We start from the raw sequence: 53,174 nt of genomic DNA on the forward strand, positions 1-53,174 counted from the left end.
TCGTTGTCTACGATGACCGTGTCACTGGCCGCACCAACGGCGTCACCCGGACATATGACTTCATTGCAAACCGAGTGGCAACCCTCCAGCGCGTATACAACTGCATGCTGCATTACGGAGACTATGAACTTCTTTTGCGCCCGCAGGTCGCTTTGGGAAATGCCATTAATCGGGTATTGGGCGGAGAATACGATGTTTCGGATGAGGCGGTACGCCGAAGAGAGCAGCATGCCCATTCTGACGGAGAAATCTATTTTCTTTTTCACTACACCTCCGATCATGTTCTTTTGCGGCTGAAGCCGAAAACATATTTCTAATCAAGGAGGATCACAACATGGCGCGCTGCTACTATCTGGATTACATCAGCAAGGGCTTCCTCAGCAGCTACAGCAACGACGAGTACGTCTGCAAGCTGTGCGGCAAGCATTTTGCCACCAACGACCCCCAGGTGAAGTACACCTGCAACCCCGACTACGGCGAGGAGTACAAGAAGTGTCCCGTGTATCAGAACAACCGGTGACATAACAAACAAGAACGGCGGGGCCGAAGCCCCGCCGTTCTGGCTTTAATTCTCTTATTCTCCGCTTCGCTCATACACGGCCCGGACGTATTTCCGGCCCCGCCAGATGGTGGCCAGGCACACGGCCATGGAAAACCCACCGCACAGAGACACGCACAGCCGGTAATCCAGCACCTCACCCAAGGCCCCGATGACCAGGGACAGCACCGCCGCCGCACCGGTATAGAGCATGGACTCGAAGGCGTTGACCCGTGCCCGCAGCCGGTCCGGGATATACCGCTGCACCGCCGCCTGGCGCATGGTGGCGCTGTTGATGCCCAGGAAACCACACAAGCCTCGGCTGACCAGCATCAGGGGGTACGGCAGCCACAGCAGGAACAGATCCACCGTCTCATACAGCATATACACCAGAAACGCGAAGCCGTACTTTTTCTTCTCCGGAATTTCCGTCCGGTACTGCACCATACCTCCCAGGCTGCGGCCCAGAAACTCCGCCAGAGACAGCAGGGAATACATGGTGGCCGTCATGCCGGGGAAGGTCCGGAAAAAGGCCACCAGAATGGGGGAATAGCCGCTGCCTACGCCGTTGGCCACGGCCATGTAGCCGTAGATGTTCATCAGGCCCTTTTCCCGGCGCAGATACTGGATGGCCTCCTTTACATCGGCCCACCAGGTTTTCAGGCCGGAGCCCTCCTCCGACGGCCGGCGCTGCTCCTGTATGCGGATGCCGCTTTCCACCGCCGCCGCGCACAGGGACAGTCCCCCCTGCCCCACCAGCAGCCACGCCGCGCCCACCGCGTCCAGCAGCACCGCCGACAGGGGCAGCATCACCACCCGCAGCACCGGGTACAGGGTGGAGGCCACGGCGTACCCCTTCTGCTGGGTGCCCTCCGGCAGCAGCATGGGAAAAATGCTGTTGTAGGCCAGCTCGTCAAAGGAGCTGAGGGTGGCCAGCACCAGGGAAAAGGCCAGATAGCCCACATAGGAAAAGGCCCCCCGCAGTAGATACAGTCCCAGCAGCAGGTACATGATCCCGTTGAGGACGTCGCCGCCCACAAGAAAGGGCTTGCGGGGCATACGGTCCATCCACGGGGCAATCACCAGGGGCAGCAGAAACCCCGGGATCAGCTGGGCTGCCAGCACCAAGGCCGAGGCCATGGTGCTGCCGGTTTCGTCGAACACCAGAAACGACATGGCAAAGCCACCGGCGATGCCGCCGATGGCCCCCAGGCCGGTGGCGGCGATCAACAGGGTAAAATTACGGTTCCATAGCTTGGTTTGCATGATCTCTCACCTCCGCTTTATCATAGCACAAGGGTAAGAGAATGAAAACGGGGTATATCTGGGAAAGTTTTACATGTAGTTCTGCATTAAACGGGCAGATTAGGCAGTTTAATAGGAAAGACCCGCAGAAGCTCATAGGCCTGCTTATACTGCCGCCCGGCGGTGAGCCACTCCAGTACCCGGGGCAGGTGAAAGGCCGCGTATCCGATGGGCAGCTCCCGGCGGCAGCGGTCAAAGGCCGCCAACAGCGCCTGGCCATAGGCCGGGTCCCGGAGATAGTCCGGGTTCCGCAGCCGCATTTTCACCACGGCGCACAGCTGCATACACAGAGCCCGGTCCGGATACTCCTCCGGGGCCGTCTCCGCCCGGTCCAGGGCGTCCAGAGCCTCCCGGGTCCGGCCCAGCCCCTCGCAGCACACCGCCAGCTTGTGCAGCTCCATGACCCGGGGGTGCTCCAGGGCGGCAAAATAGCCGTAGGCCTCCTGATACCGGCCGCACTCCACCTGGGAGGCCGCCCGGTTATAGGCCATGCTCCGCAGATCATCCTCCCGGCCCAGAGCCCGGGCCATACGCTCCGCCGCCTGATAATGCGCCTCCATGCCACCCAGGTCCAGCTGGTTGCAGCAGAGACTCCCCATGAACATCCGGCACTCCAGCATCAGCCGCACCCGGCCGTCCCGGGCCGCCAGGTCATAGCCCTGCTGCAGCAGAGCCATGGCACCGGTATAGTCGCTGCCCTGCTCATACCCGGCGATACCGGCCATGAGATAGCAATACGCCTCCGGCAGCAGCCGCACCGCCTCCACATCCCGGTCCTGCACCACCCGCAGAATGGCCAGCTGACGCCGGTCCAGATACGGCTCCAGGGCCGGTGGGATCTCCGTGGGGTCGTTCCGGTCCATGGCGTCCAGCACCAGGCCGTCCGCCGCCAGGGGGCTGGACAGAAGCCGGTCCAGGGCGTGCGCGAATATCTCCCGGCTGTCCCGGAAGCCCTCCTTATCCCCGTCCAGCAGGCATTCATACCGGTGCTCCACCAGCCGCTCCAGCTCCGGCAGGCTCTCCCCGTACCAGGGCAGTTCCAGCCTCCGGAACAGCAGCTCCAGCAGCTCCGGGGCCGCCTGCACCTGTCCCTGTTCGATTTTGGACAGATACGACGCCGCACAGATGTCCCGGCACAGGCCCTCCTGGCTCCAGCCGCGCTTCAGCCGCTGCTGCCGCAGCCGCAGGCCCACCGCCGCCGCACCGGCGGAATAGGGTTCCTTCATATGCATCCCCTCCCCTTTTTGCATCCGTTATGTATCAGTGTAACACAGACGAGGGCATTTGGGAATAAGCAAACTCCCTCCGCCGCTGGCGGAGGGAGTTTATATGCAGTTGTCAGCAGAGCTTGGCGCCGGCGGGGATGGAGTCGTCCAGCAGCAGGAGGTGCAGCTTCTCCTCGCCCTTTTCCTTGTGGACGGCGGAGATCAGCATACCGCAGCTGGGGATGCCCATCATCTTCCGGGGCGGCAGATTCAGAACCGCCACGGCGGTCTTTCCGATGAGCTGTTCCGGCTCATAGTAGTGATGGATGCCAGAGAGAATGGTGCGGTCCGTGCCGCTGCCGTCGTCCAGGGTGAACTTCAGCAGCTTGTCGCTCTTTTTCACGGCCTCGCAGTTCTTGATCTTCACGGCCCGGAAATCGGACTTGCAGAAGGTGTCAAAATCCACGTTTTCCTGGCTGTAGGGCTCCAGCTCCAGGGCAGGCAGAGCCGCCTTGCGCTGGGCCTCCTGGATGGCGTTGAGCTCGGCCAGGGCCTTCTCGGCGTCGATGCGGGGGAACAGGGCCTCGCCCTTATGAACGGTGACGTCCGGGCGCAGGCTACCCCACACGTTGGCCTTTTCCCAGGTGCGGCAGCACGGGCAGGCACCGATCTGGTCAAAGATCTTTTCGGCGCTGTCGGGAATGAAGGGAGTCAGCAGCACGGCGCAGATGCGGATGGTTTCCAGCAGGTTATACATAACCGTGGCCAGGCGGGCCCGGTTGGCGGGGTCCTTGGCCAGGGTCCAGGGGGCGTTCTCGTCGATATACTTGTTGGCCCGCTGGATGGTCTTGAACACCTGCTCCAGGGCGTTCTGGAACTGGAAGTGCTCCATCTCCGCCTCATAGCGGTCCCGCAGGGTGGAGACCATCTGCTTCAGATCGTCGTCGGCGTTGGTATCCAGGCGCTCGGTGGGCAGGGTGCCGCCGAAATACTTTTCCACCATGGCGGTGGTGCGGCTGACCAGGTTGCCCAGGTCGTTGGCCAGGTCCATGTTGATGGTCTGGATCAGCAGCTCGTTGGAGAAGTTGCCGTCGGAGCCGAAGGGGAAGGTCCGCAGCAGGAAGAAGCGCAGGGCGTCCACGCCGAACTTCTCCGCCAGGACATAGGGGTCCACCACGTTGCCCTTGGACTTGGACATCTTGCCGCCGTCCATCACCAGCCAGCCGTGGCCGTACACGTGCTTGGGCAGGGGCATATCCATGCTCATGAGCATGGCGGGCCAGATGATGGAGTGGAAGCGGACGATCTCCTTGCCCACAAAGTGGACGTCGGCGGGCCAATACTTGTCGTAATCGTGATATCGGTCGTTCATAAAGCCCAGGGCGGTGGTGTAGTTGAACAGAGCGTCCACCCAGACGTATACCACATGGCCCGGGTCAAAGTCCACGGGGATGCCCCAGGAGAAGCTGGTGCGGCTGACGCACAGGTCCTCCAGGCCGGGCTTGATGAAGTTGTTGACCATCTCGTTGACCCGGGAGCGGGGCTGTAGGAAGTCGGTGTCCTCCAGCAGGTGGCGGACCCGGTCGGCGTACTTGCTCAGGCGGAAGAAATAGGCCTCCTCCTCGGCGTCCATGACCTCCCGGCCGCAGTCGGGGCACTTGCCGTCCACCAGCTGGCTCTCGGTCCAGAAGCTCTCGCAGGGCTTGCAGTATTTGCCCTTATAGGTGCCCTTATAGATGTCACCCTTTTCGTACATCTTACGGAAGATCTTCTGGATAGAGGCGCAGTGGTAATCGTCGGTGGTGCGGATGAAGCGGTCGTTGGAGATGTTCATCAGCTTCCACAGGTCCAGGATGCCCTGGGGACCCTCCACGATGTTGTCCAGGAACTCCTTGGGGGTCTTTCCGGCGGCCTTGGCCTTGTCCTCGATCTTCTGGCCGTGCTCGTCGGTGCCCGTCAGGAACAGCACGTCGCAGCCGGTGAGCCGCTTATAGCGGGCCATGGCGTCGGTGGCCACGGTGCAGTAGGTGTGGCCGATGTGCAGCTTGTCCGAGGGGTAGTAAATGGGTGTGGTGATATAGAATTTCTGCTTTTCCATGGGGATCTATCTCCTTTTCCGCCGCTCCGAATGGAAGAGCGGCTTAATATTTTGGCGTTTTTCAGGCGGCCGGGCAAACAAAAAACGCCCCCGGCTGACTGCCAAGGGCGATGCAGCGCACCGCGGTACCACCTTGCTTCGCCGCGCTCCCTCAGGAGGCGGCCTCATGGGACGCCGACACGTCCCCGCGCTGTAACGGGCACACCCGGTCCGGCTTCACGCGCCCGCGCTGGGCCGGACGGCTCCGGGGCCATGTTCGCCGGGTCCCCCGTGTCCGCTTTCACCTTGCCGGACTCTCTTGTGACGGAGGCTGAACCGGGTACTCTTCCCATCCACGCCGATTTATCCCTATCTTATCCCCGGCGGCGGGGTTTGTCAATGATTTTCTTGGATTATGGCCCGGTTTGTGGTATGATACAGAAAAAAACGAAGGGAGAGCGCCATGAAGCTGGTAAGCTGGAACGTCAACGGCCTGCGGTCATGCCTGACCAAGGGCTTTCTGGAATATGTGAAAAATGAGGACCCGGACGTGATATGCCTGCAGGAGACCAAGCTGCAGCCGGAGCAGGCGGTGTTTGAGCTGGAGGGCTATCACCGGTATTTTTACTCCGCCGAGAAGAAGGGCTATTCCGGCACCGCCGTTCTGACCCGGCAGGAGCCGCTTTCGGTGGTGTTCGGCTTCGGCGATGACATCCACCGCCACGAGGGCCGGGTCATCACCGCGGAATACCCGGATTTCTATCTGGTGTGCTGCTATACCCCCAACAGCCAGGACGGGCTGAAGCGGCTGGATTACCGGATGCAGTGGGAGGACGACCTGCGGGCCTATCTGATGGAGTTGGACCGGACAAAGCCCGTGGTCTACTGCGGCGACCTGAACGTGGCCCACCAGGAGATGGACCTGAAAAACCCCAAGACCAACCGGATGAACCCGGGCTTCACCGACCAGGAGCGGGAGAAGATGACCGCCCTGCTGTCCTCGGGCTTTGCCGACACCTTCCGGACCCTGCACCCGGAGGAGGTCACCTATTCCTGGTGGAGCTACCGCTTCCACGCCCGGGAGAAGAACGTGGGGTGGCGCATCGACTATTTCATCGTGTCCCGGCGTCTGCTGCCCCGGGTGACGGGCGCCGCCATCCGCACGGAGGTGTACGGCAGCGACCACTGCCCGGTGGTTCTGGAAATTTCCTGAAAAAAAGCTTGACTGTCAAGTCCCTTTACCCCTTATACTGCGGATAAAAGGAGGGCAACGCCATGCATATCAAGGACGTAGAGCAGCGCACCGGGCTGTCCCGGGCCAACATCCGATACTATGAACAGGAGGGGCTGGTGCATCCGGCCCGGCGGAAAAACGGCTATCGGGACTACAGCCCCGATGACCTGGAGACCCTGCTGCGCATCCGCCTGCTGCGGCGGCTGGACGTGCCCATCGAGGAGATCCGGGCCATGCAGGCCGGGAAGCTGTCCCTGTCCGAGGCTCTGTCCCAGCGGCTGGCGGCCCTGCGCCGCCGGGAGGAGCAGGCCCGGACGGATCAGTCCGTGTGCCGGGCCATGCAGGCCGACCACGCCTGCTATGACACCCTGGACGCGGAGAAATACTGGCGGCTTCTGTACACGCCGCCCCAGGCGGCCGCTGCCGCAGCCCGGACGGACCGTCAGGATCCCTGCCCCTGGCGGCGGTTTCTGGCCCGGGGGCTGGATATGCTCCTGTGCTCCTCCGCCGTGGCCCTGGCGCTGATGCTGGGGCGGATCGCGCCCCAGACCCCGGGGTTCTCCCTGCTGACCTATGTGGGAAGCCTGCTGCTGATGCTGGGGGTGGAGCCGGTGCTGTTGCACCTGTGGGGCGTCACGCCGGGCAAGCTGCTGCTGGGGCTGACGGTGGAACAGCCGGACGGCCGGCGCCCCACCTGGGGCCAGGCCTACGCCTACACGGCCATGGCCGTGGTATACGGGATCGCCCTGTACATTCCCGTTCTGCGGCTATGGCGGCTGCGCAGAAGCTATCTGGACTGCCGGGACGGCCTGAAGATGCCCTGGGAGGGAGAGCTCCTGTGCCAGAGCCGGGACATTCCCTGGTGGCGGTGGGCGCTGCTTCCCGTAGCCTGGGGGCTGGTGATCCTGGCCATAATCGGCGGCAGCAACATTCTTCTGATGCCTGCTAACAGCGGGCGGCTGACGGTGGAGGAGTTTGCGGAAAACTTCAACCAGATGGCCCAGGCCACGGACTCCCCTCTGCGGATGCGCTCCAACGGCACATGGGTACGGGATTCACTCCGGGGATATGCGGCCACCCTGGAAAACGCCTTTCCAAGCCGCCTGAAATATGAGACAGACGCCAACGGATACCTGACCGCCGTGAGGTTCCGGTGCTCCTATACCACCCAGGGCAGCGGGGACCCGTCCTCCGCCCCGGACCTCGTCTATGCCAGCACTGCCTTTATCCAGCCGCTTCTATTGGCCATGCTGGCCAGCCAGGACGCCTCTGCCCAGGATATGGCGGCGCTGGTCAATGACCGCTGGGACCAGGGCTTTGTGTTTGAGACGGAGGACGCCCGCACCTCCGTCACCGTCACCTGCTATGGCTATGTGGTGGATCGCAGCACCGGCATGCTGATTTCCCACGACGCCTCCTGCGGCTTCACCGCCGCCTTTGACATCGTGTGGAACTGAACAGAGAAAAAAGGCAGCCGCCCGGGTCGGGCGGCTGCCTTTATGGCGTTTGACAGTCTTGTTAAATCAATACACCCGGGCAGGCTCCTCGCCGTTGAGGACACGCAGAGCGCCCTGGGCCAGGGCCAGCAGCTCATCCTCGCCGGGATACACGGTGATGGGGGCGATCCAGCCCACCATATCGGTGATGGCGTCCACGGTCTCCTGACCGTAGGCAATGCCGCCGGTGAGAATGATCTGGTCCACCTTGCCCTTCATGACGGCGGCCATTGCGCCCACTTCCTTGCCGATCTGATAGTGGAATGCATCCACGGTGGCGGCAATCTCCTTGTCGCCCTCGGCGGCGGCCTTCAGCAGGTCGCGCATATCGTTGGAGCCGGTATAGGCCACCAGGCCGCCGTGACCGGCCAGCATCTTGCGGACCTCGCCGGCGGTGTACTTGCCGCTGAAGCACAGGCTCACCAGCTGACCGGTGGGCAGGCTGCCGGACCGCTCGGGGGAGAAGGGGCCGTCGCCGTCCAGGGCGTTCTGGGTATCCACCACGCTGCCGTGGACGTGGGCGCCGATGGAGCAGCCGCCGCCCATGTGGCAGACGATAAGGTTCAGGTCCTCATACTTTCTGCCGTGCTCCTTGGCATAGCGCTTGGCAACGGCCTTCTGGTTCAGGGCGTGGAAAATGCTGGTGCGATGGAACAGGGGATGGCCGGCATAGCGGGCCACGTCGGACAGCTCATCCACCACCACGGGGTCCACGATGAAGGAGGGGATGCCCAGCCGGTCGCCGATCTCCCGGGCGATGATGCCGCCCAGGTTGGAGGCGTGCTGTCCCTGAACGCCCACGGTGCAGTCGCGGACCAGACGGTCGCTGACGGCGTAGGTGCCGCCCCGGATAGGAGCCAGCAGGCCGCCGCGGCCGGAGACGGCGGACAGGGTCTTCACATCGAAGCCCTGATCCTCCAGGGCCTTCATCACCAGCTTGCGCCGCCAGTCCTTCTGGGCGGGGATGGAGTCAAACTTTTCGAGTTCCTCGGCGCTGTGGCGCAGAGTCTTGTCAAAGAGCAGGTTCTCGTCCTCATAGACGCCGATTTTGGTGGACGTGGAGCCCGGGTTGACGACCAGAATTCTGTAAGACATGGGAATTTTCCTCCTGTTATTTTTTTGAATTGTTCCGTAAAAAGCAGCCTGATAACGACTTTACTATATTATACAACAGTCGGTCAAGCCGTGTAAACTACTTTTTCTACTATAAGGAAACAATTTCGAAAAAATGTTAAATTTTTGCCGTTCTTTTTTGGTCCGGCGGCATCACATAAAAAAAGAACGCCCGCAGGCGTTCTTTTTTCGTATTCGTTTACCGCTTGTCGCGGTCGTAGGACACCACCACGCGGCGGTTGGGCTCGGTGCCGATGGAGTAGGTGTTCACACCGGGGACATCCTGCAGGGCGGCGTGGATCACATGGCGCTCATAGGCGTTCATGGGCTCCAGGGTGACGCTGCGGCGATACTTGGTGACCTTTCCGGCCACCTTGCGGGCCAGGGACTCCAGGCTCTGCTCGCGCTTGGCCCGGTAGTTCTCGGCGTCCACATGGACGCGGATGCGCTTTTCCCGGCCGGAATTGACGGCATAGTTGGTCAGCTGCTGGATGGCATCCAGGGTCTCGCCCCGGCGGCCGATGAGCTGGCCCAGCTTCTGGCCCTCCAGCACCACGCTGTAACGGCCCTTCTCCGTCTCAGTGACCTGCACCTGGGCAGGGCTGTCCATATGCTCCAGCAGGCCCGTCAGGAACTCGGTGATGCGGCGGGCGTTGTCGTCCTGGCAGGACTCCTGAACCGGGGCGGCGGGGGCCTCCGCAGCCTTGGGGGCGGCCTTGGGAGCCTCGGCCTTCTGGGGCTTGGGCTGCTGGGGTTTGGGTTCGGGCTTCTTTTCGGGTTTCTTCTCCGGCTGGACCGGGGCGGCGGGAGCCTCGGACTCCTGCTGACCATAGGTCACGCGGACCCGGGCAGGGCTGCTGCCGATGCCCAGAAAGCCGCTCTTGGCCCGCTCCAAAATCTCAACAGAGACATCGTCGCGGTCCATCTGCAGCTGCTGGAGCGCTTTGCGGATGGCTTCCTCCTCGGTCTTGCCCGTTACGTCAATATAACTCATAGACAAAACTCCTTAGTCATCATTAGTCATCGTAATGGCTCTTGTCATAGGCGCGGCCCCTGGCATAGGGACGCTGGCCCACGCGGCCGTTTTCGTTGCTTCCGGTGGATTTTTTCTTGTCGCCGGAGGGCTTTTTCTTCCCCTGCTGATTCTGGGGCTTCTTGCCGCCGTTGGCCAGCTGCTGCTGGGCCATCAGCTCCTTCTGGCGCTGATACTTGGCATAGCGCTTTTCCCGGGCGGCCTTCTCCTTCTCCGTCTCCTCGCGGTCCAGAATCTTGTTGAAATACTCGTTCAGGGTGACCTCCTGGATCAGGGAGAACGCGGAGTTGGCAATCCAGTAGATACACAGAGCGGAGGGCAGGATATAGCCCATCCACAGGGTCATCAGGGGCATCATGTACATCATGGTCTTGGTGGACCCGTTGGGGGCAGAGCCATTGGTGCGCATGGTGATGAAGCTCATGGCAAACTGGATGCCGGCGGAAATGATGGGCAGCAGAATGGCGCCCCACACGGGCCAGCCGCCGCCGGGGAACTGGCTGAACAGGTCGCTGGGCCGGTTGGCCAGGTCAATGTGCAGGAAGCTATAGTTCAGGTCGATGAGGCCGTCGAACTTCCCGGCAAACTCCGTCCAGTGCTCGTGGATGAACTTGGCCAGATAGATCTGCTCATAGGCCTGGCTGCCGTCGGCCACGGTGAAGCCCAGGCTTCCGGCCAGAGTGGTGATCTCGGCGATCACCGTCTCGGACAGGCCCATGAAGTACCGCATGGGCACGCGGATGATATAGTACAGGGCGATCAGGATGGGGAAGGGAATGAAGGACCACAGGCAGCCGGATATGGGGTTGATGCCTTCCTTGGCATACAGCTCCGCCATGGCCTCCTGCTGCTTCTGCTGGTTGTTGGCATAGCGGGTCTTGATGTCGTTGAGCTTGCCCTGCATGCGGTTCATGCGCAGCATGCTCTTCTTGCTCTTGAGCTGGAAGGGCAGCAGCACCAACTTCACCACCAGGGTAAACAGGATCAGGGCCACGCCATAGGACCCGGTCCAGCTGTAGAACAGCCGGGTCAGGAAGGCAAAGGGAACGCAGATATAATATCCGAGCGTTGCAAACATGGGGTAGTTACCTCCGTTTTTTGTTGGGTGGGAAAAACGAGGTTTTTAGGGAACAGGATCATACCCGCCTTTGTGGAAGGGATTGCATCGCAGAAAGCGCCGCAGCGCCATAAAGCCGCCCCGCAGCGGCCCGTATTTCTCCACGGCCTGCAGGGCGTATTCCGAGCAGGTGGGGATATACCGGCAGCGGGGCGGAAACAGCGGCGACACGGACGCCTGATAAAACCGGATGGCCCGCAGGATGGCCCGCTTCATGACGGGTCCTCCCGCAGCAGATTCAATTGCCTCAGAAGGCGCAGATAGGTGCTCTCCAGCTTTTGATAGCCGGTTTCCACGGCCCGGACCCGGGCCACCACGATGATGTCGTATCCCGGGACCATTTTCGGCTTATTCAGCCGGTAAATCTCCCGGATACGCCTTCTCACCCGGTTGCGGACCACGGCGCCGCCCAGCTTCGTGCTGACGGAGACCCCCAGGCGGCTCAGCCCCCGGCGGTTCCGCTGGCAATAGATCACCAGCTGCGGCGACACCGCCGACTTTCCCTTGCGGTAGATCCGGCGGAATTCGTAGTTCTCTTTTACCGTGACGGCAGGATTCATGAAAACAAGCACCTTCTCCGCCGGTGCGGCGGCTGAAATGAGCATAGGCCAAAAGGGACGGCAGTTTTCCCTTCCACCGTCCCTGGTCTATCCTTTATGCGCGATGCACTTTCCGCGACCTCAATGGGTCAGGCGAGCGCGGCCCTTGGCGCGGCGGCGGGCCAGAACCTTACGGCCGTTGCTGGTGGCCATTCTCTTGCGGAAGCCGTGCTCCTTGGAGCGCTGGCGCTTCTTGGGCTGATAGGTACGGAACATTGCATGACACCTCCATTTTGTAAAAATCCGGCGGCAGATCGAAGCTGCCGCACATACTCGACGGCGGGCGGAGGACTTGTCCCCCGCGGCCGCAGTTGACAAAGCGGATGCCGCAAAACGGCATGGTAAACATTATACAGAATCCCGGCCCCGCTGTCAACAGAAATCTGCATTTTCCACGAAAAGGGCATTTTGGACGCTTCGGGTACTCCATTCGGCCCATTTTTCGGAAAATACGCCGGAAATGGGCGTATTTTCTTCCGGAATCTGTTTAGGGAGAAGAAAAAAATTTTATACTTAGTATTAGTATATGTGTGGACTTTCCGGCGCTGATTTGATATAATGTAAGGTGTTATTTTGCCTGAAACAGAGAGAGAAAAACGCATGATCCGCGGGAAAGGGGCGCTTTCATTGAATTCAATCGCAGACGTATGGAAAAACGTGCTGGACCGGCTGCGGTCCCAGCTGTCGGAAACCACCATCAACACCTGGTTCGACGAGGTGGAGGTGGTGACCATGGAGGACTCCGCCTTTGTGCTCCATTGCAGCAACTCCTTCAAAAAATCCACCATTGAGGCCCGGTTCATGAGCCATATCAAGGCCGCGCTGAAGGACATCTTCTCCTCCGACCTGGAGGTAAAAATTCTGGACGATCAGCAGCTTTCCGCCTATCACGGGGTGGCTCCGGACCGGCCCGGCTCCCTGCTGGAGTCCGACGCCTTCACCTTCGGCACCTATGTGGTGGGTCCCCAGAACAAGATGGCCTATGCCGCCGCCCGGGCCGTGGCCGAAAAGCCTGCGGAGCACTATAACCCCCTGTTCATCTATGGCGACTCCGGTCTGGGCAAGACCCACCTGCTGTACGCCATCGCCCACCAGGTCCGCCAGCGGCAGCCGGAGGCCCGCATCGTGTACATCAAGGGCGACGATTTCACCAACGAACTGATCGCCTCCATCCGGGAGGGAAAAAACGCCGAATTCCGGGAGAAATACCGCCAGTCCACCCTGCTGCTGGTGGACGATATCCAGTTCATCGCCGGCAAGAAGCAGACCCAGGAGGAATTCTTCCACACCTTCAACACTCTGTACGAATCCGGGCGGCAGATCGTGCTGACCTCGGACCGTCCTCCCCGGGAGATGACCCAGCTGGAGGACCGGCTTCAGACCCGGTTCGAGTGGGGCCTGATGGTGGATGTGGCGCCGCCGGACTTTGAGACAAGGCTCGCCATCATCAAAAACAAGGCCGCCCTGCTGGGGGTACAGCTGCCGGACGATATCAGCAGCTTCATCGCCGAAAACCTCACCGCCAACGTCCGCCAGATCGAGGGCGCCCTGAACAAGCTCCTGGCCTATCGGGACCTGCTGGGCAACCAGGTGGACGGCGAGGCCGTCAGCCGGGCCGTAAAGGACATGCTGAAGAAATACAACGAGTTCGTGCCGTCGCCAAGCCTGATCATCGAGTATATCTGCCGCTATTACGACGTGGACGAGGAGCAGGTCCGGGGCCAGGGCCGGAAGCGGGACCTGATGGAGGCCCGGCAGACCGCCATGTATCTGATCCGCCGGATGACCAACCTCTCCCTCAACGACATCGGCAAGGAGTTCGGCGACCGGGACCACACCACGGTGCTGCACTCCCTGGACCAGGTGGAAAAGAAAATGCGCTCCGACCCGGCCTACGCCGAAAAGGTCAAGGAGATCACCACCAACATCAACAACAAGAAGTAACCCTCTTTCCACAATCTCTGTGGATTCCACGGGGAAAACCTGTGGAGTACCGGACCCTGGATTTTCCGGTGGAAAACTCCCTCCCTCTCTCCCCACCCGGGTGTGGAGAAAGAATCCGCTGATTTCAGGCCCTTCGGCACTTTTCCACATAAATTTTCCCTACGGCGACTGTTACTAAAAATAAGATATCTTTTTGTTCTCTTTGGGAGAACGGAGTCACTTTTCATTCTGAAAGAAAGGAACGCGTCTCTATGCTTCGATTTTCCTGTGAAAAGGCGCTGCTGCAAAGCGCCGTCAACACCACCTCCCGGGCGGTAGCCGCCAAAAGCTCCATTCCGGCCCTGGAGGGGATCCTGCTGGAGGGGGGCGATACCCTGACCCTGTCCGGCTACAACATGCAGACCGGCATCCGCACCATCGTGGACGCCCAGGTCCAGTCCCCGGGCCGCATCGTCCTCAGCGCCCGGCTGTTCGGCGAGATGATCCGGAAAATGCCGGACGATGTGATCGTGTTTGCGGCGGATGAAAATCTGTCCGTCCATCTGACCTGCGGCGACGCCAGCTTTGAGATTCTGGGCCTGTCCGCCGACGACTATCCGGAGCTGCCGGAGGTGGATGACCAGTTTTCCGTGGACATCCGACAGGGTACCCTGAAGGCCATGATCAACCAGACCAGCTTCGCCGTGTCCACCAACGAGAGCCGCCCCGTCCATACCGGCTCCCTGTTTGAGGTAGGCGACCAGGATCTGACGGTGGTGTCCGTGGACGGCTTCCGTCTGGCCCTGCGCCGGGAGCCTCTGGACCGGGCCGAGGGCGGCGCCTTCAAATTTGTGGCCCCCGGCTCCGCTCTGAACGAGGTGGAGAAAATCTGCGAGGATTCCGACGAAAAAGTCACCATTATCCAGGGCAAGCGCCACCTGCTGTTTGAAGCCGGGGCCACCCAGCTGATCTGCCGCCGCCTGGAGGGGGACTTCCTGGACTATAAAAACGCCATCCCCCGGAATAATCCCATCCGCCTGACGGTGGACACCAAGACCATGCTGGGGAGCCTGGACCGGGTCAGCGTGGTCATCAGCGAAAAGCTCAAGAGCCCGGTGCGCTGCGTGTTTGAAAATGGCCGGGTGCTGCTGTCCGCCAAAACCGGCGCCGGCGAGGCCAAGGACATCTGCCCCCTGGACGGCGACGGAAATGGCCTGGAGATCGGCTTCAACAACCGCTATCTCATGGACGCCCTGCGCTATGCTCCGGCGGACTCCGTGACCCTGGAGCTGAACACCAGCATCTCTCCGGCGGTGATCGTGCCCGCAGACGGAGAGGAGAGCTTCCTTTATATGGTGCTGCCGGTGCGGCTGAAAGCGTGATAGATATGGAAATGATTACCATTACCACGGAGCATATCAAGCTCCAGGACCTTCTGAAGCTGGCGGCCATCACCGCCACCGGCGGCGAGGCCAAGCTGCTGGTTCAGGAGGGAGAGGTCCTGGTCAACGGCGAGGTGTGCACCATGCGGGGAAAGAAGCTCCGCCCCGGCGACGTGGTGGAGGCCCTGGGGCGGCGCTGCGGCGTGCAGTATGCAGATTGACCGCCTGCTGCTGGAGGGCTTCCGCAATTACGACAGCCAGCAGCTGACCTTCGACGGAAGCTGCAACGTCATATACGGCGAAAATGCCCAGGGAAAGACCAACCTGCTGGAGGCCATTGTGTATCTGTCCTGCGGCCGCAGTCCCCGTACCCACGCGGACCGGGAACTCATCGGCTTTGACCGGGACCGGGCCCGGCTGGTGGGGCATATTCAGGCCCGGGAGCGGGAGTTTGAAACGGAAATTCTCCTGAACCGGGGCCGAAGGCGGAAGATGACCGTCAACGGTGTGGCCGCCAAAAACGGTGGCGACCTGTCTCAGGTGCTGCACACGGTGTTTTTCTCTCCGGAGGACCTGTTTCTCATCCGGGAGGGAGCGGCGGCCCGGCGGCGGTTCATGGATATGTCCCTGTGCCAGCTGCGGCCCAGGTATGCCGAGGCCCTGGCGGAATACGGGCGGCTGTATGAACACAAGACCCGGATCCTGCGGGACAGCGACGAATATCCCCAGCTGCTGGACACCCTGCCGGACTTCAACCACCGGCTGTGCCAGGTGGGGGCGGTGCTGATCAGCTATCGGGCCCGGTATGTCCAGGCGCTGGCGGTCCACGCCCAGAGAGCCCACTGGGAGTGCTCCGGGGAGCGGGAGGAGCTGGCCCTGACCTATCAGACGGTGAAAACCGTGGAGGACCCTCTGGGTCCGGTGCAGGATATCGCCGGGGCCCTGGAGGAGCACCAGGCCCGGCACTATCAGGCGGAGCTGGCCTCCCGGCTGTGCCTGTCCGGCCCCCATAAGGACGACATTGCCGTTACGGTCAACGGGCTGGAGGCCCGGCACTTCTGCTCCCAGGGCCAGGTGCGGACGGCGGCCCTGAGCCTGAAGCTGGCGGACCGGGAGATCCACAAAAACGCCATCGGCGAGTACCCGGTGATGCTGCTGGACGACGTGCTGTCGGAGCTGGACCCCAGGCGGCAGGAGTATGTCCTCAACCGCATCGCCGGGGGACAGGTGTTCATCACCTGCTGCGAAAACGACCGGCTGGACGCCCTGCTGTCCGGCCGGGTATACCACATCCGGGAAGGGAGGGTGCTGTGATGGGCTTTCTGCATATCGGCCAGAACGTGATGGTCAACGACCGGCACATCATCGGCATATTCGACCTGGACATTACGTCCCAGTCCCCCCAGACCCGGCGGTTTCTGGACCAGGCGGAAAAGGACAGCGTGGTGCTGCCGGTGTGCGACGACATTCCCAAGTCGTTTCTGGTGTGCGACCATCCGTATCACCGGCAGATCGTATATATTTCCCAGCTGAATACCCAGACGCTGGTGAAAAGAGCGGAAAAGAAGTAAAGAATTCCCTGTCATTGCCGGGAGATCGGCAGACACCGGGTTCCCGGGAATGACAGGAAAGACCCAAGGAAAGGAAAGATGACCCAATGAGCGAACTGGAAAAAGTCACCGCCGTGGACACCACCTATGACGCCTCGGAAATCCAGGTGCTGGAGGGGCTGGAGGCGGTACGCAAGCGGCCCGGCATGTATATCGGCTCCACGTCGGCCTCTGGCCTGCACCATCTGGTGTATGAGATCGTGGACAACGCCATCGACGAGGCCCTGGCCGGATACTGCACGGAGATCACCGTCACCATCAACCCCGGCGACACCATCACCGTCACCGACAATGGCCGCGGTATCCCCGTGGATATCCAGAAGCAGACCGGCCGGCCGGCCCTGGAGGTGGTTTACACTGTTCTGCACGCCGGCGGCAAGTTCGGCGGCGGGGGCTATAAGGTCTCCGGCGGCCTCCATGGCGTGGGCGCCTCCGTAGTCAACGCCCTGTCCGAATGGCTGGAGGTGCAGGTCCAGAAGGACGGTAAAATTTACGAGATGAAGTTCTCCCGGGGCGGCATCACCCAGGAGATGACGGTGCTGGGCGAGACCACCGGCACTGGCACCGCCGTGACCTTCAAGCCGGACCCGGAGATGTTCGACACCCTGGTATACGACTATGAGACCCTGCACACCCGCATGCGGGAGCAGGCCTTCCTGAATGCGGGCCTGCGCATCACCATCACCGACGCCCGGCCCGGCCAGGAGCAGAGCGACTCCATGTGTTATGAGGGCGGTATCCGGGAGTTTGTCACCTGGCTCAACCGCAACAAGACCCCTCTGCACGAGGAGGTCATCTATCTGGCGGGGGCCAAGGGCGACAGCACCGCCGAGGTGGCATTGCAGTATAACGACAGCTATAACGAGACGCTGGTGTCCTTCGCCAACGACATTCACACCCCCGAGGGCGGCATGCATGAGACGGGCTTCAAAACGGCCCTGACCCGGGTGCTCAATGCCTACGGCATGAAATACGGCATGATCAAGGAGGGTGACAAGGTCTCCGGCGAGGATGTCCGGGAGGGCATTACCGCCGTGATCTCCGTGAAGCTGACGGAGGCCCAGTTCGAGGGACAGACCAAGGCCAAGTTGGGCAACGCCTTCATTCGCACCCTGGTGGACAACGTGGTGTCCGATCAGCTGTCCGTGTATCTGGAGGAGCACCCGGTGGTGGCCCGAACCATCCTGGACAAGGCCCTGACCGCCAACCGCGCCCGGGAGGCCGCCCGGAAAGCCCGGGAGTCCATCCGCCGCAAGACTGCCCTGGGCGGTGCGGCCATGCCCGACAAGCTCCGGGACTGCAACGAGAATAACCCTGAGCTGACGGAAATCTATATCGTGGAGGGCGACTCCGCAGGCGGCTCCGCCACCCAGGGCCGGGACTCCCGGTTCCAGGCTATCCTGCCTCTGTGGGGCAAGATGCTGAACGTGGAAAAGGCCCGGGCGGACAAGGTCTACGGCAACGACAAGCTTCAGCCGGTGATCACGGCCCTGGGCGCCGGGATCGGCGATGAGCTGGACCTGAACCGGCTGCGGTATCACAAGATCATCATCATGGCCGATGCCGATGTGGACGGCGCCCATATCCGGACGCTGCTGTTGACCTTCTTCTTCCGGTTCATGCGGCCCCTGATCGAGGAGGGGTATGTCTACTCCGCCGTGCCGCCGCTGTATAAGCTGACCCGGGGCAAGCAGCAGCGGGTGGCCTATACCGACGAGGAGCGGGACGCCATCTCCGCCGAAATGCGCAGCGGCAACCCCAACGTGAAAATTGACATCAGCCGCTTTAAGGGCCTGGGCGAGATGAACCCCCACGAGCTGTGGGAGACCACCATGGACCCGGAGAAGCGCACCCTGCGCCGCATTACCCTGGACGACGCCGTGGCCGCCGACGCCACGTTTACGGTGCTGATGGGCGAAAAGGTGGAGCCCCGAAAGGAGTTCATCGAGAAAAACGCCAAATATGCGGTGAATCTGGATTATTGATTCAAAAATGCTTGCATTTTTGAATTTCACCATCCCCACAAGGAGAATAAAATATGAGCAAAAAACCACAGTACGACCCTGAGGAGCTGCGGTACCCGGACCAGCACATTGTGGAGCGGTCCCTGGTGCCGGAGATGGAAAAATCCTATATTGAATACGCCATGTCCGTTATCGTGGGCCGGGCCCTGCCCGACGTGCGGGACGGACTGAAGCCCGTGCACCGGCGGATTCTCTACGCCATGTATGAGGACAACCTGACTTCGGACCGCCCCTTCAAGAAGTCCGCCACCTGCGTGGGCGACGTGCTGGGCCGGTATCACCCCCACGGCGACGCGTCCGTGTATGACGCCCTGGTCCGCCTGGCCCAGGACTTCTCCATGCGCTATATGCTGGTGGACGGGCACGGCAACTTCGGTTCCGTGGATGGCGACCCCCCTGCGGCCTACCGTTACACCGAGGCAAGGCTGGCCAAGATCGCAGGCGAAATGCTGCGGGACATCGAAAAGGACACCGTGGACTGGGACCCCAACTTCGATGAGAGCCGCAAGGAGCCCCGGGTGCTGCCCTGCCGGTTCCCCAATCTGCTGGTGAACGGCTCCTCCGGCATCGCCGTGGGTATGGCTACCAATATCCCGCCTCATAATCTGCGGGAGGTCATCGGCGCGTGCATCTGCGTGCTGGACAATCCCGATGCCACCCTGGCGGACCTGATGGAGCACGTCCAGGGGCCCGACTTTCCCACCAAGGGCATCATCATGGGCCGGGCCGGGATCCGGGCCGCCTATGCCACCGGCCGGGGCCGGGTGGTGGTTCGGGCACGCCACGAATTCGAGGAATTCGGCAACAACCGCACCCGCATCATCATCACGGAGCTGCCGTATCAGGTGAACAAGCGGATGCTTATCAAGAACATGGCCGACCAGGTGGAGGATAAGCGCCTGGAGGGCATCAGCAACATTCAGGATGAGACGGACCGCAACGGTATGCGCATCGTCATCGAGCTGAAGCGGGACGCCAATCCCCAGGTGGTGCTCAACCGCCTGTTTGCCCAGACCCAGCTGCAAAGCTCCTTTGCCATCAATATGCTGGCTCTGGTCCAGAACCAGTCCCAGCCGAAAATTCTCTCCCTGCGGCATATCATCGACGAGTACCTGGCCTTCCAGGAGGAGATCATCGTCCGCCGCACCAGATACGACCTGAAGAAGGCCCAGGAGCGGGCCCATCTGCTGGAGGGTTTGCTGATCGCCCAGGACAACATCGATGAGGTCATCCGCATCATCCGCACCAGCTATGACAATGCCAAGGAGAACCTGATGCAGCGCTTCGGGCTGGACGACGTCCAGGCCCAGGCCATTCTGGATATGCGTCTGAAGGCTTTGCAGGGGCTGGACCGGGAAAAGCTCCAGAACGAGTATCAGGAGCTGGAGGAGAAGATCGCCTATTACCTGCGGGTGCTGGGAGACGAGAACCTGGTGAAGGCCATCCTCAAGGAGGAGCTGCAGGCCATCTCCGACAAGTACGGCGACGACCGCAAGACGGAGATTCAGGACGTGGAGGACGAGATCGACATCGAGGACCTGATCGAGGAGGAGGAGTGCGTCTTCACCCTTACCGCCAACGGGTACATCAAGCGCACCCCCGTCAGCGAGTATGCGGCCCAGAGTAAGGGCGGCATGGGCAAGAAGGGCATCACCACCCGGGACGAGGACACCGTGGTGGACGTGTTCACCGCCTCCACCCATGACTATATTCTGTTCTTTACCGACACCGGCAAGGTGTATAAGAAGAAGGGCTATCTCATCCCCGAAAGCGGCAAGGCTGCCAAAGGCACCAACATCGTGAACATCCTGCAGGTGGAGACCGGCGAGCGGGTCCAGGCTATGCTGCACTTCCGGGAAACCGGCGACGACCAGTTGTATTTGTTCATGACTACCCGCAACGGCACCGTGAAGCGCCTGGAGGTATCGGCCCTGAAGAACCTCCGCAACAACGGCATCCGGGCCCTGACCCTGGACGAGGGCGACCGGCTCATCGACGTGTTGGAGACCCACGGCAGCGAACGGATCCTCATCGCCACCCACGACGGACAGGCCGTCTGCTTCGATGAGACCGACGTCCGGGCCATGGGCCGCACGGCCGTGGGCGTCCGGGGCATCCGCCTGCGGGAGGGCGACTATGTGGTGGGCGCCGCCTTGGCCCAGCCCGGCAAGACGGTGCTGTCCATTACGGAGCGTGGCTTCGGCAAGCGCACCCCGGTGGAGGAATACCGCATCACCGCCCGGGGCGGCCTGGGCATCCGCAACTATATGGTCACGGAGAAAACCGGCCCCATCGTGGGCATCAAGGTGGTGGACGGCGCCGAGGACCTGCTGCTGGTGACGGAGGCAGGCATTCTTATCCGCACGGCGGTGGAGAACATCCGGGTGGCCGGACGGGCCACCCAGGGCGTTATCGTTATGCGCTTTAAGGAAGAGGGCGACCACGTCATCTCCATGGCCCTGACGGACCGGGAGCAGGACGCCGAAAAGGAGCCGAGCCATGAGTAAGAAAAAGGAGATGTACGCCCCCCTGACCCGATGGCAGTATTTCACCAAGACGCTGTATCATGACCCCAGCAAGACCCAGGAATTTGAATATGACGGCGTGATCTATCTGAAAAGCCAGGAGCTGCAGGACATCGAGGAGCGCAACGCCCGGGTCAACTGGGTGCTGCTGCTGGTGCTGTGCGCCATGTTCCTGACGGCCATCAAGTGGCAGAACATTGTGGTCATTGCCCTGGGCATGGTGGTGATCGTGGCGGGGGAGCTGTTCCGCATGAGCCGCCTGCCCAAGGATATCAAGGCCCACCTGACAGATTCCGGACGGAGGAAGCTGTGACGGAGATGAAGATCATCGCCCGGATCCGGACGGAGCTGCCGGAGAAATTCGGCGTGCCCCGGCAGAGCGGCCTGGTGCCCCAGCTGCGGGGCCGGGTGATCTTTGAGCCGGAGTACCGGAACCCGGACGCCGTCCGGGGCCTGGAGGACTTCTCCCATATCTGGCTGATCTGGCAGTTTTCCCGGGCGGTGCGGGAGGGCTGGTCCCCAACGGTGCGGCCCCCCAGGCTGGGGGGCAACCGCCGCATGGGGGTATTCGCCACCCGCTCCCCCTTCCGGCCCAACGCTCTGGGGCTGTCCTCCGTGCGGCTGGACCGGGTGGAGCTGGACCCGGCCCTGGGGCCGGTGCTCCATGTGTCCGGGGCGGACCTGATGGACGGGACGCCGATCTTCGACATCAAGCCCTATCTCCCCTATACCGACAGCCACCCCCAGGCCGCCGGCGGCTTTACCGACGGTCTGGCCCATGAGCCGCTGACGGTAGAGTGCTCCCCTGCCCTGCTGGAGCATATCCCGGCGGACAGCCGGGAGGGGCTTTTAGGGGTGCTGGCCGGGGATCCCCGGCCCCGGTATCAGGAGGACCCACAGCGGGTATACGGCCTGTCCTTCGCCGGGCGCAACGTGAAATTCACCGTGGACGGAGACCGTCTCACCGTGATCGCGGTGGAATAACAGGATGATTCTATGAAAACAGTTACGATCTATACCGATGGCGCGTGCTCCGGCAACCCCGGCCCCGGGGGCTGGGGGGCCATCCTGGAGTGGAACGGCGTGGAAAAGGAGCTGTCCGGCGGCGCGGCGGACACCACCAACAACCGCATGGAGCTTACCGGCGTCATCCGGGCCCTGTCCTGCCTGAAGGAACCCTGCGTGGTGGAGCTGTACTCCGACTCCAAATACGTCATCGACGCCCTGTCCAAGGGCTGGGTGTACGGCTGGAAGAAAAAGGGCTGGATTAAAAGCGACAAAAAGCCCGCCCTGAACGTGGACCTGTGGCAGGAGCTGCTGCCCCTGGTCGCCCGGCATGAGGTGCACTATCACTGGGTCAAGGGCCACGCCTCCAACGAGAAAAACAACCGCTGCGACCAGCTGGCGGTGGCGGAGAGCAAGAAATTCTGAAAAAATCTGCGATGTTCACAAAAAGTTCACGTGGATTTCATGATTTCGCCATGTTTACAAGGTATTCTTTTACCTGTACAAAGGAACCATTCCTTATGTGATTTTCTCTCTCTCCTAACAAACACACAGAAAACTCCCTCTGCCGCTGGCGGAGGGAGTTTTCTGTTTGAAAAAAATTCCGGTGCCGAAGCACCGGAATTTTTTGCGGTCAGATTTACCGGGTCAGGAAGAACATCAGGGCGAACAGGATGCTGATGATCCAGGTGCCCACGTTGATCTCCTTGATCTTGCCGGTGAAGATCTTCACGAAAACGTAGGAGATCAGGCCGAAGGCAATACCGTAGGAAATGTTGTAGGTCAGGGGCATGAAGGCCACGGTGACAAAGCCGGTGACGGCGGCGGCGGGATCGTCCCAGTTGATGTTGCGGACGTTGGACATCATCAGAACGCCCACATAGATCAGGGCCGCGGCGCAGGCATAGGTGGGGATCAGCTGGGCCACGGGGGACAGGAACATGGCGATGAAGAACATCACCGCGGTAGCCATAGAGGCAAGACCGGTGCGGCCGCCCTCGGCCACGCCGGCAGAGGACTCCACGAAGGTGGTGACGGTGGAGGTGCCGCAGACGGCGCCGGCACAGGTAGCGCAGGCATCGGCCAGCATAGCACGGTCCATGTTGGGGACGTTGCCGTCCTTATCCAGCATGTTGCCGGCAGAGCAGGCGCCGTACAGGGTGCCCAGGGTGTCGAACATATCCACCATGCAGAAGGCCAGCATCGTGGTCAGCAGCATCACCACGAAAGCGCCGGTGCCGTTGGCGGCAATGAAGGCAGAGAAGTCAAAGCCGGACTTGAACACCGCGGCGAAGGCCTGGGTGCCGAAATCACGGAAAGCGCCGAAGAAGTCGGAGGTCAGGTTGGGAGCCACGGCGGAGGCATAGAAGCCGGGAACGGTGATCAGGCCGATGGCATAGTACAGCACGGCAGCGCCCAGAATACCCCACAGCACCGCGCCGCGGACCTTCTTCTTGCTCATGGCGCCGATGGCGAACACGGCGATCAGGGTGATGAGCATGGGGAAGATGGTGGCCCAGGTCTGCTCGCCGGTGAACACATTGAAGGAATGCAGGTTCACGCAGGTGGAGGCGTCGTTGACCACGATGCCGGCGTTCTGCAGGCCGATGAAGGCGATGAACAGGCCGATACCGGCGGAGATGGCCACCTTGACCTCGTGGGGAATGGAGTCGAAGATGATCTTGCGCAGACCGGTGACGGTCAGCAGCACGAAGATGATGCCATCGAACAGCACCAGCACCAGGGCGTTGGCATAGCTCAGGCCCAGGCCCACACACACGGTGTAGACGAAATAGGCGTTGAGGCCCATGCCGGAGGCCTGCGCCAGAGGCAGGTTAGACAGCAGGCCGATGAGCAGGGTGCCCACCACGGCGGAAATGGCGGTGGCCACGTAAATGGCCCCGTAGCTGACGCCCAGCACGTCTGTGCCGTCGCCAAAGGGGTTCGAGAACATACCGGCATTGACCATCAGAATGTAGGCCATAGCCATGAAGGTGGTGATACCGGCCATGATCTCCGTCCGGATGGTGGAGCCTTTTTCGGTTACATGGAAGAAACGATCCATAAACTCTCTCCTTTTCTGAATTGTTTTCCACTGCGCCTTCTGGGCGCAGCAACTCAATTCTACCATTATGTACCTTTTCCCGCAACCCCTGTTTCGACAAAAGCTCCCCGCTTCTGCGAAATTTGTGACTCTTGCCGGGAAATGAGCCGGTTTTTTTGTGGAAACAGCGAGATAAAGCATCGCCTTGAACGCACCGCAGAATTCTGCTGTTCGATGAATCGAATTTTCTTGCTTTTTGGGGAATTTCTGTTATACTGAGCTTGTAACGAGTGTATATTGTTACAGAGAGAATAAGAGAAAAAGGAGAACAAATTATGCTTTTGGAAATTATCGGAGCGATTTTGTCCATGGTGGGTTCCTGGATGATCTTCAAGAAGATGGGCCGCCAGGGCTGGGAGGGCATCGTCCCCATCTACAGCACCTATGTTCTGTGCAAGGTGCTGTACGGCAACGGCTGGAAGTTCCTGCTGCTGCTGATCCCCTTCTACAACATCTATTTCGCCATCAAGATGATGGTGGACCTGGCCAAGGCCTTCAACCAGGGCGTGGGCTTTGCCATCGGTCTGCTGCTGCTGCCCTTCGTGTTCAACCTGATCCTGGCCTTTGGCGGGGCTCAGTATATGGACGGCAGCTATACCAACACCCAGCCCGACATGGTGGAGGACGTGGTCAACAAGGCCAGGGATGCCGTGTCCGGCGACCAGAACGACCGGTAAATATCAAAAAGCTCCGGCCCGACCGGAGCTTTTTGACGCTTGATTGCATAAAAAGGGGAGAGGCTTGCAGCCTCTCCCCTTTTTATGCAATTCCTTATTTCCCGAAGTACCGGTTCAGCAGGCCCTCAAAGGCCTTGCCGTGTCTCGCCTCGTCCCGGGCCATCTCGTGGACGGTGTCGTGGATGGCGTCCAGGTTGTACTTCTTGGCCAGCTTGGCCAGCTCGAACTTACCGGCGGTAGCGCCGTTCTCGGCGTCCACGCGCATCTGCAGGTTCTTCTTGGTGGAATCGGTGACCACCTCGCCCAGCAGCTCGGCGAACTTGGCAGCGTGCTCGGCCTCCTCCAGGCCGGCCTTCTCCCAGTACATGCCGATCTCGGGATAGCCCTGGCGGTGGGCCACACGGGCCATGGCCAGGTACATACCCACCTCGCTGCACTCGCCCTCGAAGTTGGCGCGCAGACCGGCGATGATCTCCTCGCGGACCTCGGCGGGAACATCCTCGCCAAAGACCTTGCCCACGCCTACCACGTGCTCGGCAGCCCAGGTCTTTTCCTCGGCCTGCAGGGTGAACTTATCGCCGCTGACATGGCACACCGGGCACTCGGCCGGGGGATTCTCGCCTTCATGAACGTAACCGCAAACAGGACAGACCCACTTTTTCATAGTAAATTTCCTCCGTTTTATTCAGCATTTATTGGTTTTGGGAACCGCTGGCTCCCTCATTGACTGAATGCAGTATAACACGGATGGAGCCGTTCTATAAGTTGCAATTGCAACAAACGGTAAAATTTTCCCGAAAGATTTTTACTCCTGGGGAGGATCGCTCTCCAGCAGCGTCTTGGCGCTGGCCGCCAGGCCCGCCAGACCCTGGATCTCGCTGGGGATGATGATCTTGGTGGCCTTGCCGTCGGCCATTTTCTGCAGGGCCTCCAGGCTCTTGAGCTTGATGACCTGGTCGTTGGGGGCGTTTTCGTTGAGCATCCGCATGGCGTCGGCCAGGGCCTGCTGCACCTTCATGATAGAGGTGGCCTCGGCCTCGGCGGCCATGATCCGGGCCTGCTTGGCGGCGTCGGCCTTCAGAATGGCGGACTGCTTCTCGCCCTCGGCCACCAGGATCTTGCTGGCCTTTTCGCCCTCGGCCTGCAGGATGGACTCCCGGCGTTCCCGCTCGGCCTTCATCTGCTTCTCCATGGCGTTCTGGATCTCCCGGGGCGGCAGGATGTTCTTCAGCTCCACCCGGTTGACCTTGATGCCCCAGGGGTCCGTGGCCTCGTCCAGGATGGCCCGCATCTTGGCGTTGATGGTATCGCGGGAGGTCAGGCTCTGGTCCAGCTCCAGCTCGCCGATGATGTTGCGCAGGGTGGTGGCGGTGAGGTTCTCAATGGCGTTCATGGGATACTCCACGCCGTAGGTATACAGCTTGGGGTCGGTGATCTGGAAATAGATCACGGTGTCGATCTGCATGGTGACGTTGTCCTTGGTGATCACCGGCTGGGGGTCGAAGTCCGCCACCTGCTCCTTCAGGCTGACCTTCTTCACCACCCGCTCGATGAACGGGACCTTCAGATGCAGGCCCACGCCCCACACGGAGTGGAAAGCGCCCAGTCGCTCCACCACATAGGCCTTGGACTGCTGCACCACATAGATGTTCCGGACGATAACGATCAGCACCAGCACCACTAGAATGGCGATGGCCACTGCGCCGGGGATAGAGATGTTGCTTGGCATGTGATTTTCCTCCTGTTTTTAATATAAGTAGTGTTTACGGACTTACACGGGTTCCACGAACAGGCGCACGCCCTCCATGCGGACGATCTTCACCTGCGCGTTGCGGGGGATGGGCTGGCCGCTTTCGCTGCGGGCGGTCCAGGTCATGCCGCCCACATACACCGCCCCGGTGGGCACGGCGTTGTCGATGCTCTCCGTGACCCGGGCGGTCTGGCCCAGCACGCGGTCGGCGTTGGTGGCGGTAACGTCCTTGTGCAGCAGCTTCTTCACCAGGGGCCGGGTGGCCGCCAGGCACACGATGGACACCACGAAGAACAGGGCCAGCTGCAGCCAGATGGGACCGCCGCAGATGGCGGCAATCAGCCCCGCCACGGAGCCGACTACGAACCAGATGGACGTCAGCCCCACGGTGATGGCCTCCACCACGCCGAAGATCACCATGGCGGCGATCCAGATCAGCGTCATCATATCGGTGCTTCCTCCTTTCAGACACAGCCCCAGCACCAGGGCCAGAGCCAGGGTCACGGCCACTGCGCCGATGCCCAGCCACTTCTCCCGGGGGGCCAGATTGGCGAAAAACGCGGACAGCGCCGTTTTCAGGGTTTTCTCCGGCAGCGGGGCCTTGGGCGCGTCCTGCACCGGGGCTTCCCGGGGCACCTCCTGGGAAAACAGCTCATCCAGGGACACCTGATACCGGTTGCAGATATAGAGGATCTTCTCGATCTCCGGATATCCCCGGCAGGACTCCCATTTGCTCACCGCCTGCCGGGACACCTTCAGCTCCGCTGCGAACTGCTCCTGGGTCAGTCCCGCCCGGCGGCGCACCTCCTGTAACCGTTCTCCAAAAGCCATGGCCCTGTCCCTCCGTTTCTCTCTGACCCCATCCTACCGGAAACGGGCCGCAATGTCTACCAACCTCCGTTTGCACCCGGGAAAAAACTGGATTTTTCTGCGCAACCTCAGGTTGTCATGGTTTTAGTATACTATATTTTTGCCTCCCGCGCCACAACATTTTGAAAAATCCTCCGGTTTTTTACCCGGCGGACAAATCGGCTTGACAAATGTTTCCTGCCCGTGTATACTGAACCCATCTGATAAGAAAGGTGGTGCCCGATATGATGATTTATAACGCTTTTGTCGTGTCGGGGACCCTTGTGCGCCTGTAACGAGCCTGCCAGAAGATAGGGCGGGCCCCTTGCGGCTGTGTCGGCGTCCTCGGAAGGAGGGCGCTTTTTTCGTGCCCGGAATTTGGAAAAGAGAGAAGAATGAGAGAGGAAGTGTTTTTGCCTTCATGGAAACCACCCGAAAATTATCCCGGCGGGAGAAACTGTCTCTCATCGGGAAATATCTGCGCCCCTGCTGGGGGCACTTTGCGGCGGCGCTGCTGTGCGCGTGCCTGGCCATGGTGTTCAACGCCCTGACGCCCCAGATCATCCGCATCACCGTGGACTCCATCCTGGGGCCCGAAACGCCCAAATTGCCCGGATTCCTGATGTCCTGGCTGAACTGGGCGGCCTTGGAGGCCCAGCCCCTGCGGGCCCTGTGGTGGGCCGCTGCCGCCGTCCTGCTGACGGCCCTGCTGCGGGGCGTGTGCAGCTACGGCCAGCGGCTCCAGCTGGCCCGGGGCTCCGAGAGCTACGTCAAGGGCATCCGGGACGATCTGTACCGCCACATCCAGTATCTGCCCTTTGCCTGGCACAAAAATAACCCCACCGGCGATATCATCCAGCGCTGCACCTCCGACGTGGATGTGATCCGCCAGTTCGTGTGCAACCAGCTGGTGGAGGTGGTGCGCACGGTGTTCCTGATCGTGCTGTACCTGTGCATCATGTTCACCATGAACCTGCGCCTGTCCCTGATCTCGGCGCTGTTCATCCCCATTGTGGGCCTGTCCTCCGGTGTGTTCTACAAGAAAATCTCCGGCCGGTTCCAGGCCGCCGACGAGGCGGAGGGCGACCTGACCACCTGCGCCCAGGAGAACCTCACCGCCGTCCGGGTGGTCCGGGCCTTCGGCCGGGAGCGGTATGAGGAGGAGAAGTTCAACGGGAAAAACCAGCGCTTCTCCCAGCTGTGGATCAGATTGGGAAAGCTCCTGTCCGTATACTGGGCCTCCGGCACCCTGCTGACCTGCCTGCAGGTGATGGTCATCGTGGTGGCCGGCGCCTGCGAATGCGTAGCCGGGCGGATGACCCTGGGCTCCTTTGTGGCCTTCGTCACCTATAACGAGGCCCTGGCCTGGCCCGTCCGTTCCCTGGGCCGGGTGCTGTCCGATATGAGCAAGGCCGGGGTGTCCATGGACCGGGTGGGCTATATCCTCAACGCCCGGGAGGAGCGGGACCTGCCCGACGCCGTGGACGCCGTAAACGGCGACATCGTCTTTAACCACGTCAGCTTTGCCTACGACGGCCAGCCGGTGCTGGAGGACGTGTCCTTTACCATTCACCAAGGGGAGACCTTCGCCATCCTGGGGGGCACCGGCTCCGGCAAGAGCACTTTGGTGCACCTGCTGGACCGGCTGTATGACCTGCCGGAGGGCGGCGGCTCCATCACCATCGGCGGGGTGGACATCCGCCGCATGAAGCGGGAATCCCTGCGCCGCCAGATCGGCCTGGTGCTCCAGGAGCCTTTCCTGTTCTCCCAGACCGTGGGGGAAAATATCTGCGCCGTGCGGCCGGACGCCGGGGACGAGGCCATGCGCCGGGCCGCCGCCGTGGCCTGCGTGGACGAGGCCATCTCCGCCTTCCCCCAGGGGTACGATACCGTGGTGGGCGAGCGGGGCGTCACCCTGTCCGGCGGACAGAAGCAGCGGGTGGCCATCGCCCGGATGCTGATGCAGCAGGCCCCCATTATGGTGTTTGACGACTCCCTGTCCGCCGTGGACGCCGAAACCGACGCCAAAATCCGCGCCGCCCTGCGGGACACCCTGCACAGCGCCACGGTGCTGCTGATCTCCCACCGGGTCACCACCCTGATGCAGGCCGACCGCATCCTGGTGCTGGACGGCGGCCGGGTGTCCGCCCTGGGCGCCCACCGGGAGCTGATTGACCGCCCCGGCATTTACCGGGATATTTACGACATCCAGATGCGCAGCGATGACCGCGCGCTGGTGGAGGAAGGAGGGAACGCCTGATGGCTGCCTTCGACGAGAAAGATTATACAAAATCCTTTGACTGGAGCATCTGGAAAAGGCTCACGCCCTTTGTGCGGCCCTTCCGCCGGGACTTTGTGGGGATGCTGGTGTTCAACGGCCTGTGCGCCCTGGTGGACGTGGCCATTCCCCTGTTCCAGCGCTACGCCATCCGGAATTTCATCCAGGCGGACTCCCTCCGGGGCATCGTGCCCTTCTCCCTGGTGTATCTGCTGGTAATTCTTTTACAGGCCCTGTCCGTGGTGGCCTTTGCCCGCAACTCCATGACCATCGAGATGAACATGGGCCGGGATATGCGCCGCTCCCTGTTCCACCATCTCCAGACCCTGTCCTTCTCCTTCTATAACGTGACTCCCGTGGGCTATCTGCTGACCCGGGTCATGAGCGATACCAACCGCATCGCCAGCATGATCGCCTGGAACATGACGGATATCCTCTGGGCCCTGTTCTATGTGCTGGGCACCTTTGCGGCCATGCTGGCCCTGAACTGGCGGCTGGCCCTGGTGGTCATCGTCATCGTGCCTGTCATGGCGGTGCTCACCGGGTATTTCCAGAACCGCATCCTCCGCTGGAACCGGAAGGTCCGGAAGCTGAACTCCCGCATCACCGGCTCCTTCAACGAGGGCATCACCGGCGCCAAAACCACCAAGACCCTGGGCACCGAGGAGCAGACCGTGGCCGCCTTCCGGGACCTGACCCGCCAGATGCACGACGCCGGCATCGGCGCGGCCCGGCTCAACGCGGTGTATATCCCGCTGGTGCTGTTTGCCAGCACCATGGCCGTGGCCATTGTGCTGCTGCGGGGCGGCTATATGGTCTCCGACCACCTGCTGGAGCTGGCCACCCTCTCTACCTTCACCACGTATGCCGTGGGCATTTTCGAGCCCATCCAGATGACCGCCGCCAACATCGCCGAGTTCATCTCCCTGCAGGCCTCCATCGAGCGGGTCATGGACCTGATGGACAAGACCCCCCAGATTCAGGACGCCCCGGAGGTCATCGAGAAGTACGGCGACGCCTTCCACCCCAAGCGGGAGAACTGGGAGCCCATCCGGGGCGAGATCGAGTTCCGGGACGTGACCTTCCGCTATCCCGACGGCGGCGGCAACGTGCTGGAGCACTTCTCCCTGCACATTCCCCAGGGGTCCACCGTGGCCATCGTGGGCGAAACCGGCGCGGGTAAGAGCACCCTGGTGAACCTGGCCTGCCGCTTCTTCGAGCCCACGGAGGGCCAGATCCTCATCGACGGCGTGGACTACCGCCAGCGCAGCCAGCTGTGGCTCCACAGCAGCATCGGCTATGTGCTCCAGGACCCCCACCTGTTTTCCGGCACCGTCCGGGAGAACATCCGCTACGGGAAGCTGGACGCCACCGATGAGCAGGTGGAGGCCGCCGCCCGGGCCGTGTCCGCCGACACGGTGGTGGCCAAGCTGGAAAAGGGCTGGGACAGCGACGTGGGCGAGGGCGGCGGACGGCTCTCCACCGGCGAAAAGCAGCTGATCTCCTTTGCCCGGGCCGTGCTGGCGGACCCCCGCATCTTCGTCCTGGACGAGGCTACCTCCTCCATCGACACCCAGACCGAGCAGCTGATCCAGCAGGCCATCGACCACCTGCTCCAGGACCGCACCTCCTTCCTGATCGCCCACCGGCTCTCCACCATCCGCAAGGCGGACATGATCCTGGTGGTCCGGGACGGCCGCATCGTGGAGCAGGGCACCCATCAGGAGCTGCTGCGCCGCCATGGCTATTACCACGATCTTTACAGCAAGCAGTTCGCCGAGGAATCCGCGGCCCGCATCCTGCAATAATTTCCAGAATATGGAAGCCCCGGCAGCGCCGCTGCCGGGGCTTTTTTCACCCCGTTTTCCGGGAAAGCGCTTCCCATCTGTCCCCCTGTGACGGACAGACTTTCCTTGGCTCCTATCGACCGCTTCCCGCCTGACAGGCGGATGCTCCGTGAAATTTCTGACAAGCGGACTCACCCGTTTGCCAGGATTTTCACATATTTGTCCGCCTATGAAATACAGCCGTTTCCTATACCTGACATTGTTAAAACCTTGACCGCTATTTTTTCATTTTGCTTCCAGTTATTTCCAAAAAAGGTTGCCAAGCCGCCGTCTTTTCGATACAATATCCTGCGAGATAGAGAAGAAGGAACCTGCAGCATGTAATGTGGGACCAAAAATCAAGGAGGTCTTTCATGAAAGTATTAGTCATCAATGCCGGCAGCTCATCCCTGAAGTATCAGCTGCTGGACCCGGAAACCGGCCATCTGCTGGCCAAAGGCCTGTGCGAGCGCATCGGCATTGACGGAAAATTCACCTATAAGCCCCAGGTGGAGGGCAAGGCCGCCGTGTCGGCGGCGGACGTCCCCATGCCCACCCATTCCGAGGCCATCCAGGCGGTGCTGTCCGCCCTGGTGGACCCGGACAACGGCGTCATCTCCTCCATGAAGGAGATCGACGCGGTGGGTCACCGGGTGGTCCACGGCGGCGAGAGCTTCGCCAGCTCCGTCCTCATCACCGACCAGGTGATGCAGGCGGTGGAGGACTGCACCCCCCTGGCGCCTCTGCATAATCCGGCCAACATCATCGGCATCGAGGCCTGCCGGGCCGTCCTGGGCCACGATGTGCCCCAGGTGGCGGTGTTCGACACCGCCTTCCACCAGACCATGCCCGAGCATGCGTATCTGTACTCCATCCCCTATGAGTACTATGAAAACGACAAGATCCGGCGCTACGGCTTCCACGGCACCTCTCACCGCTATGTGTCCCTGCGGGCGGCGGAGATCCTGGGCCGTGACCCGGCGGAGCTGAAGGTGGTGTCCTGCCACCTGGGCAACGGCTCCTCCCTGGCCGCCATCGACGGCGGCCGCTGCGTGGACACCTCCATGGGCCTGACGCCGCTGGCGGGCCTGCCCATGGGCACCCGGGCCGGTGACATGGACGTGGGCGTGGTGGAGTTCATTGCCAACAAGTACGACATGACCATCTCCGAGGCCGTGAACCTGCTGAATAAGAAGTCCGGCATGCTGGGTCTGTCCGGCGTGTCCTCCGACTTCCGGGATCTGGAGCAGGCGGCGGAGAAGGACCATCACCGGGCCACCGTGGCGCTGGAGATCTTCGAGTACCGGGTCCGCAAGATGATCGCCGAGTACGCCGCCGCCATGGGCGGCGTGGACGTGGTGGTGTTCACCGCCGGCGTGGGCGAGAACTCCGCCGAGACCCGTGCCCACATCCTCCAGGGCCTGGAGTTCATGGGCATCACCTGCGATCCGGAGAAGAACCGCTGCCGGGGCAAGGAGCAGATCATCTCCCGGGACGGCGCCCCCGTCACCGTGATGGTGGTCCCCACCAACGAGGAGCTGATGATCGCCCAGGACACCATGGAGCTGGTCCTGGACCAGGAATAAGCCCTATTTATTGACCATTTCGCAAAAAAAACCGGGACGCCGCAGCGTCCCGGTTTTTTAACTTGTCAACAAGTCCAGCCCTGCGCAGCGGGCCGCAGAAGTCTTTACCAGCTCTGGGCCGACAGGATGACCTTCTTATAGCTGCGGCGGAAATAGACGATCTCGGCGGCGCCGGTGATGGTCCAGGAGAAGATATACAGCAGATACAGGGAGGTGATGGTGCCCAGCCAGGCGAACACGGTGTATACCCAGATGACCCGGAACACGCAGGAGCCCAGAATGACGATCACCGTGGGGCCTACGCTTTTGCCGATGCCCCGGGAGGCGGCGATGCTGGCGTCCATCAGCGGGGACACCACATAGGAAAAGCTCATGATCCGCAGCCGCTGCATGCCCGCGTCGATGACCGCCGTCTCGTTGGCAAACAGGTCCAGGAAGCTCCGGCCGAAAAACAGCAGCAGCAGACCGCACACGGCCCCCACCCCGGCGGCGTAGCACATACTCACCAGATAGCTTTTGACGATGCGCTCGGTTTTGCCGGCGCCCCAGTTCCGGCTGACGAAGCTGGCGCAGCCGGTATAGAAGGCCGCCATCATGTTAAACAGCAGGGTGTCGGCGTTGGCGGCGGCGGAGCTGCCGGACACCGTGACGGCGTCGAAGGAGTTCAGGCCCACCTGGACAAACAGGTTGGCCACGGCGAAAATGGCGTTCTGCAGCCCCGTGGGGATGCCGATGGCCAGGACCCGCCGGGCCTCCTGGGGATGGACCCGGAGGCGGCGCAGCTCCAGGCGGCAGGCGTCCTTCCGCCGCAGCAGGTGCAGCACGATCAGCAGGGCCGACAGGCACTGGGCGATGACGCTGGCGATGGCCACGCCCTCGGCGGCCATGTGGCAGCGGATCACAAAGAACAGGTTCAGAACCACGTTCAGCACACCGGCAACGGACAGATACAGCAGAGGCCGCCGGGTGTCGCCCACGGCGCTCATGATGCCGTTGCCGCAGTTGTACACGGCCATGGCCGGCATACTCAGGGCGTATATCTTCAGATACAGCACGGCCCCGTCCATCAGCTCGTCCTTGGTGTGCAGCAGGGCCAGCATGGGCCGGGCCAGCAGAACGCAGATCAGGCACAGCACCACGCCGATGGCGGCGCACAGCACAAAGGACGTGTGAACGGTTTTTTCCACCCGCTGCCTATCCCCCATGCCCAGGCCCCGGGCCACCGCCACGTTGACGCCGCTGCCCATGCCGATCAGCAGTCCCGTGAACAGCGACACCAGCAGCGTGGTGGAGCCCACGGCTCCCAGCGCCCGGTAGTCCGCGAACTTGCCGGCAATGGCCACGTCGCTGAGGTTGAACAGCACCTCCAGCACCTGGGTCAGCATCAGGGGCAGGCTGAACAGCAGCATGTTTTTCCACAGGGAGCCTTCCGTCATGTTGACGGACAGGGCGCTCTTTTTTTGCGTCGCTTCCATGAAACACACCTCTTATCCAAAATATACTGGCACGCAATTGCACAGTATAACACCACAATTTGCACAAAACAACCCCCTCAGACGCCATATTTTCCCCAGAGGAAATGGCACGTCATTGTGCACAATGTTGTGTTCCGGAGGCAGACCCCTCCACCGGCGGAAAAAACCGGGAAAACGGCGACAGATGGATAAAATTTTCACATTCCGGGAGAAAAGTTGCGAAAAGCCCTTGCATTCCACGGGGAAATGTGGTACAGTCCACTTCGACAATTGAATAGGGGCGGCGGGGCCTGTCCGCACTGCCGCCTGACACCATTATTTCTGGCTTGCCGCCAAGGTCGCGGCAAGGAAAAAGGAGAAAGCTATGAAGAAGAAACTATTGGCTCTTTTCCTGGCGCTGGTAATGGTCGGCGCCGTACTCCCGGGATGCGGAGACGGCAGCAAGGACCCCGGCGGACAAGGAAATAACGGCAAAACGGGCGAACCGGTCAAGGGTGGCGAGATCACCGTTGGCATCGCCCAGGACCTGGACGACAGTCTTGACCCCCACCAGACGGTGGCCGCAGGAACCAGAGAGGTCTTGTTCAACATCTTCGAGGGATTGGTGAAGCCCAATTCCGACGGCGAAATGATCCCCGCTGTGGCGGAGAAATACACGCTGTCCGAGGATGGAACCACCTATACCTTCACGCTTCGTGAGGGAGTGAAGTTCCACAACGGCCAGACAGTGACCGCAGAGGATGTTGTATATTCCATCAATCGCTGCGCCGCTGTGCCGGAGGGTCAGGAGAAGCCTCTGGTAGCGGCGTTTTCTGCTGTCAAGAGTGTCGAGGCCCTGGACGAAAAGACCGTTGCCGTTACCATCGCACAGCGGGACCTGGAGTTCATCAGCTATATGACGGCCGCCATCATTCCCGCGGACTATGAAAATCAGGACACGGCTCCGGTGGGCACCGGCCCCTTCAAGTTCGTGTCCCGGACCCCCCAGCAGGACTTCGTCATGGAGCGGTTCGAGGATTACTGGGGCGCCCCGGCGTGGCTGGACAAGGTCACCTATAAAATCTGCGAAAATGCCGACGCTCTGGTGATGAACCTGAACGGCGGGTCCATCGACCTGTGCGCCCACCTGACCTCCGCCCAGGCCTCCCAGCTGAACCAGAACTTCCAGGTGCTGGAGGGCACCATGAACCTGGTGCAGGCCATCTATCTGAACAACCAGGCCAAGCCCTTTGACAACCAGCTGGTGCGCCAGGCCCTGTGCTATGCCATCGACCGGCAGGGCATCATGGACATGGTGGCCGACGGCCACGGCACCGCCGTGGGCAGCAGCATCTATCCCGCATTCACCAAGTATTTCCTGCCGGAGCTGGTGGATAAGTATCCCCACGACGTGGCCAAGGCCAAGGAGCTGCTGGCCCAGGCCGGGTATCCCGACGGCTTCGACATGACCATCTCCGTTCCCAACAACTATCAGCCCCATATGGACACCGCCGAGGTGGTGGCCGAGCAGCTGCGGGAGGCGGGGATCAACGTGACCATCCAGCCGGTGGAATGGAGCACCTGGCTGGACACCATCTATAACGGCCGCCAGTTCCAGGCCACGGTGGTGGGCGTGGACGCCGCCAATATGACCGCCCGGGCCATGCTGGAGCGGTTCACCTCCGACTACGGCAAGAACTTCATCAACTATAATAACCCCGCCTATGACACCCTGTTCCAGCAGGCTATCAACGCCCAGGACGAGGCCACTCAGACGGATCTGTACAAGCAGATGGAGTCCATGCTGGCGGACACCGCCGCCAACGTGTATATCCAGGACCTGTGCGACCTGGTGGCCATGCGGCAGGATCTGGGGGGACTGAAGTTCTATCCCATCTATGTGCTGGACCTGTCCACGGTCTATCTGACCCAGCGGTAACGTTATACTGAATTGAAAGAGGCGATGACCATGAAATACGCGGCCAAGAAAATCGGACTGATGCTGCTGACCATGGTCATCGTCTCTTTTCTGGCGTTTCTGGCGTTCCAGGTGATCCCCGGGGACCCGGCGGTGAAGCTGCTGGGTACCGAGGCCACCCCGGAGCGCATCGCCGCCCTGCGGGCGGAAATGGGACTGGACCGGCCGTTTTTAGAGCGGTATGTCCAGTGGGTGCTGGGGGCCCTGAGGGGGGACTTCGGCACGTCCTACAGCTATAAAATGCCGGTGTCGTCCATGCTGGCGGGGAAGCTGCCGGTGACGGGGCTTCTGACGGGGATGTCCTTTGTGCTGATCCTGGCCTTTTCCATCCCCTTAGGCATTTTCACCGCCCGCCACGCCGGAGGGCGGCTGGACCGGGCCATGACCGCCGTGAACCAGGCGCTGATGGCCATCCCGGCCTTTGTAACGGGCATCCTGCTGACCTATGTGTTCGGCCTGGTGCTGCGGTGGTTCGTGCCGGGAAACTACGTTTCTCCCGGCGACAACTTCGGCGGCAGCCTGTGGTACTTCCTGTTCCCCGCCGTGTCCATCGCCCTGCCCAGGGTGGCCATGACGGTGAAGATGCTGCGCTCGTCCATTCTGTCGGAGCTGCAGAAGGACTATGTCCGCACCTCCCACAGCCGGGGCAACAGCGACCGTTCCACCCTGTACCGCCATGTGCTGCGCAATGCCATGGGGCCGGTGGTGTCGTTTCTGGCCATGACCGTGGCGGACATTGTGGCCGGCTCCGTGGTCATCGAGCAGGTATTTTCCCTGCCGGGGCTGGGCCGGATGCTGCTGACCTCCATCGCCAACCGGGACTATCCCGTGGTGCAGGCGGTGGTGGTGATTGTGGCCTTCTGGGTGGTGCTGGTGAACCTGCTGGCGGACCTGATCAACCAGCGGCTGGACCCCCGGCTGCGGCTGACGTGAGATATCGGGAAAAGAAAGGTGGGAGCGGGCCTTGCTGCTGAACGAAAAAAAGAATCACTATCTGCGGACGGGGCTGATCCTCACCGGATTGATGACGGCCCTGGCCCTGGTGGGCTGCGTGTGGACCCCCTATTCCCCCACGGCCATGTCCGGCAGCGAGAAATTCCTGGCCCCGTGCCTGCGGCACCTGTTCGGCACGGACAACTTCGGCCGGGACATTTTCAGCCGGGTGCTGGCCGGGGCGGGCACCACCTTCTTCATCAGCGCCGCCACCGTGTGCATCGGCGCGGCGGCGGGCACCCTGGTGGGGGCCTTTACCGGCTATTTCGGCGGCTGGCTGGACGAGGCGCTGATGCGCGTCAACGACGCGGTGACGGCGTTTCCCAGCATCCTGCTGGCGCTGGTGTTCATCTCGCTGCTGGGGTTCGGCAAGTACAACGTGATTTTAGCCCTGGGCGTCGCCTTTGTGCCCAGCTATGCCCGGGTGATCCGCAGCGAATTTGCCCGGCACCGGGAGATGAACTATGTCAAAAGCGCCCGGCTCATGGGAGCGGGGCATCTGCGCATTATGTTTCTGCATATTCTGCCCAACACCCGGCAGGTGCTCCTGCCGACGCTGGTGATCGGGTTTAACAACGCCGTACTGGCGGAGGCCAGCATGAGCTATCTGGGCATCGGCGTGAAGCCCCCGGACGTGTCCCTGGGGTACATGCTGTCGGAGTCCCAGAGCTATATGGCCAGGGCCCCCTGGTATATGCTGACGGTGGGCGGCGTGATCGTGCTGCTGATTTTAGGCGTCAGCCTGCTGGGCGAGGGGCTCCAGCAAAAGGAATGGGGGAGGTGACGGTATGCTGGAGATCCGGGATCTGCACGTGCAGTTTCACGGGGCGGACCACGAGGCGGTGCGGGGCATCGACCTGACGGTGGGCGACGGCGAGATCGTGGGCCTGGTGGGTGAATCCGGCAGCGGCAAAACCGTCACGGCCATGATGATCTCCGGTCTGCTGCGGCCGGAGCAGGCGGCCTTCCGGGGCCAGATTCTGCTGGACGGGCGGGACCTGCTGACCAGCAGCGGCGACACCCTGCGCAGCATCCAGGGCCGGGACATCTGCGTGGTGTTCCAGGAGCCCATGAGCGCCATGGACCCCACCATGCGCATCGGGCCCCAGGTGGAGGAGTGCCTGCGGGTGCACACGGACCTGCCGCCGGGAAAGCGGCGGGAGCTGGCCCTGCAGGCCCTGCGGGACGTGGACCTGCCGGAGGCGGAGGAGGTATACCGGAAGTATCCCCACGAGCTGTCCGGCGGTATGCTGCAGCGGGCCATGATCGCGGCGGCCATCCTGCCCCGGCCGAAACTGCTGCTGGCGGACGAGCCCACCACGGCCCTGGACGTGACCATCCAGGCCCAGATACTGGAACTGCTGCGGCGGCTGAACCGGGAGCGGGGCATGTCCATTCTGTTTATTTCCCACAACCTGGCGGTGGTGCGGAAGCTGTGCACCCGGGTGGCGGTGATGGAGAAGGGACACATCGTGGAGTCCGGCCCGGTGGATCAGATATTCTTCCACCCCCAGGCCCCCTATACCCAGCGGCTGATCGCCGCCATTCCCACAAGGAGGAAGCTATGAGCCAGGACCTTGTTCTGCAGGTCCGTGACCTGAACGTATGGTACCGGCCCTCCGGCACCATCGGCCGCAGAAAGCGCCGGCAGGTGCTCCATGACGTGAGCTTTGACCTGCACCGGGGGGAGATTCTGGGCCTGGTGGGGGAGTCCGGCAGCGGAAAGACCACCCTGGCCCGGACCATTCTGGGCTTTGTGCCGGACTATACCGGCACGGTGACCCACTTCACCAAGCGGCCCCAGATGGTGTTCCAGGACCCGGCCAGCAGCCTGAACCCCAGCCGCACCGTGGGCTGGATTCTGGCCGAGCCTCTGCGCATTTACGGGAAGTACGGCAAGGAGGAGATCGCCCGCCGGGTGGAGCGGACCATGGAGCTGGTGGGCCTGGACCCGGAGTGCCGGGACCGGCTGCCCCATCAGCTGTCCGGCGGACAGCGGCAGCGGGTGTGCATCGGGGCGGCCCTGATCGTGCATCCCCAGCTGATTGTGGCCGACGAGGCCGTGTCGGCCCTGGACGTGACCATCCAGGCCCAGATTTTGCAGCTGATCGCCCGGCTGCGCCGGGAACTGGGCATTTCGTATCTGTTTATCTCCCACGACCTCAACGTGGTTTACGAGATCTGCGACCGGTGCCTGGTGATGCACCAGGGGCGCATCGTGGAGCAGGGGCCGGTGGAGGAGCTATTTGACCATCCGAAGGAGGAATATACCCGCCGGCTGCTGGCAGCGGCGGAGTGAGCGCATATGACCGAAGAACGGAGACAGAAATTACTGCAATCATCCCAGGGCCCCGGGGCGGAGCCCTTCAGTCAGTATAATCATATGAAGGTCACCGCCGTGGACGACGGCACGGCCACGGTGGAGCTGGAGCTGCAGCCGGACAGCCTGAACTGCTGGGGCACCCCCCACGGCGGCGTGCTGTTTACCATGGCCGATGTGGCGGCGGGGATGGCCCTGCTGACCCTGCGGCAGGAGGTGACCTTCACGGTGTCCTCCAGCATCGAATACCTGTCCGCCGCGCCGGGAACCGGGAAGCTCACCGCCGTGGGCACCGTGGAGAAGATGGGCGGGCACATGGGCTTCAGCCGCACGGACATCCGGGACGAGAGCGGCAAGCTCGTCGCGGCATTGCGGACGGTGATGTATCTGACGGGCCGCCCGCTGGAGCTATGAGAGCCTTTTTCCGGCGGCACCGGGGGCTGCACATCTGGCTTCCGTCGGTGTGCGGGGTGCTGGCCCTGTACTTTGCCCTGCGGCCGGTGCCGGGGCTGATGACCCGGTTCAGCCGGGGGATCATCATGCCCCTGGAGCGGGCGGTGGCGGCGGTGTGCTACCGGGCGTCCTTCTCCGTGGCAGAGCTGCTGTATGCCATAGCGGCGGGAGTGGTTCTGCTGTGGATGGGGGCCACCGTCCGGCGGCTGATCACGGAAAAGGGCCGCCGGGGGCGGATAGTGTACCGATTCGCCCTGACCGCCGTGTGCACTGTGCTGACGGTGTATGCCGGGTTCAGCCTGCTGTGGGGCGTCAACTACTACGCCGAGTCCTTTCAGGAGCAGTCCGGCGTATATGCCCGGGAGTCCACACCGGAGGAGCTGGCCCGGGTGACGGAGTATTTCGCCCGGCAGCTGGCCGGCTGCGCCGATCAGATACAGCGGGACGAAAACGGCCTGTTTGCCGAAAGCCGGGCGGACATCTTTGCTGACAGCGTGCGGGTGTTCGACGGGATATACGAGGAGTTTCCGTGCCTGGTGATGGAGGACCATGTGCCCAAGGGAGTGCGGTTTTCCACGGCCCTCAGCGCCATGGACTTCACGGGGTTTTACTTCCCCTTTACCGGGGAGGCCAACCTGAACATCGACAGCCCCGCCTGCTATCTGCCCAGCACCATTGCCCATGAGATGGCCCATCAGCGGGGCATTGCATCGGAGCAGGAGTGCAATTTCATCGCCATTGCCGCCTCCACCACGGCGCAGAGCCCGGCGTATCGCTACTCCGGGTGGCTGATGGGGTTCACCTACCTCTCCAACGCCCTGTACCGGGCGGATCAGGAGGCCTGGAAGCAGGTGCGGGTGCTGCTGCCGGACACGGTGGTGGCGGACCTGCGGGACAACTCCGCCTATTGGGCGGAATTTGAGGGTCCGGTGAACGACGCGGCCCAGAAGGTGTACGACTCCTTCCTGAAAAGCAGCGGCGAGTCCCGGGGGACCCAGAGCTACGGCACCGTGGTGGACATGCTGATGGCGTATTATGGATAAGTCAAAAAAGGCGCTGCCCTTTTAGTGACGGGGACTGTTCCGGTGGGACGGTCCCCGTTTTTTTGACGAAAATGCCAATTTCCTGGTGACAACCCGCCGCCTATCCCGTATAATAGACCCCACAGGCCCTCCGGGGCCTGGATAGGGAAATATAGGGAAAACGGAAGGAGAAGCCACATGACAGACATTCAGATCGCCCAGCAGGCCGCGCCCCTGCCCATCGGCGATATTGCCGCCGCCTGCGGCATCGACCCCCAGTATCTGGAGCAGTACGGCCGGTATAAGGCCAAGATCGACTACCGCCTGCTGCGGGACCGGGCGGACCGGCCCGACGGCAAGCTGATCCTGGTCACCGCCATCACCCCCACCCCCGCCGGGGAGGGGAAAACCACCACCACCGTGGGCCTTACCGACGGCCTGCGGAAAATCGGCAAAAACGCCGTGGCCGCCCTGCGGGAGCCGTCCCTGGGGCCGGTGTTCGGCGTGAAGGGCGGGGCCGCCGGAGGCGGCTATGCCCAGGTGATCCCCATGGAGGACATCAACCTCCACTTCACCGGGGATTTCCACGCCATCGGGGCGGCCAACAACCTGCTGGCCGCTCTGCTGGACAACCACATCCAGCAGGGCAACGCCCTGGGCATCGACTGCAAGCAGATCGTGTGGAAGCGCTGCGTGGACATGAACGACCGCCAGCTCCGCCACGTTATCGACGGCCTGGGAGGCCGGATGCAGGGGGTGCCCCGGGAGGACGGGTTCGACATCACCGTGGCCAGCGAGGTCATGGCCGTGCTGTGCCTGGCCAGCGATATTCCGGATCTGAAGGCCCGGCTGGGCCGGATGATCGTGGCCTATACCTTTGACGGGCGGCCGGTGACGGCCCACGATCTCAAGGCGGAGGGGGCCATGACGGCCCTGCTGAAGGATGCGCTGAAGCCCAACCTGGTGCAGACGTTGGAGCACTCCCCTGCCCTGATCCACGGCGGGCCCTTTGCAAACATCGCCCACGGGTGCAACAGCGTCACCGCCACCCGGATGGCCCTGAAATTGGGGGACTATGCCGTTACCGAGGCGGGCTTTGCCGCCGACCTGGGGGCGGAGAAGTTTTTCGACATCAAGTGCCGCCTGTCCGGCCTGCGGCCCTCCGCCGTGGTGATCGTGGCCACGGTGCGGGCGCTGAAATACCACGGCGGCGTGCCCAAGGCGGAGCTGAACCGGGAGAATCTGTCCGCCCTGGAAAAGGGTCTGCCCAACCTGCTGCACCATGTGGGCACCATCCGCAACACCTTCCACCTGCCCTGCGTGGTGGCCATCAACGCCTTCCCCACGGACACGGCGGAGGAGCTTCGGCTGGTGCAGGAGCGGTGCCGGGAGCTGGGAGTCAACGCCGTGCTGTCGGAGGTCTGGGCCAAGGGCGGCGAGGGAGGCCGGGACCTGGCCCGGGAGGTGGTGCGCCTGTGCGATCAGCCCCGGCTGGAGGAGTTCACCTTCGCCTATCCCGACAACACCTCCCTGATCTATAAGCTCAACTCCATTGTGGGCCGGGTGTACGGCGGCAGCCAGGCGGTGCTGACCCCCGCCGCCCAGAAGCAGCTGAAGCGGCTGACGGAGCTGGGCTTCGGCGACCTGCCGGTGTGCATGGCCAAGACCCAGTATTCCCTGTCCGACGACCCGGCCCTGCCGGGGGCCCCCAGGGACTTCACCGTCACCGTCCGCAGTCTGAAGGTCAGCGCCGGAGCGGGGTTCATCGTGGCCTATACCGGGGACATCATGACCATGCCGGGCCTGCCCCGGGTCCCGGCGGCGGAGAACATCGACGTGGACGAAAACGGCGTCATCACCGGGCTGTTCTGAGAGGATACATGTAGAAGAAAGCGCACCCCCGGCGGAATCCGCCGGGGGTGCGTGTTGTTTTCAATTTTTAGGCGTTTTCCGCGATATAGCGGGCCACATACACGCCGCTGGCGCTGGCGTGGGACAGGGAGTGGGTCACGCCGCTGCCGTCGCCGATGACGAACAGGCCCGGGTGGCAGGTCTGGAGGTTCTTGTCCAGCTGCACCTCCATGTTATAGAACTTCACCTCCACGCCGTAGAGCAGGGTGTCGTCGTTGGCGGTGCCCGGGGCAATCTTATCCAGGGCATAGATCATCTCGATGATGCCGTCCAGGATGCGCTTGGGCATCACCAGGCTCAGGTCGCCGGGAGTAGCGGACAGGGTGGGGGTCACGAAGCTCTCCTCAATGCGCTTGGGGGTGGACCGCTGGCCCCGGATCAGGTCGCCGAAGCGCTGGATGATGACGCCGCCGCCCAGCATATTGGACAGCCGGGCGATGCTCTCGCCGTAGCCGTTGGAATCCTTGAAGGGCTCGGAGAAGTGCTTGGCCACCAGCAGGGCGAAGTTGGTGTTCTCGGTGTGCATGGCCGGGTCCTCATAGCTGTGGCCGTTGACGGTGACGATGCCGTTGGTGTTCTCGTTGACCACCGCGCCCTTGGGGTTCATGCAGAAGGTGCGCACCCGGTCCTGGAACTTCTCGGTGCGGTAGACGATCTTGCTTTCATACAGCTCGTCGGTCAGGTGGGCGAACACCTCATAGGGCAGCTCCACCCGGACACCGATGTCCACCCGGTTGGACCTGGTGGCGATGTCCAGCTCTCGGCACACCTGCTCCATCCACTTGCTGCCGCTGCGGCCCACGGAGATGACGCAGTAGCGGCCGTCGTAGCTGCCCTTGTCCGTCACCACCCGGTAGCCGCCGTCGGTGCGCTCCACGGACTGCACCGGCGTGTCGAAGTAGATGTCCATCCTGTCCTTCAGCCGGTTATACAGGTGCTCCAGCACCACCAGGTTCTTATCCGTGCCCAGGTGGCGCACGGAGGCGTCCAGCAGGTGCAGGTCGTTCTCCAGGCACAGCTTCTTGATGGGCGTCGCGCCGGTGGAGTACAGGTGGGTGCCCTCACCGCCGTTTGCCACGTTGATTTCGTCCACATATTCCATCAGCTCCAGGGCCTGCTTTTTGCCGATATACTCGTGCAGGGTGCCGCCGAACTGGTTGGTGATGTTGTATTTGCCGTCGGAAAAGGCCCCGGCGCCGCCGAAGCCGTTCATAATGGCGCAGGTGGGGCACTTGACGCAGGACTTCACCTTCACGCCGTCAATGGGACAGTGCCGCCGGGCCAGGGCATGGCCCGCCTCAAACAGGGCGATCTTCAGGTCCGGCCGCTTCTCCAGCAGCTCATAGGCGGAGTAGATTCCGCCGGGGCCTCCGCCCACGATCAGCACATCATACTGCATAGTCATTTCCTCCTGATTCACATAATCATACGCATATAATATACCACCAGCCGCCCGGTGAAACAAACAACTTTTCCTTATGTCTGCCATTTCCTTGTATCTTACCCCCCGTTATGGTACAATAACCCCAAAACGTATAAGGAGGGGCCGCCTATGAGCCGCGCCGATGAAATATTTCAGCAGAACTGCCGGGACATCCTGGAAAACGGGGTGTGGGACACAGACCAGAACGTCCGCCCCCACTGGGAGGACGGTACTCCGGCCCACACGGTGAAGAAATTCGGCATCGTCAACCGCTACGACCTGCGGCAGGAGTTTCCCATTCTCACCATCCGCCGCACCTATTTCAAAACCTGCATCGACGAGCTTCTGTGGATCTGGCAGAAGAAGTCCAACAACATCCACGACCTGCGGGGCCACATCTGGGACAGCTGGGCCGACGAAAACGGCTCCATCGGCAAAGCCTACGGCTATCAGCTGGGGGTGAAGCACCAATACCCGGAGGGGGCGTTTGACCAGGTGGACCGGGTGCTGTATGACCTGCGGCACAACCCTGCCTCCCGGCGGATCATGACCAATCTGTATAACTTCCAGGACCTGCACGAGATGGCCCTGTACCCCTGCGCCTATTCCGTGACCTTCAACGTGTCGGGCCGGACCCTGAACGCCATTCTGAACCAGCGCAGCCAGGATATGCTGACGGCCAACAACTGGAACGTGGCCCAGTATGCCGTGCTGGTGCATATGATGGCCCAGGCCTCCGGCCTGGAGGCCGGGGAGCTGGTCCACGTCATCGCCGACGCCCACATCTATGACCGGCACGTCCCCCTGGTGCGGCAGCTGCTGGAGCGGCAGGGCCGCCCGGCCCCGGCCTTCGTCATGGACCCGGAGGTGACGGATTTCTATCGCTTCACCAGGGACAGCTTCCGGCTGGAGGGGTACGACCCCCTGCCCTTTGACGAAAAGATCCCCGTGGCCATCTGATTTTCCCCGCCCCACAGGCTTTTTTCTTGACCGAAAATGGCCTGTGGGGTATAATAGTCTTAACGCAAATTCGGAGGCGATGGGATGAAAAAAATCGTTCACAAACCGGCTGCGCCGCTGTATGCGGCGGCGGCTGCATGGGTGCTGTATGCCCTGCTGTTCCCCCTGTACCGGCCGGGGCACTTTGTCATAGCCCTGGCGGCCTCCGCCGTGGTATACGGCATCGCCCGGCTGTTCTGCAAGGATATTGTGGAGGAGGTGCCCCAGGAGCCGGAGACCACCGGCAATCCGGAGCTGGACCAGATGATCGCCCAGGGAAAGGGCGCTCTGGACGAGATGCGCCGCCTGAACGACAGCATCCAGGACGCGGCCATCAGCGCCCAGATTGAACGGCTTTCCCAGGTGTCCGACAAGATTTTTCAGCAGGTGCAGAAGGATCCCTCCCAGCTGCCCCAGATCCGCAAGTTCATGAGCTACTATCTGCCCACCACCCTGAAGCTGCTGCGGGCCTATGACGACATGAGCCGCCAGGGCGTTCAGGGGGAGAACATCACCGGCACCATGGAGCGGGTGCGGGGCATGATGAGCACCATCGTCACCGCCTTCGAGCGGCAGCTGGACAGCCTGTTCGGCGACCAGGCCCTGGATATCTCCACGGATATCACGGTGCTGGACAACATGATGGCCCGGGAGGGCCTCAGCGACGATCCCATTCACCGCACCCAGGCAAAGCCTGACGACGGCCCCCAGGACGACGGGATCCAATTGGAGCTTTAAGACACCATTACTCATAAAGGAAGGACGATTACCATGACCGATAACATGACCCCCCAGCTGACCCTGGACCCCACCGCCGCTGCCGCCGAGGCAGTGCCCACTCTGACCCTGACTCCGGAAGCCCCGGAGGCCCCCCAGGTGGAGGAGGAAAAGAAAATTGAGCCCGTGGAGATGGACGAAAAGCTGCTGACCGACGCGGAAAAGAAGGCGGTGGAGGATTTCTCCCACAAGATCGACATCCGGGACACCAACATGATTTTGCAGTACGGCGCGGCGGCCCAGAAGAGCGTGGCGGGCTTCTCCGAAAACGCCCTGAACAGCGTCCGCAACAAGGACCTGGGCGAGATCGGCAAGGACCTGAGCCAGCTGGTGGTGGAGCTGAAGGGCTTCGGCGAGGAGGAGGAAAAGAAGGGCCTGGCGGGCCTATTCAGAAGGACCGGCAACCGGCTGGAGACCATGAAGGCCCAGTACGGCAAGGTGGAGGCCAACGTGGACAAAATCGCCCAGAGCCTGGAGCAGCACCAGATCACCCTGCTGAAGGATGTGGCCATGTTTGACCAGATGTATGAGCTGAACCTGAAGTATTACAAGGAACTGACCATGTACATTCTGGCCGGGAAGAAGCGGCTGGCGGAGGTGCGGTCCACGGAGCTGGAGGAGCTGCGCAAAAAGGCGGAGCAGTCCGGCCTGGCGGAGGACGCCCAGGCCTATAACGACCTGGTGAACCTGTGCAACCGGTTTGAAAAGAAGCTCCACGACCTGGAGCTGACCCGGATGGTGTCCGTGCAGATGGGGCCCCAGACCCGCCTGCTGCAGAACAATGACACCCAGATGATCGAGAAGATCCAGTCCTCCCTGGTGAACACCATTCCCCTGTGGAAGAGCCAGATGGTGCTGGCCCTGGGCATGGAGCACAGCCGTCAGGCCACCGCCGCCCAAAACGCCGTCACCGAGATGACCAACCAGCTCCTGCGCAAGAACGCCGACACCCTGAAGATGGGCACCATCGCCACCGCCAAGGAGGCCGAGCGCTCCATCGTGGACATCGAGACCCTGCAGCACACCAACCAGCAGCTGATCTCCACCCTGGACGAGGTGATGAACATCCAGAAGGAGGGGGCCGAGAAGCGCAAGGCCGCCGAGGTGGAGCTGGGCCGCATCGAGGGCGAGCTGAAGCAGAAGCTGCTGGAGCTCCGGGGCTGATGCCCGCACACAGACTTTCCCCGAAAGGACCGGTGGCGTCACCATGAAATTCTATCAAAAACGGGGCTTTGCGCTGGTGGTGCTGATCCTGGCCATCATCGGCTCCGGCGTTTACGGCATCAGCAAAAAGCCCGCCGCCCTGCCGGAGGTGTCCTATTACAACTGGATCTGCGACGAGGCGGGCCTGCTGGACCAGGAGACCCGGCAGACCATCCAGGACTATAACACCGCCTGGAACAAGCAATATTACGCCGTGGTGGCGGTGGCCGCCGTGGACGATATCCGGGGCTGGTCCAGCGAGGACTACGCCAGGGAGCTGGGGGCCAGGTGGGGCCTGGGAGCCAACGATATGCTGCTGCTCCTGGTCAAAGGCGGCGACTGGTATGTGGCCTGCGGCGACAACCTGGCGGACCTGATGACCGACACCCAGCAGACCCGGCTGAAAACCGCCCTGGACACCCCCTACTATGCCGGGGATTATTCCCAGGCAGCGGTGGATTTCTTCCGCCAATCCGACGTGGTCCTGGCCCAGACCCTGGGCCGCTCAAGTACCGGCGGTCAGTCCCCGGCTCCGGGCCAGCGCTGGCAGGAGCCTGCCGGCGCCTCCGGCGTCAGCATCGCCGGTGTGGTGCTGCTGATCGTGTGCATTTTCGTGGTTTGGGCGCTGCTGGACCGCATGCGCTACAACCGCTATCGCCGGCGTCCGGCTATGATGGGCGGGACGGTGTACTATCCCATTTTCTGGGGCCGTCGGCCCCGGGCGCCCCGTCCGCCCCGTCCGCCCCGTCCCCCTCGGGGTCCCGGCGGTCCCATGGGTGGACCCATGGGCGGCGGTCCCCGTCCGCCCCGGCCCACACCGCCCCGTCCGCCCCGGTCTAACGGGCCCCGGCCCGGCGGCAGCTTCGGCGGCGGGTCCAGGTCCGGGGGCTTCGGCAATCGCGGCGGCTTTGGCGGCGGCGGACGCTCCTCCGGCGGCAGCCGGGGCGGCGGCTTCGGCGGCAAGGGCGGCTTCGGCGGCGGACGCCGCTGAGATCCATCCCCGACAATCCAATAAAAATCGCACCTCAGGGGTCCCGGATATCCGGGACCCCTGAGGTGCTTAAAGGAAGAAAGATGAAAGAAGAAAGAGAGAGTAAAAGGGAAATGCGAAATATATCCAGTGATGCTTCCGAAGAAGCCGTCACGCTGCCTTAATTACCCCGGCCGCCGTTGCCCCGGCCGAAGAAGTAGTCATACAGGTCGCCGTAGGAATCCTGCTGACCCTGGTTCTGGTTGGAGGAATCGTCCTCGGTGCCGGTGGTCTGAGGCTGCTCGTCGAAGGTCAGGCTCAGGGTGATCTCCTGGCCGCCGCGCCACACGGTAAGGGTGACGGTGTCGCCGGCCTTGAAGCCCTTCTTGGCCATGGACAGGTCGCTCATGGAGGTGATCTCCGTGTCGTTGAGCTTGGTGATGACGTCGCCCAGCTGCAGGCCTGCCTTTTCACCGGCGCCGCCCTTTTCCACGGCGTAGACGAACACGCCCTGGGTCACGTTGATGTTGTACTGGGCAGCCATCTGCTCGGTCATACTGCCGGCCTTGATGGCCATGTAGGCCTTATCGGTGACCTGGCCGTTTTCCATGATGTCGGTGATGATGGTCTGGACATCGCTGATGGGGATGGCAAAGCCGATGCCCTCCACCGTGGTGTTGGAATAGCTGGAATACTTGGCGGACACAATGCCCACTACCTCGCCGTACAGGTTCATCAGGGGGCCGCCGGAGTTGCCGGGGTTGATGGAGGCGTCCACCTGGATCATGTTGAAGGGGGTGCCGTCCACGTTGATGGCCCGGTCGCAGCAGGACACGATGCCCTGGCTCATGGAGAAGGTCAGCTCGCCCAGGGGATTGCCGATGGCCATCACCGTGTCGCCCACGTTGACGTCGGCGCTCTTGCCCAGGGTCACGGCCTGGAGGCCGGTGGCCTCGATCTTCAGCACGGCCACATCATAGTCGCTGTCGCCGCCCACTACAGTGGCGGGATAGGTATCGCCGTTATACAGGGTGACGTTGACGCTGCTGGCGCCGGACACCACGTGCTGGTTGGTGACGATATAGCCGTCCTGGGTGATGACGAAGCCGCTGCCGGAGGAGGCGGACTCCACCTTCTGGCCGAAGATGTTGGTGGACACGGCGGAGCAGTTGATGGATACCACGCTGTTCACCGTGGAGGCGTACACCTCGGCGGGGGTCATCAGGGTCTGGCCGTCCACGGATTTGACGCTGACGGCGGAAGCCGTGCGGCCGGACTCCTGAATGGTGGCCTTGCCGCCCCGGCGGGCCAGAGACGCGCCGCCGAAGCCGCACAGGCCGCCGATCAGGGCGCAGCACAGAACCAGAGCCGTGACCTTGGTGCCGGTCTTTTTCCAGAAGGAGCCCTTTTCCGGCTTGGGGGGCTGGGGGTCATCCTGGCAGGCGCCGGTGGTGTAGGCCACAGGCTCCTCCGGGGAGACCGGATCCTCCGGCCGGGACGCCGGCTGCCAGCTGGTCTGGCTGGGGTCGGGCTGTCCGGGCTGGGGCTCCCGGTCCTTGGAATAACTGTAATGATACAGGCTGTTTTCATCGTTGAAAGCGCCCTGATTGTTCTCGTCGTTGACACCGCTATACATAACTGTGAACCTCCTATTGTCGGGCGGGGCGGAATGTGGTATGATGTGGTATCATGCTCCGCCGCCGCTGTGGTTTTCCTTTCGATGGTTTATAGTATACGCGGAAACCTTAAGCGAAGCTTTAAGAAACGGCGGAAAAATTTGAACATTCTATGAAGAAAGGGGGCGGAAGCCCATGGTCAGGATCGAGGGGCTGAAGCTGGCTCCGGGGCAGGATGAGCAGCTGCTGCGGGGCAAGGCCGCCCGGCTGCTGCGGGTGCCGGAGGGGGACATTCTGTCCCTTCAGGTGCTGCGCCGGGCCATCGACGCCCGGGAGGAGCTGCACTTTGTCTATACGGCGGCGGTGACCCTGCGGCAGGAGAAGGCCGTACTGCGGCGGATCCGGGACCGGCGGGTAACGCCGTATACGCCGGAGGTATACCGGCTGCCGGAGGCCCTGGCGGCCCCCGAGACGCCGCCGGTGGTCATCGGGGCCGGGCCGGGGGGCCTGTTCGCGGCCCTTGTTCTGGCCCGGTGCGGCCTGCGGCCCATCGTGCTGGAGCGGGGACAGGACGCCGTGACCCGGCAGCGGGACGTGACGTCCTTCTGGCGCACCGGGGTGCTGGATCCGGAGTCCAACGTACAGTTCGGCGAGGGCGGCGCCGGGGCCTTTTCCGACGGAAAGCTGAACACCGGCACCCGGGACCGGCGGCACCGGTGGATTTTGGAGCAATTGGTATCCTGCGGCGCGCCGGAGAGCATCCTGGTGGACGCCAAGCCCCATGTGGGCACGGATATGCTCCATGTGACCCTGGTGAACCTGCGGCGGCAGCTGCTGGACCTGGGGGCCCAGGTGCGGTTCGGGCACCGGGTCACGGGACTGCGGGTCCGGGACGGGGCCCTGGAGGGGCTGGAGGTTACAGGGCCGGAGGGGCCGTATGTGCTGCCTGCCCGGCATGCGGTGCTGGCCCTGGGCCACAGCGCAAGGGATACCTTTGAAATGCTGCACCAGGCCGGAGTGCGGATGGAGCAGAAGCCCTTTGCCGTGGGAGTGCGGATCGAGCACCGGCAATCGGACATGGACGCGGCCCAGTACCGGAGGTTTGCCGGGCACCCGTGCCTGCCCGCCGCCGGCTATAAGCTGTCGTGCCACCCGGAAAACGGGCGCAGCGCCTTCTCCTTCTGCGTCTGCCCGGGAGGGCAGGTGGTGGCCGCCGCGTCGGAGCAGGGCCGGGTGGTGACCAACGGCATGAGCGAATATGCCCGGGACCGGGAGAACATCAACGGCGGCCTGCTGGTGAACGTGACCCCGGCGGACTTCGGCAGCAGCCATCCCCTGGCGGGCATTGCCTTCCAGCGGCGGCTGGAGGAGGCGGCCTTCCGCCTGGGCGGCGGAGGCTATGCGGCTCCCTGCCAGCGGGTGGAGGATTTTCTGGCCGGGCGGCCCTCCACGGGGCCGGGACGGGTGATCCCCAGCTATCGGCCCGGGGTCCGGTGGACGGACCTGCGGCAGTGTCTGCCGGAGTTCGTGTGGCAGACTATGGCCCTGGCGCTGCCGATGCTGGATGGAAAGGTCCGGGGCTATGCCCAGGGGGACGCCGTGCTGACGGCAGTGGAGACCCGGTCGTCGTCGCCGGTGCGGATCATACGAGACAACAGCGGTCAGTGCAATGTCCGGGGGCTGTACCCCTGCGGCGAGGGAGCGGGCTATGCCGGAGGCATCCTGTCCGCCGCCGCCGACGGCATGCGCTGCGCGGAAAAAATATGGGAGGTATACGGCAAATGAGAAAAATCGCGGTGATGGAGGACTTCCTGACGCCGGAGCGCCGGAAAAAGGTGCTGGATACGGCGGAAAAGTGCGGCTTTGCGGTGGATTTTTACGGGCGGGGCGCGGCCCCGGCCCAGGGTCTGGAGCAGTATGAGATCATCTATGGCTGGTGCAATCCCCAGGACCTGAAGCGGGCCACGGGGCTGAAGTGGTACTGCTGCGGCTTCGCCGGGGTGGACCAGCTGTCCGACGACAGCCTGTACGCCAGCCCCGACGTGGTGCTGTCCAACTCCTCCGGAGCCTACGGCCTCACCATCAGCGAGCACATCCTCATGGTGACGCTGATGCTGCTGCGGCGGATGCCGGAGTTCCAGGACATCGTCCGGCGGCGGGAATGGGTGTCGGAGCTGCCTATGCGGTCCATTTACGGCAGCCGCATCACGGTGCTGGGAGCCGGGGACATCGGCACCAATTTCGCCCGGCGGGCCAAGGCCCTGGGAGCGGGGCACATCTGCGGCGTGTCCCGCAGCGGCCGGAACCCGGACCCCGCCTATGACCGGATGCTGCCCCAGGAGCAGCTGGACCAGGTGCTGCCGGAGACGGAGATCCTGGTGATGGCTCTGCCGTCGGTGGCGGACACCGTGGGCATCCTCAGCCGGGAGCGCATCGCCCTGCTGCCCCGGGACGCCATTGTGGTGAACGTGGGCCGGGGCACCGCCATCGACCAGGAGGCCCTGATGGAGGCCCTGAACGCCGGGCGCATCGCCGGGGCGGCCCTGGACGTGGTGGTGCCGGAGCCGCTGCCCAGGGAGCACCCCCTGTGGAGTACCCGGAACCTGCTGCTGACGCCCCACATTTCGGGGAATATGTCCTTGGGCTACACCTGCGACATCAACGTGGACATGTTCTGCCGGGATCTGGAAAACTACGCCGCCGGCCGTCCCCTGGAGCACCGGGTGGACCGGAAGCGGGGCTATTAAAAGCTTGTCCAAAAAGGCTTGCAAGCTGAGCAGGGCCGCCCGGAAGGGCGGC

Annotated in this window: 48 protein-coding genes; 32 read left to right on the top strand and 16 right to left on the bottom strand. The window is 62.4% G+C overall.

Going from position 1 to position 53,174, the window contains the following annotated elements; translation table 11 throughout:
• Together LKD37_RS08630 and LKD37_RS08635 are read left to right on the top strand one after the other, a co-directional pair.
• Positions 1–317: hypothetical protein (locus LKD37_RS08630; RefSeq protein WP_302928850.1), on the top strand; the 317-nt coding region annotated here is incomplete at its 5' end.
• A gap of 17 nt (positions 318–334) precedes the next feature.
• Complete coding sequence (locus tag LKD37_RS08635; RefSeq protein WP_302928851.1) at positions 335–520, top strand: hypothetical protein; 186 nt, start codon at positions 335–337, stop codon at positions 518–520.
• A gap of 54 nt (positions 521–574) precedes the next feature.
• Here LKD37_RS08635 and LKD37_RS08640 read toward each other — a convergent pair whose 3' ends face one another.
• The 3 genes from LKD37_RS08640 to metG form a co-directional block, all read right to left on the bottom strand.
• Positions 575–1,804 carry an MFS transporter gene (locus LKD37_RS08640; RefSeq protein ID WP_302928852.1) on the bottom strand — a complete coding sequence of 410 codons (1,230 nt, stop codon included), beginning with the start codon at positions 1,802–1,804 and terminating at the stop codon, positions 575–577.
• Positions 1,805–1,890: 86 nt separating this feature from the next.
• Positions 1,891–3,069: a helix-turn-helix domain-containing protein gene (locus tag LKD37_RS08645; RefSeq protein WP_302928853.1), complete on the bottom strand. Its 1,179-nt coding sequence runs from the start codon at positions 3,067–3,069 to the stop codon at positions 1,891–1,893.
• A 112-nt stretch (positions 3,070–3,181) separates the two neighbouring features.
• The gene (gene metG / locus LKD37_RS08650; protein WP_302928854.1) at positions 3,182–5,146 is read right to left on the bottom strand and encodes a methionine--tRNA ligase; all 1,965 of its coding nucleotides are present in this window, start codon (positions 5,144–5,146) and stop codon (positions 3,182–3,184) included.
• Positions 5,147–5,588: 442 nt separating this feature from the next.
• On the opposite strand from metG, the gene LKD37_RS08655 reads away from it, so the two are divergent.
• Positions 5,589–6,338: an exodeoxyribonuclease III gene (locus LKD37_RS08655; RefSeq protein WP_302928855.1), complete on the top strand. Its 750-nt coding sequence runs from the start codon at positions 5,589–5,591 to the stop codon at positions 6,336–6,338.
• Positions 6,339–6,400: 62 nt separating this feature from the next.
• Positions 6,401–7,816, top strand: a complete 1,416-nt coding sequence (locus LKD37_RS08660) for a MerR family transcriptional regulator (protein WP_302928856.1) — start codon at positions 6,401–6,403, stop codon at positions 7,814–7,816.
• A gap of 66 nt (positions 7,817–7,882) precedes the next feature.
• On the opposite strand, the gene buk is transcribed toward LKD37_RS08660, so the two are convergent.
• From buk to rpmH, 6 genes are all read right to left on the bottom strand, one after another.
• Entirely contained in the window at positions 7,883–8,950 is a 1,068-nt protein-coding gene (gene buk / locus LKD37_RS08665) for a butyrate kinase (RefSeq protein ID WP_302928857.1), read from the bottom strand.
• A 217-nt stretch (positions 8,951–9,167) separates the two neighbouring features.
• Complete coding sequence (jag, locus tag LKD37_RS08670; RefSeq protein WP_302928858.1) at positions 9,168–9,962, bottom strand: RNA-binding cell elongation regulator Jag/EloR; 795 nt, start codon at positions 9,960–9,962, stop codon at positions 9,168–9,170.
• A 22-nt stretch (positions 9,963–9,984) separates the two neighbouring features.
• Positions 9,985–11,079, bottom strand: a complete 1,095-nt coding sequence (locus LKD37_RS08675; protein WP_302928859.1) for a YidC/Oxa1 family membrane protein insertase — start codon at positions 11,077–11,079, stop codon at positions 9,985–9,987.
• Between the two features lie 45 nt (positions 11,080–11,124).
• Positions 11,125–11,334 (bottom strand): membrane protein insertion efficiency factor YidD, encoded by a 210-nt coding sequence (yidD, locus tag LKD37_RS08680; RefSeq protein WP_302928860.1) that lies wholly within the window; start codon positions 11,332–11,334, stop codon positions 11,125–11,127.
• Positions 11,331–11,678, bottom strand: coding sequence for a ribonuclease P protein component (rnpA, locus tag LKD37_RS08685; RefSeq protein WP_302928861.1), 348 nt, complete (start codon positions 11,676–11,678; stop codon positions 11,331–11,333). The genes yidD and rnpA overlap by 4 nt, the downstream gene beginning before the upstream one ends.
• 120 nt (positions 11,679–11,798) lie before the next feature.
• Positions 11,799–11,933, bottom strand: a complete 135-nt coding sequence (rpmH, locus tag LKD37_RS08690) for a 50S ribosomal protein L34 (protein ID WP_022177199.1) — start codon at positions 11,931–11,933, stop codon at positions 11,799–11,801.
• Between the two features lie 411 nt (positions 11,934–12,344).
• On the opposite strand from rpmH, the gene dnaA reads away from it, so the two are divergent.
• The 10 genes from dnaA to rnhA all read left to right on the top strand — a co-directional run bounded on the left by dnaA (position 12,345) and on the right by rnhA (position 22,612).
• Complete coding sequence (gene dnaA / locus LKD37_RS08695) at positions 12,345–13,661, top strand: chromosomal replication initiator protein DnaA (protein ID WP_302928862.1); 1,317 nt, start codon at positions 12,345–12,347, stop codon at positions 13,659–13,661.
• Positions 13,662–13,912: 251 nt separating this feature from the next.
• On the top strand, positions 13,913–15,022 hold the full coding sequence (dnaN, locus tag LKD37_RS08700) for a DNA polymerase III subunit beta (RefSeq protein WP_302928863.1): 1,110 nt from the start codon (positions 13,913–13,915) through the stop codon (positions 15,020–15,022).
• A gap of 5 nt (positions 15,023–15,027) precedes the next feature.
• Complete coding sequence (locus LKD37_RS08705; RefSeq protein WP_302928864.1) at positions 15,028–15,243, top strand: RNA-binding S4 domain-containing protein; 216 nt, start codon at positions 15,028–15,030, stop codon at positions 15,241–15,243.
• The gene (gene recF / locus LKD37_RS08710) at positions 15,233–16,336 is read left to right on the top strand and encodes a DNA replication/repair protein RecF (protein WP_302928865.1); all 1,104 of its coding nucleotides are present in this window, start codon (positions 15,233–15,235) and stop codon (positions 16,334–16,336) included. The genes LKD37_RS08705 and recF overlap by 11 nt, the downstream gene beginning before the upstream one ends.
• The gene (remB, locus tag LKD37_RS08715; RefSeq protein ID WP_302928866.1) at positions 16,336–16,593 is read left to right on the top strand and encodes an extracellular matrix regulator RemB; all 258 of its coding nucleotides are present in this window, start codon (positions 16,336–16,338) and stop codon (positions 16,591–16,593) included. The genes recF and remB overlap by 1 nt, the downstream gene beginning before the upstream one ends.
• A gap of 86 nt (positions 16,594–16,679) precedes the next feature.
• Positions 16,680–18,617 carry a DNA topoisomerase (ATP-hydrolyzing) subunit B gene (gene gyrB / locus LKD37_RS08720; RefSeq protein ID WP_302928867.1) on the top strand — a complete coding sequence of 646 codons (1,938 nt, stop codon included), beginning with the start codon at positions 16,680–16,682 and terminating at the stop codon, positions 18,615–18,617.
• A gap of 53 nt (positions 18,618–18,670) precedes the next feature.
• Positions 18,671–21,163 (top strand): DNA gyrase subunit A, encoded by a 2,493-nt coding sequence (gyrA, locus tag LKD37_RS08725; RefSeq protein ID WP_302928868.1) that lies wholly within the window; start codon positions 18,671–18,673, stop codon positions 21,161–21,163.
• Positions 21,156–21,494, top strand: coding sequence for a hypothetical protein (locus tag LKD37_RS08730; protein WP_302928869.1), 339 nt, complete (start codon positions 21,156–21,158; stop codon positions 21,492–21,494). Before gyrA ends, LKD37_RS08730 begins: the two co-directional genes overlap by 8 nt.
• A gap of 5 nt (positions 21,495–21,499) precedes the next feature.
• Positions 21,500–22,165 carry a tRNA (N6-threonylcarbamoyladenosine(37)-N6)-methyltransferase TrmO gene (gene tsaA / locus LKD37_RS08735; RefSeq protein WP_302928897.1) on the top strand — a complete coding sequence of 222 codons (666 nt, stop codon included), beginning with the start codon at positions 21,500–21,502 and terminating at the stop codon, positions 22,163–22,165.
• 12 nt (positions 22,166–22,177) lie between these two features.
• Positions 22,178–22,612, top strand: a complete 435-nt coding sequence (gene rnhA / locus LKD37_RS08740) for a ribonuclease HI (protein WP_302928870.1) — start codon at positions 22,178–22,180, stop codon at positions 22,610–22,612.
• Positions 22,613–22,826: 214 nt separating this feature from the next.
• Here rnhA and LKD37_RS08745 read toward each other — a convergent pair whose 3' ends face one another.
• Positions 22,827–24,251 (bottom strand): NCS2 family permease, encoded by a 1,425-nt coding sequence (locus tag LKD37_RS08745; protein ID WP_302928871.1) that lies wholly within the window; start codon positions 24,249–24,251, stop codon positions 22,827–22,829.
• Positions 24,252–24,565: 314 nt separating this feature from the next.
• On the opposite strand from LKD37_RS08745, the gene LKD37_RS08750 reads away from it, so the two are divergent.
• Positions 24,566–24,967: a DUF5684 domain-containing protein gene (locus LKD37_RS08750; RefSeq protein WP_302928872.1), complete on the top strand. Its 402-nt coding sequence runs from the start codon at positions 24,566–24,568 to the stop codon at positions 24,965–24,967.
• A gap of 94 nt (positions 24,968–25,061) precedes the next feature.
• Here LKD37_RS08750 and LKD37_RS08755 read toward each other — a convergent pair whose 3' ends face one another.
• From LKD37_RS08755 to LKD37_RS08765, 3 genes are all read right to left on the bottom strand, one after another.
• On the bottom strand, positions 25,062–25,631 hold the full coding sequence (locus LKD37_RS08755) for an NADH peroxidase (RefSeq protein ID WP_302928873.1): 570 nt from the start codon (positions 25,629–25,631) through the stop codon (positions 25,062–25,064).
• Between the two features lie 141 nt (positions 25,632–25,772).
• Positions 25,773–26,696 carry an SPFH domain-containing protein gene (locus LKD37_RS08760; protein WP_302928874.1) on the bottom strand — a complete coding sequence of 308 codons (924 nt, stop codon included), beginning with the start codon at positions 26,694–26,696 and terminating at the stop codon, positions 25,773–25,775.
• Between the two features lie 42 nt (positions 26,697–26,738).
• Positions 26,739–27,548, bottom strand: coding sequence for an NfeD family protein (locus tag LKD37_RS08765; protein WP_302928875.1), 810 nt, complete (start codon positions 27,546–27,548; stop codon positions 26,739–26,741).
• Between the two features lie 439 nt (positions 27,549–27,987).
• On the opposite strand from LKD37_RS08765, the gene LKD37_RS08770 reads away from it, so the two are divergent.
• The 3 genes from LKD37_RS08770 to LKD37_RS08780 all read left to right on the top strand — a co-directional run bounded on the left by LKD37_RS08770 (position 27,988) and on the right by LKD37_RS08780 (position 33,256).
• A complete protein-coding gene (locus LKD37_RS08770; RefSeq protein WP_302928876.1) occupies positions 27,988–29,826 on the top strand; it encodes an ABC transporter ATP-binding protein in 1,839 nt (612 codons plus the stop codon).
• Positions 29,826–31,652, top strand: coding sequence for an ABC transporter ATP-binding protein (locus LKD37_RS08775; protein ID WP_302928877.1), 1,827 nt, complete (start codon positions 29,826–29,828; stop codon positions 31,650–31,652). Before LKD37_RS08770 ends, LKD37_RS08775 begins: the two co-directional genes overlap by 1 nt.
• 392 nt (positions 31,653–32,044) lie before the next feature.
• Positions 32,045–33,256, top strand: coding sequence for an acetate/propionate family kinase (locus LKD37_RS08780; protein ID WP_302928878.1), 1,212 nt, complete (start codon positions 32,045–32,047; stop codon positions 33,254–33,256).
• A gap of 104 nt (positions 33,257–33,360) precedes the next feature.
• Here the strand turns inward: LKD37_RS08780 and LKD37_RS08785 are convergent, their stop codons facing one another.
• The gene (locus LKD37_RS08785; protein ID WP_302928879.1) at positions 33,361–34,731 is read right to left on the bottom strand and encodes an MATE family efflux transporter; all 1,371 of its coding nucleotides are present in this window, start codon (positions 34,729–34,731) and stop codon (positions 33,361–33,363) included.
• 364 nt (positions 34,732–35,095) lie between these two features.
• On the opposite strand from LKD37_RS08785, the gene LKD37_RS08790 reads away from it, so the two are divergent.
• From LKD37_RS08790 to LKD37_RS08825, 8 genes are all read left to right on the top strand, one after another.
• Entirely contained in the window at positions 35,096–36,649 is a 1,554-nt protein-coding gene (locus tag LKD37_RS08790) for an ABC transporter substrate-binding protein (protein ID WP_302928880.1), read from the top strand.
• A 30-nt stretch (positions 36,650–36,679) separates the two neighbouring features.
• Positions 36,680–37,621, top strand: coding sequence for an ABC transporter permease (locus LKD37_RS08795; protein ID WP_302928881.1), 942 nt, complete (start codon positions 36,680–36,682; stop codon positions 37,619–37,621).
• Positions 37,622–37,652: 31 nt separating this feature from the next.
• Positions 37,653–38,465: an ABC transporter permease gene (locus tag LKD37_RS08800; RefSeq protein WP_349048773.1), complete on the top strand. Its 813-nt coding sequence runs from the start codon at positions 37,653–37,655 to the stop codon at positions 38,463–38,465.
• A 4-nt stretch (positions 38,466–38,469) separates the two neighbouring features.
• A complete protein-coding gene (locus LKD37_RS08805) occupies positions 38,470–39,249 on the top strand; it encodes an ABC transporter ATP-binding protein (protein WP_302928882.1) in 780 nt (259 codons plus the stop codon).
• The gene (locus LKD37_RS08810; RefSeq protein WP_302928883.1) at positions 39,246–39,980 is read left to right on the top strand and encodes an ABC transporter ATP-binding protein; all 735 of its coding nucleotides are present in this window, start codon (positions 39,246–39,248) and stop codon (positions 39,978–39,980) included. The genes LKD37_RS08805 and LKD37_RS08810 overlap by 4 nt, the downstream gene beginning before the upstream one ends.
• 6 nt (positions 39,981–39,986) lie before the next feature.
• Positions 39,987–40,415: a PaaI family thioesterase gene (locus LKD37_RS08815; RefSeq protein WP_302928884.1), complete on the top strand. Its 429-nt coding sequence runs from the start codon at positions 39,987–39,989 to the stop codon at positions 40,413–40,415.
• The gene (locus LKD37_RS08820) at positions 40,412–41,497 is read left to right on the top strand and encodes a DUF3810 domain-containing protein (protein ID WP_302928885.1); all 1,086 of its coding nucleotides are present in this window, start codon (positions 40,412–40,414) and stop codon (positions 41,495–41,497) included. Before LKD37_RS08815 ends, LKD37_RS08820 begins: the two co-directional genes overlap by 4 nt.
• A 177-nt stretch (positions 41,498–41,674) precedes the next feature.
• Positions 41,675–43,348 (top strand): formate--tetrahydrofolate ligase, encoded by a 1,674-nt coding sequence (locus LKD37_RS08825; RefSeq protein WP_302928886.1) that lies wholly within the window; start codon positions 41,675–41,677, stop codon positions 43,346–43,348.
• 67 nt (positions 43,349–43,415) lie between these two features.
• On the opposite strand, the gene LKD37_RS08830 is transcribed toward LKD37_RS08825, so the two are convergent.
• Entirely contained in the window at positions 43,416–44,786 is a 1,371-nt protein-coding gene (locus tag LKD37_RS08830; RefSeq protein ID WP_302928887.1) for an NAD(P)/FAD-dependent oxidoreductase, read from the bottom strand.
• Positions 44,787–44,939: 153 nt separating this feature from the next.
• Between LKD37_RS08830 and thyA the strand changes: the two genes are divergently transcribed.
• The 4 genes from thyA to LKD37_RS08850 all read left to right on the top strand — a co-directional run bounded on the left by thyA (position 44,940) and on the right by LKD37_RS08850 (position 48,780).
• Complete coding sequence (thyA, locus tag LKD37_RS08835) at positions 44,940–45,770, top strand: thymidylate synthase (RefSeq protein ID WP_302928888.1); 831 nt, start codon at positions 44,940–44,942, stop codon at positions 45,768–45,770.
• Between the two features lie 84 nt (positions 45,771–45,854).
• Entirely contained in the window at positions 45,855–46,547 is a 693-nt protein-coding gene (locus tag LKD37_RS08840) for a 5-bromo-4-chloroindolyl phosphate hydrolysis family protein (protein WP_302928889.1), read from the top strand.
• Positions 46,548–46,580: 33 nt separating this feature from the next.
• Positions 46,581–47,750, top strand: a complete 1,170-nt coding sequence (locus LKD37_RS08845; RefSeq protein WP_302928890.1) for a toxic anion resistance protein — start codon at positions 46,581–46,583, stop codon at positions 47,748–47,750.
• A gap of 43 nt (positions 47,751–47,793) precedes the next feature.
• Positions 47,794–48,780, top strand: coding sequence for a TPM domain-containing protein (locus LKD37_RS08850; protein ID WP_302928892.1), 987 nt, complete (start codon positions 47,794–47,796; stop codon positions 48,778–48,780).
• Positions 48,781–48,940: 160 nt separating this feature from the next.
• Here LKD37_RS08850 and LKD37_RS08855 read toward each other — a convergent pair whose 3' ends face one another.
• On the bottom strand, positions 48,941–50,395 hold the full coding sequence (locus LKD37_RS08855; protein WP_302928893.1) for a S1C family serine protease: 1,455 nt from the start codon (positions 50,393–50,395) through the stop codon (positions 48,941–48,943).
• 175 nt (positions 50,396–50,570) lie between these two features.
• Here LKD37_RS08855 and LKD37_RS08860 point away from each other — a divergent pair, with 175 nt between their 5' ends.
• Entirely contained in the window at positions 50,571–52,160 is a 1,590-nt protein-coding gene (locus LKD37_RS08860) for an NAD(P)/FAD-dependent oxidoreductase (RefSeq protein WP_302928895.1), read from the top strand.
• Complete coding sequence (locus LKD37_RS08865; protein ID WP_302928896.1) at positions 52,157–53,122, top strand: D-2-hydroxyacid dehydrogenase; 966 nt, start codon at positions 52,157–52,159, stop codon at positions 53,120–53,122. The genes LKD37_RS08860 and LKD37_RS08865 overlap by 4 nt, the downstream gene beginning before the upstream one ends.
• Positions 53,123–53,174 lie beyond the last annotated feature (52 nt).

The organism is Brotocaccenecus cirricatena (assembly GCF_020687045.1).
GTDB classification, from domain to species: Bacteria; Bacillota; Clostridia; order Oscillospirales; family Oscillospiraceae; genus Vescimonas; species Vescimonas cirricatena.

Bases quoted from the DNA above. Each gene is read 5' to 3' on its own strand.
- LKD37_RS08635 (WP_302928851.1), top strand. From the start codon at position 335: ATGGCGCGCTGCTACTATCTGGATTACATCAGCAAGGGCTTCCTCAGC.
- LKD37_RS08640 (WP_302928852.1), bottom strand. From the start codon at position 1,804: ATGCAAACCAAGCTATGGAACCGTAATTTTACCCTGTTGATCGCCGCC.
- LKD37_RS08645 (WP_302928853.1), bottom strand. From the start codon at position 3,069: ATGAAGGAACCCTATTCCGCCGGTGCGGCGGCGGTGGGCCTGCGGCTG.
- metG (WP_302928854.1), bottom strand. From the start codon at position 5,146: ATGGAAAAGCAGAAATTCTATATCACCACACCCATTTACTACCCCTCG.
- LKD37_RS08655 (WP_302928855.1), top strand. From the start codon at position 5,589: ATGAAGCTGGTAAGCTGGAACGTCAACGGCCTGCGGTCATGCCTGACC.
- LKD37_RS08660 (WP_302928856.1), top strand. From the start codon at position 6,401: ATGCATATCAAGGACGTAGAGCAGCGCACCGGGCTGTCCCGGGCCAAC.
- buk (WP_302928857.1), bottom strand. From the start codon at position 8,950: ATGTCTTACAGAATTCTGGTCGTCAACCCGGGCTCCACGTCCACCAAA.
- jag (WP_302928858.1), bottom strand. From the start codon at position 9,962: ATGAGTTATATTGACGTAACGGGCAAGACCGAGGAGGAAGCCATCCGC.
- LKD37_RS08675 (WP_302928859.1), bottom strand. From the start codon at position 11,079: ATGTTTGCAACGCTCGGATATTATATCTGCGTTCCCTTTGCCTTCCTG.
- yidD (WP_302928860.1), bottom strand. From the start codon at position 11,334: ATGAAGCGGGCCATCCTGCGGGCCATCCGGTTTTATCAGGCGTCCGTG.
- rnpA (WP_302928861.1), bottom strand. From the start codon at position 11,678: ATGAATCCTGCCGTCACGGTAAAAGAGAACTACGAATTCCGCCGGATC.
- rpmH (WP_022177199.1), bottom strand. From the start codon at position 11,933: ATGTTCCGTACCTATCAGCCCAAGAAGCGCCAGCGCTCCAAGGAGCAC.
- dnaN (WP_302928863.1), top strand. From the start codon at position 13,913: ATGCTTCGATTTTCCTGTGAAAAGGCGCTGCTGCAAAGCGCCGTCAAC.
- LKD37_RS08705 (WP_302928864.1), top strand. From the start codon at position 15,028: ATGGAAATGATTACCATTACCACGGAGCATATCAAGCTCCAGGACCTT.
- recF (WP_302928865.1), top strand. From the start codon at position 15,233: ATGCAGATTGACCGCCTGCTGCTGGAGGGCTTCCGCAATTACGACAGC.
- remB (WP_302928866.1), top strand. From the start codon at position 16,336: ATGGGCTTTCTGCATATCGGCCAGAACGTGATGGTCAACGACCGGCAC.
- gyrB (WP_302928867.1), top strand. From the start codon at position 16,680: ATGAGCGAACTGGAAAAAGTCACCGCCGTGGACACCACCTATGACGCC.
- gyrA (WP_302928868.1), top strand. From the start codon at position 18,671: ATGAGCAAAAAACCACAGTACGACCCTGAGGAGCTGCGGTACCCGGAC.
- LKD37_RS08730 (WP_302928869.1), top strand. From the start codon at position 21,156: ATGAGTAAGAAAAAGGAGATGTACGCCCCCCTGACCCGATGGCAGTAT.
- tsaA (WP_302928897.1), top strand. From the start codon at position 21,500: ATGAAGATCATCGCCCGGATCCGGACGGAGCTGCCGGAGAAATTCGGC.
- rnhA (WP_302928870.1), top strand. From the start codon at position 22,178: ATGAAAACAGTTACGATCTATACCGATGGCGCGTGCTCCGGCAACCCC.
- LKD37_RS08745 (WP_302928871.1), bottom strand. From the start codon at position 24,251: ATGGATCGTTTCTTCCATGTAACCGAAAAAGGCTCCACCATCCGGACG.
- LKD37_RS08750 (WP_302928872.1), top strand. From the start codon at position 24,566: ATGCTTTTGGAAATTATCGGAGCGATTTTGTCCATGGTGGGTTCCTGG.
- LKD37_RS08755 (WP_302928873.1), bottom strand. From the start codon at position 25,631: ATGAAAAAGTGGGTCTGTCCTGTTTGCGGTTACGTTCATGAAGGCGAG.
- LKD37_RS08760 (WP_302928874.1), bottom strand. From the start codon at position 26,696: ATGCCAAGCAACATCTCTATCCCCGGCGCAGTGGCCATCGCCATTCTA.
- LKD37_RS08765 (WP_302928875.1), bottom strand. From the start codon at position 27,548: ATGGCTTTTGGAGAACGGTTACAGGAGGTGCGCCGCCGGGCGGGACTG.
- LKD37_RS08770 (WP_302928876.1), top strand. From the start codon at position 27,988: ATGGAAACCACCCGAAAATTATCCCGGCGGGAGAAACTGTCTCTCATC.
- LKD37_RS08775 (WP_302928877.1), top strand. From the start codon at position 29,826: ATGGCTGCCTTCGACGAGAAAGATTATACAAAATCCTTTGACTGGAGC.
- LKD37_RS08780 (WP_302928878.1), top strand. From the start codon at position 32,045: ATGAAAGTATTAGTCATCAATGCCGGCAGCTCATCCCTGAAGTATCAG.
- LKD37_RS08785 (WP_302928879.1), bottom strand. From the start codon at position 34,731: ATGGAAGCGACGCAAAAAAAGAGCGCCCTGTCCGTCAACATGACGGAA.
- LKD37_RS08790 (WP_302928880.1), top strand. From the start codon at position 35,096: ATGAAGAAGAAACTATTGGCTCTTTTCCTGGCGCTGGTAATGGTCGGC.
- LKD37_RS08795 (WP_302928881.1), top strand. From the start codon at position 36,680: ATGAAATACGCGGCCAAGAAAATCGGACTGATGCTGCTGACCATGGTC.
- LKD37_RS08805 (WP_302928882.1), top strand. From the start codon at position 38,470: ATGCTGGAGATCCGGGATCTGCACGTGCAGTTTCACGGGGCGGACCAC.
- LKD37_RS08810 (WP_302928883.1), top strand. From the start codon at position 39,246: ATGAGCCAGGACCTTGTTCTGCAGGTCCGTGACCTGAACGTATGGTAC.
- LKD37_RS08815 (WP_302928884.1), top strand. From the start codon at position 39,987: ATGACCGAAGAACGGAGACAGAAATTACTGCAATCATCCCAGGGCCCC.
- LKD37_RS08820 (WP_302928885.1), top strand. From the start codon at position 40,412: ATGAGAGCCTTTTTCCGGCGGCACCGGGGGCTGCACATCTGGCTTCCG.
- LKD37_RS08825 (WP_302928886.1), top strand. From the start codon at position 41,675: ATGACAGACATTCAGATCGCCCAGCAGGCCGCGCCCCTGCCCATCGGC.
- LKD37_RS08830 (WP_302928887.1), bottom strand. From the start codon at position 44,786: ATGCAGTATGATGTGCTGATCGTGGGCGGAGGCCCCGGCGGAATCTAC.
- thyA (WP_302928888.1), top strand. From the start codon at position 44,940: ATGAGCCGCGCCGATGAAATATTTCAGCAGAACTGCCGGGACATCCTG.
- LKD37_RS08840 (WP_302928889.1), top strand. From the start codon at position 45,855: ATGAAAAAAATCGTTCACAAACCGGCTGCGCCGCTGTATGCGGCGGCG.
- LKD37_RS08845 (WP_302928890.1), top strand. From the start codon at position 46,581: ATGACCGATAACATGACCCCCCAGCTGACCCTGGACCCCACCGCCGCT.
- LKD37_RS08850 (WP_302928892.1), top strand. From the start codon at position 47,794: ATGAAATTCTATCAAAAACGGGGCTTTGCGCTGGTGGTGCTGATCCTG.
- LKD37_RS08855 (WP_302928893.1), bottom strand. From the start codon at position 50,395: ATGTATAGCGGTGTCAACGACGAGAACAATCAGGGCGCTTTCAACGAT.
- LKD37_RS08860 (WP_302928895.1), top strand. From the start codon at position 50,571: ATGGTCAGGATCGAGGGGCTGAAGCTGGCTCCGGGGCAGGATGAGCAG.
- LKD37_RS08865 (WP_302928896.1), top strand. From the start codon at position 52,157: ATGAGAAAAATCGCGGTGATGGAGGACTTCCTGACGCCGGAGCGCCGG.